This window comes from Streptomyces sp. NPDC050610, from assembly GCF_040654875.1.
In the GTDB taxonomy this organism is placed as follows: Bacteria; Actinomycetota; Actinomycetes; order Streptomycetales; family Streptomycetaceae; genus Streptomyces.
Genome location: NZ_JBFAIV010000028.1, coordinates 57,672 through 112,065, shown reverse-complemented (window position 1 = coordinate 112,065; position 54,394 = coordinate 57,672). Strand labels below are relative to the sequence as shown.

At 70.4% G+C, this 54,394-nt stretch carries 58 protein-coding genes and 1 pseudogene (2 of these 59 only partly in view); 27 read left to right on the top strand and 32 right to left on the bottom strand.

The features are described from left to right. From AB0I22_RS29270 to AB0I22_RS29255, 4 genes are all read left to right on the top strand, one after another. A protein-coding gene (locus tag AB0I22_RS29270) for a HAMP domain-containing sensor histidine kinase (protein ID WP_363133962.1) crosses the window boundary here: on the top strand, window positions 1-602 show its 3' end. 1,027 nt of this gene lie to the left of the window's left edge; only the last 602 of its 1,629 coding nucleotides appear in the window; its start codon lies beyond the left edge, outside the window; it ends in the stop codon at window positions 600-602. Window positions 603-641: 39 nt separating this feature from the next. Next, a complete protein-coding gene (locus AB0I22_RS29265) occupies window positions 642-2,252 on the top strand; it encodes a bifunctional glycosyltransferase family 2/GtrA family protein (RefSeq protein WP_363133948.1) in 1,611 nt (536 codons plus the stop codon). Next, complete coding sequence (locus AB0I22_RS29260; protein ID WP_363133947.1) at window positions 2,249-4,345, top strand: glycosyltransferase family 39 protein; 2,097 nt, start codon at window positions 2,249-2,251, stop codon at window positions 4,343-4,345. Before AB0I22_RS29265 ends, AB0I22_RS29260 begins: the two co-directional genes overlap by 4 nt. 333 nt (window positions 4,346-4,678) lie before the next feature. After that, window positions 4,679-6,217, top strand: a complete 1,539-nt coding sequence (locus AB0I22_RS29255; protein WP_363133946.1) for an MFS transporter — start codon at window positions 4,679-4,681, stop codon at window positions 6,215-6,217. An 832-nt stretch (window positions 6,218-7,049) separates the two neighbouring features. Here AB0I22_RS29255 and AB0I22_RS29250 read toward each other — a convergent pair. The 3 genes from AB0I22_RS29250 to AB0I22_RS29240 form a co-directional block, all read right to left on the bottom strand. Beyond that, window positions 7,050-7,175: a hypothetical protein gene (locus tag AB0I22_RS29250; protein WP_363133945.1), complete on the bottom strand. Its 126-nt coding sequence runs from the start codon at window positions 7,173-7,175 to the stop codon at window positions 7,050-7,052. Window positions 7,176-7,456: 281 nt separating this feature from the next. Continuing rightward, window positions 7,457-7,612, bottom strand: a complete 156-nt coding sequence (locus AB0I22_RS29245; RefSeq protein WP_363133944.1) for a hypothetical protein — start codon at window positions 7,610-7,612, stop codon at window positions 7,457-7,459. A 587-nt stretch (window positions 7,613-8,199) separates the two neighbouring features. Further along, the gene (locus AB0I22_RS29240) at window positions 8,200-8,340 is read right to left on the bottom strand and encodes a hypothetical protein (protein ID WP_363133943.1); all 141 of its coding nucleotides are present in this window, start codon (window positions 8,338-8,340) and stop codon (window positions 8,200-8,202) included. A 179-nt stretch (window positions 8,341-8,519) separates the two neighbouring features. Between AB0I22_RS29240 and AB0I22_RS29235 the strand changes: the two genes are divergently transcribed. Both AB0I22_RS29235 and AB0I22_RS29230 read left to right on the top strand, forming a co-directional pair. After that, a complete protein-coding gene (locus AB0I22_RS29235; RefSeq protein ID WP_363133942.1) occupies window positions 8,520-9,356 on the top strand; it encodes a helix-turn-helix transcriptional regulator in 837 nt (278 codons plus the stop codon). Further along, window positions 9,353-9,559 carry a DUF397 domain-containing protein gene (locus tag AB0I22_RS29230; RefSeq protein WP_363133941.1) on the top strand — a complete coding sequence of 69 codons (207 nt, stop codon included), beginning with the start codon at window positions 9,353-9,355 and terminating at the stop codon, window positions 9,557-9,559. The genes AB0I22_RS29235 and AB0I22_RS29230 overlap by 4 nt, the downstream gene beginning before the upstream one ends. 384 nt (window positions 9,560-9,943) lie before the next feature. Here AB0I22_RS29230 and AB0I22_RS29225 read toward each other — a convergent pair whose 3' ends face one another. After that, the gene (locus tag AB0I22_RS29225; protein WP_363133940.1) at window positions 9,944-10,243 is read right to left on the bottom strand and encodes a hypothetical protein; all 300 of its coding nucleotides are present in this window, start codon (window positions 10,241-10,243) and stop codon (window positions 9,944-9,946) included. Between the two features lie 289 nt (window positions 10,244-10,532). Beyond that, a complete protein-coding gene (locus AB0I22_RS29220) occupies window positions 10,533-10,781 on the bottom strand; it encodes a hypothetical protein (protein WP_363133939.1) in 249 nt (82 codons plus the stop codon). A gap of 300 nt (window positions 10,782-11,081) precedes the next feature. Between AB0I22_RS29220 and AB0I22_RS29215 the strand changes: the two genes are divergently transcribed. Together AB0I22_RS29215 and AB0I22_RS29210 are read left to right on the top strand one after the other, a co-directional pair. Beyond that, on the top strand, window positions 11,082-11,894 hold the full coding sequence (locus AB0I22_RS29215; protein ID WP_363133938.1) for a helix-turn-helix transcriptional regulator: 813 nt from the start codon (window positions 11,082-11,084) through the stop codon (window positions 11,892-11,894). Next, entirely contained in the window at window positions 11,891-12,094 is a 204-nt protein-coding gene (locus AB0I22_RS29210; protein WP_363133937.1) for a DUF397 domain-containing protein, read from the top strand. Before AB0I22_RS29215 ends, AB0I22_RS29210 begins: the two co-directional genes overlap by 4 nt. A gap of 413 nt (window positions 12,095-12,507) precedes the next feature. Here the strand turns inward: AB0I22_RS29210 and AB0I22_RS29205 are convergent, their stop codons facing one another. Beyond that, the gene (locus AB0I22_RS29205; RefSeq protein WP_363133936.1) at window positions 12,508-12,762 is read right to left on the bottom strand and encodes a hypothetical protein; all 255 of its coding nucleotides are present in this window, start codon (window positions 12,760-12,762) and stop codon (window positions 12,508-12,510) included. Further along, a complete protein-coding gene (locus AB0I22_RS29200) occupies window positions 12,759-13,349 on the bottom strand; it encodes a hypothetical protein (protein WP_363133965.1) in 591 nt (196 codons plus the stop codon). The genes AB0I22_RS29205 and AB0I22_RS29200 overlap by 4 nt, the downstream gene beginning before the upstream one ends. Window positions 13,350-13,548: 199 nt before the next feature. On the opposite strand from AB0I22_RS29200, the gene AB0I22_RS29195 reads away from it, so the two are divergent. Next, the gene (locus tag AB0I22_RS29195) at window positions 13,549-14,412 is read left to right on the top strand and encodes a methyltransferase domain-containing protein (protein ID WP_363133935.1); all 864 of its coding nucleotides are present in this window, start codon (window positions 13,549-13,551) and stop codon (window positions 14,410-14,412) included. Window positions 14,413-14,561: 149 nt separating this feature from the next. Here the strand turns inward: AB0I22_RS29195 and AB0I22_RS29190 are convergent, their stop codons facing one another. After that, the gene (locus tag AB0I22_RS29190) at window positions 14,562-15,503 is read right to left on the bottom strand and encodes an AraC family transcriptional regulator (RefSeq protein ID WP_363133934.1); all 942 of its coding nucleotides are present in this window, start codon (window positions 15,501-15,503) and stop codon (window positions 14,562-14,564) included. Between the two features lie 391 nt (window positions 15,504-15,894). Between AB0I22_RS29190 and AB0I22_RS29185 the strand changes: the two genes are divergently transcribed. The 3 genes and pseudogenes from AB0I22_RS29185 to AB0I22_RS29175 all read left to right on the top strand — a co-directional run bounded on the left by AB0I22_RS29185 (window position 15,895) and on the right by AB0I22_RS29175 (window position 17,532). Then, window positions 15,895-16,092: an SH3 domain-containing protein gene (locus AB0I22_RS29185; protein WP_363133933.1), complete on the top strand. Its 198-nt coding sequence runs from the start codon at window positions 15,895-15,897 to the stop codon at window positions 16,090-16,092. 208 nt (window positions 16,093-16,300) lie between these two features. Further along, a pseudogene (locus AB0I22_RS29180) lies at window positions 16,301-16,687 on the top strand (MFS transporter); the annotation flags it as partial. Window positions 16,688-16,731: 44 nt separating this feature from the next. After that, complete coding sequence (locus AB0I22_RS29175; protein WP_363133932.1) at window positions 16,732-17,532, top strand: TetR/AcrR family transcriptional regulator; 801 nt, start codon at window positions 16,732-16,734, stop codon at window positions 17,530-17,532. 101 nt (window positions 17,533-17,633) lie between these two features. Here AB0I22_RS29175 and AB0I22_RS29170 read toward each other — a convergent pair whose 3' ends face one another. The 3 genes from AB0I22_RS29170 to AB0I22_RS29160 all read right to left on the bottom strand — a co-directional run bounded on the left by AB0I22_RS29170 (window position 17,634) and on the right by AB0I22_RS29160 (window position 21,897). Beyond that, window positions 17,634-18,476 carry a YceI family protein gene (locus AB0I22_RS29170; RefSeq protein ID WP_363133931.1) on the bottom strand — a complete coding sequence of 281 codons (843 nt, stop codon included), beginning with the start codon at window positions 18,474-18,476 and terminating at the stop codon, window positions 17,634-17,636. Window positions 18,477-18,756: 280 nt separating this feature from the next. Further along, window positions 18,757-21,345, bottom strand: coding sequence for an MFS transporter (locus tag AB0I22_RS29165; protein ID WP_363133930.1), 2,589 nt, complete (start codon window positions 21,343-21,345; stop codon window positions 18,757-18,759). Between the two features lie 69 nt (window positions 21,346-21,414). Then, window positions 21,415-21,897, bottom strand: coding sequence for a MarR family transcriptional regulator (locus tag AB0I22_RS29160; RefSeq protein ID WP_363133929.1), 483 nt, complete (start codon window positions 21,895-21,897; stop codon window positions 21,415-21,417). A gap of 286 nt (window positions 21,898-22,183) precedes the next feature. On the opposite strand from AB0I22_RS29160, the gene AB0I22_RS29155 reads away from it, so the two are divergent. Next, window positions 22,184-22,405 (top strand): hypothetical protein, encoded by a 222-nt coding sequence (locus AB0I22_RS29155; RefSeq protein ID WP_363133928.1) that lies wholly within the window; start codon window positions 22,184-22,186, stop codon window positions 22,403-22,405. Between the two features lie 246 nt (window positions 22,406-22,651). Here the strand turns inward: AB0I22_RS29155 and AB0I22_RS29150 are convergent, their stop codons facing one another. Beyond that, window positions 22,652-23,380 carry an alpha/beta hydrolase family protein gene (locus AB0I22_RS29150; protein ID WP_363133927.1) on the bottom strand — a complete coding sequence of 243 codons (729 nt, stop codon included), beginning with the start codon at window positions 23,378-23,380 and terminating at the stop codon, window positions 22,652-22,654. Window positions 23,381-23,622: 242 nt separating this feature from the next. Between AB0I22_RS29150 and AB0I22_RS29145 the strand changes: the two genes are divergently transcribed. Then, window positions 23,623-24,015 carry a helix-turn-helix domain-containing protein gene (locus tag AB0I22_RS29145; RefSeq protein WP_363133926.1) on the top strand — a complete coding sequence of 131 codons (393 nt, stop codon included), beginning with the start codon at window positions 23,623-23,625 and terminating at the stop codon, window positions 24,013-24,015. Here the strand turns inward: AB0I22_RS29145 and AB0I22_RS29140 are convergent. After that, window positions 24,012-25,148 (bottom strand): methyltransferase domain-containing protein, encoded by a 1,137-nt coding sequence (locus tag AB0I22_RS29140; RefSeq protein ID WP_363133925.1) that lies wholly within the window; start codon window positions 25,146-25,148, stop codon window positions 24,012-24,014. The two genes, AB0I22_RS29145 and AB0I22_RS29140, sit on opposite strands and share 4 nt — an antisense overlap. Next, the gene (locus AB0I22_RS29135; protein WP_363133924.1) at window positions 25,145-25,555 is read right to left on the bottom strand and encodes an ATP-binding protein; all 411 of its coding nucleotides are present in this window, start codon (window positions 25,553-25,555) and stop codon (window positions 25,145-25,147) included. The genes AB0I22_RS29140 and AB0I22_RS29135 overlap by 4 nt, the downstream gene beginning before the upstream one ends. Window positions 25,556-25,770: 215 nt before the next feature. Between AB0I22_RS29135 and AB0I22_RS29130 the strand changes: the two genes are divergently transcribed. Genes AB0I22_RS29130 through AB0I22_RS29120 form a run of 3 tightly spaced genes read left to right on the top strand, consistent with a single transcriptional unit; the run spans window position 25,771 to window position 27,063 of the window. Continuing rightward, window positions 25,771-26,607, top strand: a complete 837-nt coding sequence (locus tag AB0I22_RS29130) for a helix-turn-helix transcriptional regulator (protein WP_363133923.1) — start codon at window positions 25,771-25,773, stop codon at window positions 26,605-26,607. Between the two features lie 11 nt (window positions 26,608-26,618). Further along, on the top strand, window positions 26,619-26,837 hold the full coding sequence (locus tag AB0I22_RS29125) for a DUF397 domain-containing protein (RefSeq protein ID WP_363133922.1): 219 nt from the start codon (window positions 26,619-26,621) through the stop codon (window positions 26,835-26,837). 46 nt (window positions 26,838-26,883) lie between these two features. Beyond that, window positions 26,884-27,063: a DUF397 domain-containing protein gene (locus AB0I22_RS29120; protein WP_363133921.1), complete on the top strand. Its 180-nt coding sequence runs from the start codon at window positions 26,884-26,886 to the stop codon at window positions 27,061-27,063. Between the two features lie 80 nt (window positions 27,064-27,143). Here the strand turns inward: AB0I22_RS29120 and AB0I22_RS29115 are convergent, their stop codons facing one another. Then, the gene (locus AB0I22_RS29115) at window positions 27,144-28,376 is read right to left on the bottom strand and encodes an MFS transporter (RefSeq protein ID WP_363133920.1); all 1,233 of its coding nucleotides are present in this window, start codon (window positions 28,374-28,376) and stop codon (window positions 27,144-27,146) included. A 190-nt stretch (window positions 28,377-28,566) separates the two neighbouring features. On the opposite strand from AB0I22_RS29115, the gene AB0I22_RS29110 reads away from it, so the two are divergent. Continuing rightward, entirely contained in the window at window positions 28,567-29,010 is a 444-nt protein-coding gene (locus AB0I22_RS29110; protein ID WP_363133919.1) for a MarR family transcriptional regulator, read from the top strand. Window positions 29,011-29,067: 57 nt separating this feature from the next. Here AB0I22_RS29110 and AB0I22_RS29105 read toward each other — a convergent pair whose 3' ends face one another. After that, the gene (locus tag AB0I22_RS29105; RefSeq protein WP_363133918.1) at window positions 29,068-29,445 is read right to left on the bottom strand and encodes a nuclear transport factor 2 family protein; all 378 of its coding nucleotides are present in this window, start codon (window positions 29,443-29,445) and stop codon (window positions 29,068-29,070) included. Window positions 29,446-29,729: 284 nt separating this feature from the next. Further along, on the bottom strand, window positions 29,730-30,326 hold the full coding sequence (locus AB0I22_RS29100) for a TetR/AcrR family transcriptional regulator (protein WP_363133917.1): 597 nt from the start codon (window positions 30,324-30,326) through the stop codon (window positions 29,730-29,732). Between the two features lie 92 nt (window positions 30,327-30,418). Between AB0I22_RS29100 and AB0I22_RS29095 the strand changes: the two genes are divergently transcribed. Next, window positions 30,419-31,654 (top strand): amidohydrolase family protein, encoded by a 1,236-nt coding sequence (locus AB0I22_RS29095; RefSeq protein WP_363133916.1) that lies wholly within the window; start codon window positions 30,419-30,421, stop codon window positions 31,652-31,654. After that, complete coding sequence (locus tag AB0I22_RS29090; protein ID WP_363133915.1) at window positions 31,651-32,520, top strand: alpha/beta hydrolase-fold protein; 870 nt, start codon at window positions 31,651-31,653, stop codon at window positions 32,518-32,520. Before AB0I22_RS29095 ends, AB0I22_RS29090 begins: the two co-directional genes overlap by 4 nt. A 79-nt stretch (window positions 32,521-32,599) precedes the next feature. On the opposite strand, the gene AB0I22_RS29085 is transcribed toward AB0I22_RS29090, so the two are convergent. Next, complete coding sequence (locus AB0I22_RS29085) at window positions 32,600-33,100, bottom strand: GNAT family N-acetyltransferase (protein ID WP_363133914.1); 501 nt, start codon at window positions 33,098-33,100, stop codon at window positions 32,600-32,602. 101 nt (window positions 33,101-33,201) lie between these two features. Further along, window positions 33,202-33,957, bottom strand: coding sequence for a phosphotransferase (locus AB0I22_RS29080; protein WP_363133913.1), 756 nt, complete (start codon window positions 33,955-33,957; stop codon window positions 33,202-33,204). 349 nt (window positions 33,958-34,306) lie between these two features. On the opposite strand from AB0I22_RS29080, the gene AB0I22_RS29075 reads away from it, so the two are divergent. Next, on the top strand, window positions 34,307-35,458 hold the full coding sequence (locus tag AB0I22_RS29075; RefSeq protein WP_363133912.1) for a serine hydrolase domain-containing protein: 1,152 nt from the start codon (window positions 34,307-34,309) through the stop codon (window positions 35,456-35,458). Window positions 35,459-35,947: 489 nt separating this feature from the next. After that, a complete protein-coding gene (locus tag AB0I22_RS29070) occupies window positions 35,948-36,901 on the top strand; it encodes an LD-carboxypeptidase (protein ID WP_363133911.1) in 954 nt (317 codons plus the stop codon). Window positions 36,902-37,030: 129 nt separating this feature from the next. On the opposite strand, the gene AB0I22_RS29065 is transcribed toward AB0I22_RS29070, so the two are convergent. From AB0I22_RS29065 to AB0I22_RS29030, 8 genes are all read right to left on the bottom strand, one after another. Continuing rightward, window positions 37,031-37,387 carry a hypothetical protein gene (locus AB0I22_RS29065; RefSeq protein WP_363133910.1) on the bottom strand — a complete coding sequence of 119 codons (357 nt, stop codon included), beginning with the start codon at window positions 37,385-37,387 and terminating at the stop codon, window positions 37,031-37,033. Between the two features lie 148 nt (window positions 37,388-37,535). Then, window positions 37,536-37,778, bottom strand: coding sequence for a hypothetical protein (locus AB0I22_RS29060; protein WP_363133909.1), 243 nt, complete (start codon window positions 37,776-37,778; stop codon window positions 37,536-37,538). A gap of 721 nt (window positions 37,779-38,499) precedes the next feature. Next, entirely contained in the window at window positions 38,500-39,336 is an 837-nt protein-coding gene (locus AB0I22_RS29055; protein ID WP_363133908.1) for an RNA polymerase sigma factor SigF, read from the bottom strand. Between the two features lie 200 nt (window positions 39,337-39,536). Next, window positions 39,537-40,664, bottom strand: a complete 1,128-nt coding sequence (locus tag AB0I22_RS29050) for an RNA polymerase sigma factor SigF (protein ID WP_363133907.1) — start codon at window positions 40,662-40,664, stop codon at window positions 39,537-39,539. A 248-nt stretch (window positions 40,665-40,912) separates the two neighbouring features. After that, the gene (locus AB0I22_RS29045) at window positions 40,913-41,206 is read right to left on the bottom strand and encodes a Dabb family protein (protein WP_363133906.1); all 294 of its coding nucleotides are present in this window, start codon (window positions 41,204-41,206) and stop codon (window positions 40,913-40,915) included. Window positions 41,207-41,273: 67 nt separating this feature from the next. After that, window positions 41,274-41,438 carry a hypothetical protein gene (locus AB0I22_RS29040; RefSeq protein ID WP_169767194.1) on the bottom strand — a complete coding sequence of 55 codons (165 nt, stop codon included), beginning with the start codon at window positions 41,436-41,438 and terminating at the stop codon, window positions 41,274-41,276. Between the two features lie 500 nt (window positions 41,439-41,938). After that, window positions 41,939-44,536, bottom strand: coding sequence for an FtsX-like permease family protein (locus AB0I22_RS29035; protein ID WP_363133961.1), 2,598 nt, complete (start codon window positions 44,534-44,536; stop codon window positions 41,939-41,941). Beyond that, window positions 44,536-45,294, bottom strand: a complete 759-nt coding sequence (locus AB0I22_RS29030; protein ID WP_363133905.1) for an ABC transporter ATP-binding protein — start codon at window positions 45,292-45,294, stop codon at window positions 44,536-44,538. The genes AB0I22_RS29035 and AB0I22_RS29030 overlap by 1 nt, the downstream gene beginning before the upstream one ends. 135 nt (window positions 45,295-45,429) lie before the next feature. Here AB0I22_RS29030 and AB0I22_RS29025 point away from each other — a divergent pair, with 135 nt between their 5' ends. Together AB0I22_RS29025 and AB0I22_RS29020 are read left to right on the top strand one after the other, a co-directional pair. Continuing rightward, a complete protein-coding gene (locus AB0I22_RS29025) occupies window positions 45,430-46,908 on the top strand; it encodes a sensor domain-containing protein (protein WP_363133904.1) in 1,479 nt (492 codons plus the stop codon). Between the two features lie 178 nt (window positions 46,909-47,086). Further along, complete coding sequence (locus AB0I22_RS29020) at window positions 47,087-47,224, top strand: hypothetical protein (RefSeq protein WP_363133964.1); 138 nt, start codon at window positions 47,087-47,089, stop codon at window positions 47,222-47,224. Window positions 47,225-48,471: 1,247 nt separating this feature from the next. On the opposite strand, the gene AB0I22_RS29015 is transcribed toward AB0I22_RS29020, so the two are convergent. Together AB0I22_RS29015 and AB0I22_RS29010 are read right to left on the bottom strand one after the other, a co-directional pair. Further along, window positions 48,472-49,137, bottom strand: a complete 666-nt coding sequence (locus AB0I22_RS29015) for a response regulator transcription factor (protein ID WP_363133903.1) — start codon at window positions 49,135-49,137, stop codon at window positions 48,472-48,474. 111 nt (window positions 49,138-49,248) lie between these two features. Beyond that, window positions 49,249-50,688 (bottom strand): selenium-binding protein SBP56-related protein, encoded by a 1,440-nt coding sequence (locus tag AB0I22_RS29010; protein ID WP_363133902.1) that lies wholly within the window; start codon window positions 50,686-50,688, stop codon window positions 49,249-49,251. A 528-nt stretch (window positions 50,689-51,216) separates the two neighbouring features. Here AB0I22_RS29010 and AB0I22_RS29005 point away from each other — a divergent pair. Both AB0I22_RS29005 and AB0I22_RS29000 read left to right on the top strand, forming a co-directional pair. Continuing rightward, complete coding sequence (locus AB0I22_RS29005) at window positions 51,217-51,558, top strand: hypothetical protein (protein WP_363133901.1); 342 nt, start codon at window positions 51,217-51,219, stop codon at window positions 51,556-51,558. 182 nt (window positions 51,559-51,740) lie between these two features. Then, window positions 51,741-52,004, top strand: a complete 264-nt coding sequence (locus tag AB0I22_RS29000) for a hypothetical protein (RefSeq protein ID WP_363133960.1) — start codon at window positions 51,741-51,743, stop codon at window positions 52,002-52,004. Window positions 52,005-52,289: 285 nt separating this feature from the next. Here AB0I22_RS29000 and AB0I22_RS28995 read toward each other — a convergent pair whose 3' ends face one another. Then, complete coding sequence (locus AB0I22_RS28995) at window positions 52,290-52,604, bottom strand: hypothetical protein (protein WP_363133900.1); 315 nt, start codon at window positions 52,602-52,604, stop codon at window positions 52,290-52,292. Window positions 52,605-52,799: 195 nt separating this feature from the next. Between AB0I22_RS28995 and AB0I22_RS28990 the strand changes: the two genes are divergently transcribed. Beyond that, window positions 52,800-53,285, top strand: a complete 486-nt coding sequence (locus tag AB0I22_RS28990) for a DUF1707 domain-containing protein (protein ID WP_363133899.1) — start codon at window positions 52,800-52,802, stop codon at window positions 53,283-53,285. A 144-nt stretch (window positions 53,286-53,429) separates the two neighbouring features. Here the strand turns inward: AB0I22_RS28990 and AB0I22_RS28985 are convergent, their stop codons facing one another. Beyond that, on the bottom strand, window positions 53,430-53,897 hold the full coding sequence (locus tag AB0I22_RS28985; protein ID WP_363133898.1) for a hypothetical protein: 468 nt from the start codon (window positions 53,895-53,897) through the stop codon (window positions 53,430-53,432). A gap of 169 nt (window positions 53,898-54,066) precedes the next feature. After that, window positions 54,067-54,394 carry the 3' portion of a TetR/AcrR family transcriptional regulator gene (locus tag AB0I22_RS28980; RefSeq protein WP_363133897.1) on the bottom strand. 269 nt of this gene lie beyond the right edge of the window, so only the last 328 of its 597 coding nucleotides appear in the window; its start codon lies beyond the right edge, outside the window — the gene reads right to left on this strand; the stop codon is at window positions 54,067-54,069.

Sequence of the window (54,394 nt, the reverse complement as noted above, 5' to 3'; positions counted from 1 at the left end):
TGGTCGACGCCGTGAGCGACGCGCGGGCGGCCGGGCCCGGCCACGGCTGGGTGCTCGAACTTCCCGACCGGCCCGCCCTGCTCCAGGGCGAGCCCGCCCGGCTGCACCAGGTGCTGGTCAACCTGCTCGCCAACGCCCGTACGCACACGCCCCCCGGTACGAAGGTGACCGCCCGCGTCGAGCGGCGCGGGCAGCGGCTGGTGCTGGCGGTCGAGGACGACGGGCCGGGGATTCCGGCGGAGCTGCGCCCGCATGTCTTCGAACGGTTCGCGCGCGGCGACGCCTCGCGCTCCCGGAACGCCGGGAGCACGGGCCTGGGCCTCGCCATCGTGCAGGCGGTGGTGGAGGCGCACGGCGGGCGGGTGACGGTGGACAGCGTTCCCGGGCGTACGGTCTTCGCCGTGCACCTGCCCGCTGCCCCCTCCGCCGTCTCCGCTGCCGCCGCCTCCCCGAGTTCCTGCGCGAAGGGCGGCCCGTCAGGGAAAGGCGACCGCCCGTCCGCGAAGGGCAGCCGGTCCGCTGAGGAGAGTGCCGAGGTCGCCGAGTGCCCTTCCGCCGATTTGGGTGAGAGCGCTTCCGCTCACAGTCGTTCCACAGGCTGAACACACCCTTGTGACAGGGGACTTGTCGAGAGTCGAAATATGACTCATCCCCCGATCGACGCGTTGCCGGCCCGTGAGCATCTGCTCCTCGGGCGCACGGCGACCGTGCTCGATGTCGTCATCCCCGTCTACAACGAGGAGACCGACCTCGAACCCTGTGTGCGCAGGCTCCACGACCACCTCTCGGCGACCTTCCCGTACGGCTTCCGGATCACCATCGCGGACAACGCGAGCACCGACCGCACCCCCGAGGTGTCGGCCCGGCTCGACGACGCGATCGAGGAGGTCACCGCCGTCCGGCTGGAGCGCAAGGGCCGGGGCCGGGCGCTGCGCACCGTCTGGGCGCTCTCCGACGCCCCGGTCCTCGCCTACATGGACGTCGACCTCTCCACCGACCTGAACGCGCTGCTGCCGCTGGTGGCGCCGCTGATCTCCGGCCACTCGGACCTCGCGATCGGCTCCCGGCTCACGCGCAGCTCGCGGGTGGTGCGGGGCCCCAAGCGGGAGTTCATCTCGCGCGCGTACAACCTGATCCTGCGCTCCAGCCTCGCGGCCCGGTTCTCGGACGCGCAGTGCGGCTTCAAGGCGATCCGCAAGGACGTCGCGGACCGGCTGCTGCCGATGGTCGAGGACAGCGGCTGGTTCTTCGACACGGAACTCCTGGTGCTGGCGGAACGCGCGGGGCTGCGGATTCACGAGGTGCCCGTGGACTGGGTGGACGACCCGAACAGCACGGTGCGCATCGCCCGTACGGCCGCGGAGGACCTCAAGGGCGTATGGCGGGTGGGGCGGGCGCTGGCCACCGGGGCGCTGCCGCTGGACCGGCTCAGCCGGCCGTTCGGCACGGACCCGCGCGACCGCGAGCTGACCGGCGTGCCGGGCGGGCTGGCCCGGCAGCTCGTCGGGTTCTGCGTGGTGGGCGCGTTGAGCACCCTGTTCTATCTGGGCCTGTACTCGATCTTCCGGCTCGGCGTCGGCGCGCAGGTCGCCAACGGGCTGGCCCTGCTGGTCTCCGCCCTCGCCAATACGGCCGCCAACCGGCGGCTCACCTTCGGGGTGCGCGGCCGGGAGCGGGCCGTACGCCATCAGGCGCAGGGCCTCGTCGTCTTCGGCATCGGGCTCGCCCTGACGAGCGGTTCGCTGGCGGCCCTGGACGCGGCGGCGGGCGGGGCCGGCACGGGCGCCTCGCACGGCGCGGAGCTGTCGGTCCTGGTGGCCGCCAACCTCGCGGCGACGGTGCTGCGCTTCCTGCTGTTCCGCGCCTGGGTCTTCCCGGCGGGACGGGACCGGGACGTCGCCGGCGCTGACGAAGCGTCACAACGGCGCTTGAGTGTGACGAGCCGTACCTGTCACGAAGCCGGTGGCGCCGGCGGCCGTGGCCACGACAGTCGCATGGGCCGTACGAGCGTCACCGACCATGAGACCGGCGGCGACAGCCGGGACGGCAGGGACAGTCGGGGCGGCCAGGACGGTCGAACAGGCCGTACGGGCCGTACGGGCGGCACAAGCCATGAAGGCCGCCGCATCGACGCCCGTGACGCCCACGAAGCCCGTGACGCGCGTGACCCCCGCGAAGCCCGTGACGCCCGCGGCAGCCGCCCCAGCCACCTCGACCGGGGACGCGACTACGCCCCGAGGAGCACCCGATGACCACCCACCACCCCGACGCCCCGATGCCGCCCACGCGCCTGCGGGGCGAGCCGCGCCACGGACGTACCGGCTCCGTACCGGCGTACGGGCCGGACGCCCGGCCGCCCGGACTGCGCGGGCTGCCGCGCCGCTTCTGGCGCGGCCACCTGGAAGACCCCGGCTGGGCGCGGCCCGGACTGCTGGGGCTGCTGGCCGTGACCGCCGTGCTCTACGTGTGGGACCTGGGCGCGTCCCGCTACGCCAACGAGTTCTACTCGGCCGCCGTGCAGGCGGGGAGCGAGAGCTGGAAGGCGATGTTCTTCGGCTCGTCCGACGCGGCGAACTCCATCACCGTGGACAAGCCGCCGGGCGCGCTGTGGCCGATGGCCCTGTCCGTACGGCTCTTCGGGCTCAGCTCCTGGTCGGTCCTGGTGCCCGAGGCGCTGATGGGCGTCGCGACGGTGGGCGTGCTGTACGCCGCCGTGAAGCGGCACTTCGGGCCGGCTGCCGGGCTGCTGGCCGGCGCGGTCTGCGCGCTCACTCCCGTGGCCGTGCTGATGTTCCGCTTCAACAACCCCGACGCGCTGCTGTGCCTGCTGATGGTCTGCGCGGTGTACTGCGTGCTGCGGGGCCTGGACGACGCCCGTACGAAGTGGCTGGTGCTGGCCGGGGTCTGCTTCGGGCTGGGCTTCCTGACGAAGACGCTCCAGGCGTGGCTGATCGTGCCGCCGCTGGCCCTGCTGTACGTGCTGTGCGCGCCGACCCGGGTGCGCAGGCGGCTGGCCCAACTCCTGTGGGCGGGGCTGGCGATGCTGGTCTCGGCGGGCTGGTGGGTGGCGATCGTCGAGCTGTGGCCGAAGTCCTCGCGCCCGTACATCGGCGGTTCGCAGGACAACAGCTTCCTCGGGCTGACCTTCGGCTACAACGGCTTCGGCCGGATCACCGGGGACGAGGGCGGCAGGGGCGGCGGCTGGGGCGGGACGGGCTTCACCCGGCTGTTCGGGGCCGACATGGGCGGTCAGATCGCGTGGCTGCTGCCCGCGGCCTTCCTCCTGCTGCTCGCCGGGGTGTGGCTGGCCTGGCGCGGCCGGGGTACGGACGCGGCGCTGCTCGCCGGTGAGCGGGGGGCGTTCCTCGCCTGGGGCGGGGCGCTGCTGATGACGTTCCTGACGTTCAGCTTCATGTCGGGGATCTTCCACCAGTACTACAACGTCGCCCTGGCCCCGTACATCGCCGCGCTCGTCGGCATGGGCACGGTGGTGCTGTGGCGGCGGCGGGCCCGCCCGGCGGCGGCCGTCGTGCTGGGCGCGACGGTGGCGCTGACGGCCGTCTGGTCGTACGTGCTCCTCGGGCGCACCGCCCACTGGCTGCCGTGGCTGCGCTGGTCCGTGCTGATCGGCGGCGTGGCGGCGGCGCTCGCGCTGCTGGTCGTGGCGCGGCTAGGGCGGCGGCTGGCGTGGTGGGCGGCGGGCGTGGGCCTCGCCGCTTCGGTGGGCGGGCCCGTCGCGTACGTGGCCAACACCGTCGGCACCCCGCACAGCGGCTCGATCGTGACGGCGGGGCCGGCCTCCGGGCAGTCGGGGATGGGGATGGTGATGCGCGGCAAGAAGGGCGCCGGCGGCGCCTTCTTCGCCGCGGGCAAGCAGCCCAAGAAGGCTCCGGGCGGCCCGCAGGGCGGCGCGGGCGGCGGGCCCGGGGGCGACCGGCGCGGCAAGGGGCCGGTGCTCGTGGGCGTCGGCGGCCTGCTCGACGGCCAGGACATCTCCGCCCAGGCCAAGGCCGCGGTGAAGGCCGACGCCGAGGACTACACCTGGGCGCTGGCCACGGTCGGTTCGCACAACGCGGCGAGTTATCAACTCGCCACCGGAAAGCCGGTGATGGCGATCGGCGGATTCAACGGCAGCGATCCGTCGCCGACGCTCGACGCGTTCAAGGAAGCCGTGCGGCAGGGGAAGATCCATTACTTCGCCGAGCCGGAACGGCTGGGCGGACAGCGGCAGGCGGGCTACGGCTCGGCGATCACTTCCTGGGTGAAGGCGAATTTCCAGAAGGTCAAGGAGGGCAAGAGCACGCTCTACGACCTGACGAAGCCGAAGGCGCAGAAGGAGTCGTAGCAGGGGCTGCGGCGGGAGCCGCTGGTGGACGCGGGCGGACGCGGGCGGACGCGGGCGGATGCGGGCGGACGCGGTCGGATGCGGGCGGACGCGGAGAAGGCGCGGGCGGACGCGGAGAAGGCGCGGCGCCGCAGCGAAGTCCGGAATCCCGAATCGCGACGGAAGGAACGGCGGAAAGCGGATCGACCGGCGGAAAGCCGCTGGCGGCGGCCGTGTCCACGGTAAGTGGAATGTCGGCCGCCGCACGCCCGTAAAAAATCACTTGTACGACGTATGAGTCGCTGTTGTACGGTGTAAATCGCACCCTAGCCATACGCCGTACAAGGAGCCCAGTTGTCCGCGCCTGCCGCCATCCGGCCATCCGCCGGGTCGGGCCACCCCCAGAGGTGGCTGATTCTCGGCGTCATCTGCCTAGCCCAGCTCACAGTCCTCCTGGACAACACCGTCCTCAACGTCGCCATCCCCTCCCTCACTACCGAGATGGGCGCGGCGACCTCCGACATCCAGTGGATGATCAACGCGTACTCGCTCGTGCAGTCCGGGCTGCTGCTCACCGCGGGCAGCGCCGCCGACCGCTACGGCCGCAAGAAGCTGCTGGCCGCCGGGCTCGCCCTGTTCGGCATCGGCTCGCTCGCCGCCGCCCTCTCCCAGACCACGGGCGAACTGATCGCCGCCCGCGCGGGCATGGGCGTCGGCGGCGCGCTGCTGATGACCACCACCCTCGCCGTCATCGTCCAGGTCTTCGACGACGCCGAACGCACCAAGGCCATCGGCCTGTGGGGCGCGGTCAGCTCCCTCGGCTTCGCCGCCGGGCCGCTGATCGGCGGCGCGCTGCTCGACCACTTCTGGTGGGGCTCGATCTTCCTGGTCAACATCCCCGTCGCGCTGCTCGGGCTGATCGCGGTCCTCAAGCTCGTACCCGAGTCGAAGAACCCGGCGGGCGACCGCCCCGACCTGCTCGGCGCGCTGCTGTCCACCATTGGCATGACCGGCGTCGTCTACGCGATCATCTCCGGTCCCGTGGACGGCTGGACCTCGGCCTCCGTGCTGCTGTCCGCCCTCATCGGCTTCGCCGGCCTCGGCGTCTTCGTGCTCTGGGAGCGCAGGGCCCCGCACCCCATGCTGGACATGCACTTCTTCCGCAACCGCCGGTTCGTCGGCGCCGTGGCCGGCGGCATCCTGGTCGCGTTCGGCATGGGCGGTTCGTTCTTCCTGCTCACCCAGCACCTGCAATTCGTGCTCGGCTACAACCCGTTGGAGACCGGGCTGCGCATGACGCCGCTCGCGCTCGTCATCGTCGCCCTCAACCTCACCGGAGTCGGCGCCCGGCTGCTGCCGAAGCTCGGCACCCCGCTGACCATCGTCAGTGGCATGGGCCTGCTGGCCGTCGGCCTCGCCGCCGTCGCCGTCCTCGGCGCGCACGGCTACGCCGGGCTGCTGCTCGGGCTGGTCCTGATGGGTGCGGGTATCGCGCTCGCGATGCCGGCGATGGCCAACGCGATCATGTCCGCGATTCCGCCGGAGAAGGCGGGTGTCGGCGCGGGGGTCAATGGGACGTTGACCGAGTTCGGCAATGGATTGGGCGTAGCCGTGCTCGGCGCGGTCCTCAACTCGCGGTTCGCCGCGCTCGTACCCGCCATCGCCGCCGGTGCGGGCTCGCTGCCCGCCGCGCTCGCCGCCGCCCGTACGGACGCGGATCGCGCTGCCGTCGCCGACGCCTTCTCAACCGGTGTTCAGACAAGCCAGTTGGCCGGTGCGGCGGCTGTGTTCGTCGGTGGTGTGCTGGCCGCGCTGCTGCTGCGCCGGGCCGAGCGCGCCGACGCGGGACCGGCGGAGCCGGAAGTGGAGCGGGGCGTAACGGTCGGCGGCTGAGTGCCGCCGGGTCCGTATGGGGTCGGCGTCTTCCACGGCCTGTAGCTGGTTGCCCGCGGCATGGTGAAGGCTCGCCCTCCCCGACCTGGGCGAATTCGAGGGAGCAGGCCTTCACGGCCTCGGACCGTGGGCCCAGGGCCTGGACGCCAGGGACGGGGCTCGGCTGGTTCGGCTGGATGACTCCGACGAAGGCCACGCGGGCACCCCGCCCGCGTGCCTCGGGGGAGAGCACACGGGCGGGGAAGGTGCCTGCACGGAGTTACACCGCGATTTCAGTTACCGCCATGCGCACAGATATCGCGCGGCTGACTACCGGTATTCGTCGTGACCCCGTTTGCATCGACGTCGTAGACGTCTGCTCGTGAGCCATTACAACCGGGGGTCGGGCATGGGACGTTCTCGATGTGCTCGGGCATGGCTCGGCTTCCTCGTCCGGCCCGCCTTGGCCGAGCCGCACCCGCGGCACGCATGGCGGGTGATGGCCACGGGGGCAGTGCGTCCGGGCCTGAAATCGTAGCGGTCCTCCACGCGCCCGGTGCAGTGCCGCGTATCGCAAGGTGCGCCGACTGTTTGCGGATACTCGCCAGCCCCCCCTCTGGGAATGCGGTCGCAGAATAGACAGGGGAACAGGTGAATTCCCTCCGCGTTTTCCAGGACTGCGATGGCTTCGGGGTTAGCGCAGAGAAGGCAGATGCTGGCCATGGAGAGATGTTGCGTCGCCTGCTCCTCTACGGTCTGGGACTGCCAGACGAGTTCACTCCATTGGGGCGTGGGACCCGCCCCGGCCGACTCCGCTTCACGGGCAGGCGTGCGACCAGGGCGGGAAGCTCTTCTATGACGTCGAGTCGCCGGCGTCGCTGTCGTCGATGGTCTCGGTGGCACCGGTCTTGGTGCCTTCGGCGGTGTCGTCGTCGCGCGGGTCCGGGGTCTCGGCGGGGGGCGTCCGCTCGTCTTCCATTGCGTCCTCACTTTGTCTTCGGGTTGGTCCGTACCGGCCGGCTCCGCTCATGGGAAGCGTGCGACCGGGAGGGGGGTGAAGAGCCCCAGGGCCGGGCGGAGTGGGGGCTCACCAATTGGTTGCCTCCCCTCCGTCCCTCCGTACTGGCTCGGGGTGGTCCTCTGCCTGATGGCCACGCAGCCGGATACAGATGTCCACGCAGGCCGGACCGCTGCGGATTTCCCGCGCGTCCCGCAATTCGGTGATCAGCTCCGTGTACCTCGCGCACGCGAGGGGGACTGTCACGGCTTCGGCCGATCGAAGGTCAGGGCGGGAGTCTCTATGACGACGTGTCGTCGGTGTCGGCGTTCGCTGGTGTTGGTGTCGGTGTCGGTCTGCTCCTGGTCACCGTCCTGGGTGCCGGTAGCCAGGTCGGTGACGAGGTCGTGCACTTCCATGCGTCCTCGGGTCGGGGATGTTCGGTGACCCGCCGTGTGCGTCACCACAGGGCGGGTCGTGGTGGCATCTACGGGCGTGTCATAGGCGGCTCCCTTCGTCCGGGTGTCGGGTGGTTCCGCCTCGCCGCCGGGTCTCGTGGGGTCGCCGACGGGGAGGGGTGTTCAGGGGTGGTTGCGTGTGGCGAGTGTGTAGAGGAGGGCGATGGCTGCGGAGCCGGCGAGTACGAGGAAGGTTGCGAGCCCTCTCATGTGGCGTGGCCTCCAGCGGGCAGTGCGCGGGGCTGGGCGACTTCGCCGGGGATGACCAGGCCGGTGTCGCCCGGGGGTTCCAGCGTTACGTAGTCGGCGCTGGTTCGGCGGTAGCGGGTGTGGCCGGTGTCCTGCGCGCAGCTGTACGGAGGTGTCCGGTGTGCCGTGCCCTGCGCGGCACTTGGCGCATCGGCACGGCGGGAAGGTGAAGGGGTCGGGCGGAGGGCCGTCCGGGCCGAGCCGAATGCTCGTGCCGTTCGTGCCGTTCGGCACCAGGAGCGCACCGTTGACGCCCTGCTCGGCCATCAGCCGGGACAGCGCTTCCCGCGCTCGGCTCCTCACGAGAACAGCCACTTCATGCGGCCCAACTCGGTCCGCACGCGCGCCAGTGCGGCCCGGTCGGTGCGGTACTCCCCAGCAGGGGGCCACCACGTCGGAGCTATGGCCCACGCCCCACCGGTGCGCAGGATGGCTTCCACCGGTCCACTGGATGGGGGGAAGGGCGCGGGGGCCCGCGGAGGTTTGGTAGGGCGGTCTCGATTTCGGGACACTGGTCCACTCCTCTCCGTAGTGAGAGCACTACTGGGAGGTTCAGCGTGGCCCCCTACGGGGAAGCATTCAACCTCCCGATAGGGAATGAAAGGATGGTGGACGCGCCTTGAACCGCAAGGAGTTGAATCCGGATGCTTCCCCTCAGGCAGCCTACGGAGCGCGGCTGCGCAGACTGCGGGAGGCGCGCGGCTGGACTCAGGATGACCTATCCGCGCATATGGACTATTCCAGCGTGCATATCTCTGGCGTTGAAACTGGTCGGAAGTCTCCAACTCTCCGTTTCTCGCGCAGTGTAGACAGCGCCCTCGGCCTCGCGGGTACAGGGGAGTCGTTCGAGCGTGAGTACCGCGAGATCAAGCACGGAGGTCTGCTGGAAGGGTTCCCGGAGTACGTCGGGTACGAGGGGCGTGCAGTGGAGATCCGGATTTACAACATCGGCATCATCCCTGGATTGCTGCAAACCCCGGAGTACGCGCGGGTGCTGGCAGACAGTGCCGCACGACGGGGGGCGATCACGCCTGAGCAAGCGGACGAACGAGTCTCATTCTTGATGGAACGGCAGTCGGCCCTGGAGCGGCAACGTCCCCCGATGTTGTTCGTGGTGCTGGACGAGAGTTGCATCCGGCGGCCTGTCGGTGGACAGGCGGTGATGAACGCTCAACTTGAACGGCTGATCGAGTGTGCAGCCTGCCCCACTACGATCTTGCAGGTAGCGCCGTTCGACATCGGCGAGCGAAGGACGGTCGACTTGCCGGTCAACCTGCTGACGATGCCCGACCGCTCCGTTGTCGCCTACGCCGAATCCCAGGCTCAAGGCCATGTGGACCGTGAGCCCGCAACCGTACTCCCCATGCTGACGGCCTACCATCAGTTGCAGGGCGAAGCGCTTTCTCAGACAGCGTCTGCACTCATGATGAAAGAGATACGAGAGGTCAGCTCGTGAATGGTGACTACCCGGTTCCCCACTGGTTCAAATCCTCCTACAGCAACAACGGTGGCGACTGCATAGAGGTCGCCAGCAACCTCGTCCCTCTGCATGGCGTCGTCCCCATCCGTGACAGCAAGGACCCGAACGGGCCCGTCCTCGCGGTTTCGCCTGCCGCGTGGTCTGCGTTCGTCGCGTTCGTGGTCCGTAGCGACGCCTGACTCGCACTCAACGCAAAACGGCCCCGCCCCGGCACGTAGCCGGGACGGGGCGCGGTCGTCAGTGGGCGGCAGTGGTCTGCCACACGGTGGAGCGGCAGACCGGTGACTAGGGCGGTGATGCTGGGGTGCCCCCCGCCTGCGCGGGGACCACGGGACGAGGAGGGGCGGCACGGCGAGGCCGTGGGGACCACCCCCGCGTGCGCGGGGACCACAGGCAGTGACCTGCGATGTTACGCAGGCCGACCGCGGTTTTCGTCCAACTCCGCAGAATCCGGGTGGGGTCACCGACGGGGAGGGGTGTTCAGGGGTGGTTGGGCGTGGCGAGTGTGTAGAGGAGGGCGATGGCTGTGGAGCCGGCGAGTACGAGGAAGGTTGTGAGCCCTCTCATGTGGCGTCCTCTCCAGCGGGCAGTGCGCGGGGCTGGGCGACTTCGCCGGGGATGATCAGGCCGGTGTCGCCTGGGGGTTCCAGCGTTACGTAGTCGGCGCTGGTTCGGCGGTAGCGGGTGTGGCCGGTGTCCTGTGTGTGGCGGCGCATCCATTCCTCGGCCCAGTCGGGGCCGCAGGCGCGGATCGTCTCCCTGCAGTCGCGCTCTTCCCCTGTGACGCAGGTGGCGCTGTACTCCGGGTACGTGCTTGGGTCCTGTTCGAACGTCCAGGTCATGTACCGGAATGTGCGGCTCATCGGTGGCGTCTCCTCATGATCTGTTCGGCTTCGGGGCCGAGGAGTCGCCGGAGGAGCCGGCTTTCGTCCGGCTTTCCCGAGGCGGTTTCGATGTCTTTGATCCGCAGTGCGATCCGCATCAACGCCGCGTCGTAGTAACGGGGTTCGGTGCACCGCAGTGTTACGGCGTGGTGCACGCGTCGCCGACTGGGCCACACGGCACGTACCGGGCGGGAGAACTGGCCGTACAGCGACCACCACCGCTCGACGTCGCGGCAGGCCCGGTGGAGACGAGCCAGTGGGGGCCGCCTCATTGCTCGTTCCCGTTCGGGAGGTCGTTGGTGTTGTCGGCGCGCAGCTGTACGGAGGTGTCCGGCGTGCCGTGCCCTGCGCGGCACTTGGCGCACTGGCACGGCGGGAAGGTGAAGGGGTCGGACGGAGGGCCGTCCGGGCCGAGCCGCATGTTCGTGCCGTTCGTGCCGTTCGGCACCAGGAGCGCACCGTTGACGCCCTGCTCGGCCATCAGCCGGGACAGCGCTTCCCGCGCTCGGCTCCTCACGAGAACAGCCACTTCATGCGGCCCAACTCGGTCCGCACGCGCGCCAGAACGGGGCGGTCGCGTCGGTACTCGCTCTCGGCCGGCCACCACACCGGAGCCATGCGCCACGCACCGCCTGCGCGGAGCCATGCCTCAACCACGATGTGGTCCGGAGCTGTTGGGGTATCGAAGACTTGCGCGGACATGCGTCACCCTCCGTGAGTGATTGCTCTCGCTTCGTCTTCAAGAATCGGAGTCTGCGCGTACGCTCAACAGGGAGTGCGCTATGCCGAACGGCCTGGCATAAGGAAGTGATCTTGTATGACTGCCGAGACGGAAGATCTCGACCCCTCAGCATCGGTGCTGGCCTTCTTCGGCTCGGAGGTGACGCGACTTCGAGGCTCGACGTCGCAGACGGAGTTGGCCTCGGATGCGAACACAACGCAGCCAGTCATCAGCAGGGTTGAGCGCGGCCGTCGGGTCCCGTCCCTGCCCTTGGCGAGAGACCTGGATCTTGCACTCAAGGCAGACGGACACTTCACGAGGCTTCACCCGCTGGTACTCAGGTATGCGTACCCGTCGTGGTTCCTGCCGTACGTCGAGTTGGAGCGTGAGGCTACGTCGCTGCGCAGCTTTCAGAGTCAGGTAATTCCGGGGCAACTACAGACGGAGGACTATGCGCGAGCGATGCTCAGCGCTGTACGGCCGGACAACCTGGACGATCTCGTTGCGGCACGCATGACTCGTCAGGAGATGTTCGAGCGCTCTGAGCCGCCGCGTACGTGGTTCGTAGTCGATGAGTACGCGCTACTCCGGCACATTGGAGGCGCGGATGTGATGCGTGCCCAACTCGAACGGCTGCTCAAGGCGGGCGAATCGCCGCGGGTCGTGATTCAGGTGGTTCCGGTAGAGAAGCCCGAACACCCTGGTCTCGCCGGCCCGTTCACGATCATGGGCTTTCCTGACCATGCGGACGTCTTGTACGTCGATGGCTTCTCGCAGGGGCGCATGACCACAGAACCGGCCGAGGTGGCTGAAGCTGTGCTCTCCTATGATCTGCTCAGGGCTGTAGCACTGTCGCCCGACGCGTCAGCCGACAGGATCGGCAAGCATCTGAGAGGACTGAGCGCATGATCAGCGCTAGCACGCTGCCCGTGACGTGGCGGGCATCCACTTACAGCAGCACCAACGGCGGAGACTGCATCGAGGTTGGGGACGGTGTGCCGGGCGTTGTCCCCGTCCGGGACAGCAAGGCCCCGAACGGGCCCGCGCTCATAATCTCCCCCGCCGCGTGGTCCGCGTTCGTCGCGTTCGCGGCCCGTAGCGAAGTCTGAGCCGCCGCACACGCAAAAGGCCCCCGCACCGGCATGCAGCCGGTGCGGGGGCGAGGTTGTCAGTGGGCGCGGCGGTCTGCCACAGGGTGAGCAGCGGGTTGGCGACCAGGGTGCCGAGGCTGGGAAGTCGCCCCCACGTACGCGGGGACCACTCGATGTCGCGCGCTTCTGCGTCATGGACGCAGGGACCACCCCCGCCTGCGCGGGGACCACCGGACCGCCCACGCCTTCACCATGAACACGTTAGGACCACCCCCGCCTGCGCGGGGACCACAGGCAGTGACCTGCGATGTTACGCAGGCCGACAGCGGTTTTCGTCCAACTTCGCGGGACCCGGCATATGGGGTGAACGCATGGATTGATGCGACCTCCCTGTGAGCGAAAGCAGGGGCCAGTATGCACCTGGCCCACGTCTACCGTTGGAATAGCGCGATCATGGCAATCGCCGCCCCGGCTACCCCTGTCAGGACTGCGACCGTGGGCAGTGGCCACCGGCCGCGTTCGAGGGCGTCGAGGCGCTGCTCGTGGTCAGAGAGCCGCTCGTCGGTCTGGTCGGACCGCTGCACGAGCAGCGCGAGCGCGCCGTCAGTCTTGGCGAACCCGACCTCGACCGAGCGCCGCAGTCGCTCCAGTTCGAGGGCGACGTCGGTACCGGCGGACTCGTTCACCAGTCATCGCCCTTGGCCCGAGGCTTGTCGTCGACCAGACCGAGGCCGACGCGGACGGGCAGGGCCATGACGCGGGTGAGGCCACCGGCGACGGCGAGCGCCCCCGCCACCCACGGCAGGGATGCGGGGATGCCGGACGCGTCGACGATGGCGGAGGCGGAGTCGACGCCACCGTGGGCGCCGCGGGTCGCCGTGGCGAGGGCGCCGACGTCACCGGCCGTCAGTACGACCGCGCCGGTCTTCTCGTTGACCGACTCGACCGCGCCCCCGCCGGAAAACGGGGGGAGCTGGGCGGTGGGCACGTGTCCGGGGGTGCCGGCGGCGGTGGCGGGGATGGCGCGGACGTCGTCGGCGTCGAGGGCGACCTCGGCCGCGGAGCGGCCGTTGACGGACCGGACGAGACCCGGTTCCCCGCTCGGGCCCTGCGAACCTCGTGGACCGGCAAGGTTGGCTTGCAGGTGCCACGTGTCGGTATAGACGTACAGGTCGCCAGCCACGATGTCCGGCGCATCCTCGGCCGTGCCGACGCCCGTACCGGCAATAGTCCCCGCGCCGGGCGACAAGAGGCGCACCCTGGAAGAAGTCATGGAAGAAGCCATGGAAGAAGTCATGGAATGAGCCGGCCATGGACCGTACGAACGGCGGGGGAGCCGGTCCCCCACAGACAGAAGAAGGCGACCTCCCCGACACCGGTCGGCCCGATAGCGGCAACGGTCACGAGGACGAGGAACCGGGCCTCCCGTCCGACGAGTAGAGAAGACGAGCAGAAGCCGGAGGGGACGGGCCGTGAATGCTGCTGAACTTCGCCAACAGTGCGAGAAGACCATCGACACCTACAAGGGCGGCTACTTCACCGACCGGCCCTGGCTGCGGCAGGCGTTCCACGCCGTTCCCCGCCACCATTTCGTTCCGGACCGGGTCTGGGCGCCGGAACGCGATGCCGACGGCCGGTACCCGGTCCTGGACCGTACCCGGAACCCCACCGAGTGGCTGGCGGCGGTCTACCGGCCCAACTGGGCGCTCATCACGCAGATCGCCGACGGGACCGTATCCATCGACGCCGGCCCCACCGCCAGCAACGACTTCACCGCGTCGATCTCCTCCACCGCCGTCGTGATCAACATGCTGCACCACCTCGACCCGCAGCCCGGCGAGACCACCCTCGAAATCGGCACCGGCACCGGCTACAGCTCGGCCCTGACCGCCCACCGCACCGGCGACCACCACCTCGTCACTCTCGAACTGCAACCAGCCCTCGCCGAACGCGCCCGGACGCGTCTCGCCGAACTCGGCTGCCACCCGCACGTGGTGTGCGCGGACGGCGAACAGGGATACGAGCACGAGGCGCCCTACGACCGGCTGATCTCGACCGTGGGCGTCCGCGAGATCCCCGCGCCGTGGCTGCGCCAGGTCAAGGCGGGCGGGCTCATCATCACGCCGCTCGACACCCCGATGCGCTGCGATGCCTTGGCGTGGCTCCGGTGCGATGGCGAGGGCGGCGCCGAGGGCGGGCTGATCACGACGCTGTACTTCATGAAAACCCGCGGCCAGCGGGGGTTCCGACCGTGGCGCGAGACCGGGTGGCCCACCTGGCCACAGTGGACGCTGACAGTCACCCCCACCGAAGGACAGCGACTGCGCACCCACTGACCACCGACACGGTCGATGACGAGCCGCACCCGCCGTGTTCCGCCGGACACCGCCGCCGCTCTTGATGTTGCGGCAGCCTCTACGCCCCTGACAGCGCCGGCCGATGGGTCTGGCGGTACGTCGTCCCCTGGGGCGTCTCCTGAGGGGCGTCAGTGCCCTAACTGGATGTTGCGGTAGTCGCTGGGCGGCATGCCCGCTGTGGCACGGAACGTGCGGCTGAACTCGGCCGCCTGGGGAAACCCCCAGCGGGCGGCGATGGCCCGGATGGTGACATGGCTCAAGCCGGGATCGGCCAGGTCCCGTCGGCATCGGTCCAACCGCCGGAGTCTGAGGTAGGCACCGGGGGTCGTGCCGTGCATCTGGAAGATCCGCTGGAGGTAGCGCGACGAGATCTGGTGGGCCGATGCCATCGTGGCGGGCTTCAGGTCCGCGTCGTCCAGGTGCTGGTCGATGAACGAGGTGATGCGCAAGAACAGGACGCGCTGCGCCGACTGCGACGGGATGGGCATCTCACCGTCGAGCCGGTGGGCCAGCACAGAAGTGATCAAGTCGATCGCGGTGGTTCCCAGCCGGGCCGCGTCCCGCGCGCCGAACTTCGCATGCTCGTCGACCAGCGAGATCATGAACTGGGCGAGCAGCCGGCCGACGCCCTCCACGCCCGGCAGGTTCACCGCCAGGAGCCGGTTGACCTGGGATTCGCGCAATGGCAGCAGGCGCTTGGGGAACTGGAGCAGCACCGACTCAGCCGGGGGCGGACCGGCCTTGACGGAGGCGTCGAAGGGGCGCGAGCTGTCGTAGAGCACCATCTCGCCGGGACAGAGGCGAGCTCTGGTCCTGGCCTGGTCGATGCCTTGGCGTCCAGTGCGGATCAGAGCGAACTGGTAGTGCTCCGGGTCGGACTGGCGGATGAGGGCGGGCGTTCGCCGCGAGAGATGCGGCCCGTAGGACATCTCTGTCATCTGGACAGCTCCCAGCGGCATGGTCCGCAGACGCGCGCTGAAGGAGGCCGGGTCCGGAAGCTCGATCTTCGTGGGCACCAGCGCTTTCGTCGTGATCTCCCGCCACGCCTCGGCGCGATCGGAAACAGGCACGCCGGCGCAGTCGAACACGGACTCCACTGCATCCCCCCATAGCGCGGTGCTGAGCGTTCATTCAGCGTTCCCCGGGAACTTCGTCGGGCGGTAGTGCGCAATAGGCCAACGACAGTGCGCCGCGGGCTAAGGACGCGAAGCGAACGCGGCGACAGCATCTGATGCAGCTCATCACCGGACACGAAGCCAGGCCGACCGGTCGTTCTCGCAGCAACGCGTCCGGGCAGCGGCTCTGGTCGATTCGAAAGGACGGAGTCTCGTGCTGAGGAAGAGGATCGTGATGACCGCGGCGACCATCGCTCTGGGGGCTGGGGCGCTGATCGCGCCCCCGGCTTCAGCGGTATCGAATGCCGCAGGGGATATACAGGCGTGCACGGCAGGTAAGCACGCTGTGTCCATCAAAGCCCACGCCACCACCACGGTGAAGTACCGCTCCGGCCCCTCGACCTCCTGCCAGGCCCTGGGGCAGGTGGACAAGGGAACCACCCTGTGGATCTGGGACTACAACTCAGGTGGGACATGGGTCTACGCGCGCATCGCGGGAACCAACACCCACGGCTGGTTCTCCGCTCAGTACGTCCAGTCCTAGGGAAGGCAGATGGCCCAGAGGGCGGAGCGGTAGCTACCAACTCGCCCTTCCCCTCGTAGTGACGCCCGCCCCGGCCGGGGCGGGCGTCACTACGTTCAGCACGTTCAGCACCTGATTTCTGGCCTGCGCACCAGCGAAACCGTGATCACGCGTTCGCCCGCGGCGGCTGAAGGTTCCGATGTCCGCTCGGGCTGGTCCTGATGGGTGCGGTGCGGGTATCGCGCTCGCGATGCCGGCCATGGCCAACGCGATCATGTTCGCGATTCCGCCGGAGAAGGCGGGTGTCGGTGCGGGTGTCAATGGGACGTTGACCGAGTTCGGCAATGGATTGGGCGTAGCCGTGCCCGCCGCCGCCCGTACGGACGCGGACCGTGCCGTCGTCGCCGACGCCTTCTCAACCGACGTCCAGACAAGCCAGTTGGCCGGTGCGGCGGCTGTGTTCGTCGGCGGTGTGCTGGCCGCGCTGCTGCTGCGCCGTGCCGAGCGTGCCGACGCCGCACCGCCGGGGCCGGAAGCGGAGCGGGGCGTACCGGTCGGCGGCCGAGTGCCGCCGGGCCCGGACCGTGCGGGCGGCTTCGCCCGGTCCGGGCCTTAGCATCGGATACGTACCACCAGCGCATCGCAGAAGGAGAGCGCGCCATGGCGAGCGGCCGCACCCGAACCATCCGGGCCAGTGTGTGGCTGAACGACCGGCCCGCTCCCAAACGCAGGGCGGAACACTCCGGACCGGGCGGCGGCGCCGAGCAGTCGGCCGGGCTCGACCACGACCGGATCGTCGCGGCCACCGTCCGGCTGCTCGACGCCGAGGGCCTGACGAAGTTCTCGATGCGGCGGCTGGCGGCGGAGCTGGGCGTCACCGCGATGTCCGTCTACTGGTACGTCGACACCAAGGACGACCTGCTGGAGTTCGCCGTCGACGCGGCCGCCGCCGAGCTGGAAGTGCCCGAAGAGGGCACGGACGCCGACTGGCGCGACCAGTTGCGGCTGCTCGCCGTCACCAACCGCGACATGCTGGTCCGTCACCCATGGGTCTCCAGGCTGATCGGGGAGTACCTCAACATCGGTCCGCACGCGATGGCGTTCGCCACCGCCGCCCAGCGCGTCGCGATCAGCAGCGGGCTGCCGATGGAGCAGATCCCCGGCGTCCTGGCCCTCGTCTACCAGTTCGTCTACGGCTACGGCACGATCGAGGGCCGCTTCGCCGCCCGCTGCCGTGAGGCGGGGCTGACGCAGGACGAGTACTTCTCCGAGGTGATGGCCACCGTCAACGAGCGGCCGGAGTTCGAGGAGTCCAAGCGGCTCATGGATTCCCGCCCCAGCACCGACATCGAGGCCATGCGCGCCCGCGACTTCGAGGTGGCGCTGGACTGCGCCATCGCGGGCATCGAGGTGCTGAGGGACCGCGCGCGGCGGGAGAGCGGGCAGGACGCGGGGCGGTAGGAACCCGCCCGCGAGACGCTCGTAGGACGTGGGAACGGGCGTGGGAACGGGAAGGGGCGTACGGAAGTCCGTACGCCCCTTCCCACGTTCTGCCACCGCCTCTACAGCCCCGGCAGCTGCGTCCCCTGCACCGCCTGGATGTCGAGCTCGACCCGCAGCGTGGTGCCGATCGCCGCGATGCCCGCCGCGACGACCTGGTTGTAGTTCATCGCGAAGTCCTCGCGCCGCAGCTCGGCGGTGGCGCGGAACGCGGCGCGGGTGCCGCCCCACGGGTCCGGGCCGGTGCCGAGGTAGGTGAGGGCGAGGTCCACGGGCCGCACCACGCCGTGCAGGGCCAGTTCGCCGTGGACCGTCCAGCGGTCGGCGCCGGCCGGCTCCAGGCCCGTGGAGCGGTAGGTGATCTCCGGGAAGGCCTCTACGTTCAGGAAGTCGGCGGACTTCAGGTGGCCGTCCCGCATGGCGTTGCCGGTGTCGATGGAGTCGGCCCGGATGACCGCTTCGACGGCCGACTTCGACGGGTCGTCGATGTTCTCGGCGATCTCGATGCGCCCGGCGAACTCGGTGAACCGCCCGCGCACGCTGGATATCCCCAGGTGCTGCGCGACCGCGCCCACCGAGGAGTGCATCGGGTCGATGGTCCACGCCCCGGGCGGCGGCAGCTCCACGCCGCCCTGCCGGGCGAGGACTACGGTGCCGACGTCGGCGCGCCCGGAGGCGGTGACGATGGCGGTCGAGGCGGCCGGGGCGTAGCCGACGGCGGTCGCGATGACCGTGTACGGGCCGGGCGCCAGCGGCTGGTCCGAGTGGACCGCGCCGTCGTCGTCGGCCTGGGCGCGCAGTACCTGCGCGCCCTGCATGTCGGTCATGGTGAGCACCGCGTGCTGCACCGCCCAGCCGTCGCGGGTGCGTACCCGCGCCCGCAGTCCTGCCCCAGTGGTGGTCATTGCCGTTCCCGCTCCCGATTTCTCGCTCGTCGTACGTGTGGGGACGTGTGGGGGGATGTCGTGGGGTGTGACGTGGGATGTGCCGTGGGGTCATGGGGCCCGCGGCACCGGACGCCGTCGGTCTGCTGTGGAGCCCCGGCGGCGGCCGCAGGCCGTCCCCTGCCTGTCGGCCGGCCGCCGCCGGGGTTCGTGGGACCGTCCGTGCCGGTCCCGGGCCGGGGGCCGGGGCGCGTCTCCGCTCGAACCGCGCCCCGGCCCCCGGGGTCTTGCGTGCCGCCGGTCAGTCGCCGGGGTGGGTGAGTTCGACGTCGTAGCCGTCGACGCCGTGCCCGGCGACGTTCAGCGCCCCCGCGACCGGCGGGTAGCCGCTCGCGATGACGGTGTAGTCGCCCGCGTCCAGGTCGGTGAAGGCGTACGCGCCGTCCTCACCGGTGGTGGCGGTGGCGACCACGTTCCCGGCCGCGTCGATCAGCGTGACCCGGGCGTCCGGCATCGGACGCCGGTCGGCCCCGGCCCGTACGGTGCCCTGCACCCGGGCGCCGGCCTGGAGCTCGATCTCCATGCGGGTGACGCCCTGGTGGCCGACCTCGACGGGGAGGGCGGCGGGCCGGTGGCCGGGCGCGTTCACGGCGATGGTGAACGTGCCGGGGGCCAGCTCGTCGAAGGTGAAGTCACCCTGCGGCCCGGTCTTGCCGGTGGCCAGCACCTCGCCCCGTACGTCCGTGACGACGACCATCGCCGCGTCGACCGGCGCACCGGTCACGGCGGCGCGGACGAGGCCCGCGAGGCCGCTGGTGCCGGAGAGCAGGATGTCGTAGCCGAGCGGCTCGTCGCCGACGACGACGGTGGACGCCTGCGGCTGGTGGCCGTCGGCCGCCGCGATCAGTACGTACGAGCCGGAGCCCGGCGCGTACAGCGCGTACGAACCGTCGCCCTGGGCCACGGCGCGGCCGAGCTGGCTGCCGCTCAGCGAGATCAGCGTGACCGCGGAACGGGCGACGGGCTGGCCGTCGGCGTTCTTCACGAACCCCCGGATCGCGGTGGAGCCGGGCGGCGGGCCGTCGCCGGTGGAGGCGAACGCCGCGAGGTGCTGCGGCTCGGGGGCGACTGCCGGGGCAGCGGCCGGGGCCAGCGCCTGGTCGCCGTCGGCCGTGCTCGGCGCGCCGACGAGGGCGGGCTCCAGCTCGGCCGTGCTCTCGAAGGACTGAGCGGCGGACTGAGCGGCCGCGGGGGCCGTCGCCGGGGCCGCGTCGTCACTGGCCAGCGCCCGCTCGGTGCCGGACTTGCTGCGCAGCGCGACCTCCTTGATGAACAGGGTGAGGATGAAGGCGAGCAGTGCGCACGGCGCCGCGTACAGGAAGACGTCGCCGACGCCGTGCCCGTACGCGCTCTCCATGATGGTGCGGAAGGGCGCGGGCAGCTGCGACAGGTCGGGTATGCCCCCGCCGCCGGTGCCGCCGTGGCCCAGGGCCGCGCCCTTGGGGCCGAGGTCCGCTACGCCCTCCTGGACGTAGTGGGTGACCCGGGTGCCGAGCACCGCGCCGAGCGCCGAGACGCCGACCGCACCGCCGAGGGAGCGGAAGAATGTGACGACGGAGCTGGCGGAGCCGAGGTCCTGCGGGGCGACCTGGTTCTGCGTGGCGAGGACCAGGTTCTGCATCATCATGCCGATGCCGAGGCCCATCAGCGCCATGTAGATGGCCAGGTGCCAGTACGGGGTGTCGTACCGCATGGTGCCGAGCAGGCCGAGGCCCGCGGTGAGCAGCGCGCCGCCGGAGACCAGCCAGTACTTCCACCGGCCGGTCTTGGTGATCACCTGGCCGGAGACGGTGGAGGCGATGAAGAGGCCCGCGATCATCGGGATCGTCATGACGCCGGACATCGTGGGGGTCTTGCCGCGCGCCAGCTGGAAGTACTGGGAGAAGAAGACCGTGCCGGTGAACATCGAGATGCCGACGAACAGCGACGCGAGGGAGGCGAGGGTGATCGTCTTGTTGCGGAACAGCCGCAACGGGATGATCGGCTCCTTCGCCTTCGACTCGACGTAGACGAAGATCAGGGCGAGCACGATCGCGCCGCCGACCATGACGAAGGTCTGCCAGGAGATCCAGTCGTAGTTCTTGCCGGCCAGGGTCACCCAGACCAGCAGCAGCGTGACGGAGGCGGCGACGAAGAACGCGCCGAACCAGTCGACCTTGACGTCCCGCTTCAGGACCGGGAGCTTCAGGGTCTTCTGGAGGACGATCAGGGCGATGATCGCGAACGGCACGCCGACGTAGAAGCACCAGCGCCAGCCGAGCCAGCTCGTGTCGGTGATGACGCCGCCGAGCAGCGGGCCGCCGACGGTGGCGACGGCGAAGGTCGCGCCGAGGTAGCCGCTGTAGCGGCCGCGCTCGCGCGGGGAGATCATCGCGGCCATCACGATCTGGGCGAGGGCGGAGAGGCCGCCGACGCCGACGCCCTGGACCACGCGACAGGCGATCAGCATGCCGGCGTTCTGCGAGAGCCCGGCCACGACCGAGCCGCCGACGTAGATCACGAGGGCTATCTGGACCAGCAGCTTCTTGCTGAAGAGGTCCGAGAGCTTGCCCCAGAGCGGGGTGGTCGCGGTCATCGCGAGCAGCGAGGCCGTGACGACCCAGGTGTACGAGGACTGGCTGCCGTTCAGGTCGTGGATGATCCGGGGCAGCGCGTTGGAGACGATCGTCGACGACAGGATCGCGACGAACATGCCGAGCAGCAGCCCGGACAGCGCCTCCATGATCTGCCGGTGGGTCATGGGCTCTGCGTCGGAGCCGGGGGCCGGCTGGTGGCCGCCTCCGTGCTTGGCGTGGCCGCCCCGCACACCGGCCGGTGTGGTCGAAGCCATGTGGTTCCTTCGGTTCTCTACGCGTGTGAACGCGTTTCGTTACGCGGTCGAACGCGTTCTTGTGCGTCTTTACGCGGGTGTACGGGCAGTGGAATCCGCGCCGTTGGGGTGCGGTGCGCGCGCCCGGCAGTCGCCGAACGCCTCGCGCAGCCGCGTCAGCAAGTCGATGAGGCTGCCGACGTCGTCATCGGACCAGTCCTTGAGGCACGCGGCGAGTGTCTCGGTGTAGAGGGTGGACACCTGGTTCAGCAGCTTGGCGCCGCTGGGGCTGAGGCGCAGCAGCCGCGACCGCTTGTCCTGCGGGTCGGGGTGCCGTTCGATCCAGCCGCGCTCGGCGACGTAGGCCACGTGCCGGCTGGTCACCGACATGTCGATCGCGAGCAGCTCGGCCAGTCTGCTCATCCGCATCTCGCCGTACCGGTTGAGCAGGGAGAGCAGGATGGCCGAGGCGGGCGAGCAGTTCAGCGGGAGCATCCGGCCCAGGTCTCGCTTGATCGCGTCGACGGTGCCGAGTTGCCGGGCCAGCTCCTCGTACTGCTCTTGAGCGGCCACTGGCACCACCTCCGGACGATCAGTTGCTTAGGGCAACCATAGAATCATTTGGTTGCTGAAGGCAAACGAAATGGGGGTCGCCGGAGTAAAGGAGTGGGAAAGGATGCGTCGGCGGTACGTCAAGGTGCGGTGCGAACCTCGTAAAACCGCAGGTGGGGGTGGGTCGCATGGTGGGGTGCACACGTGGACATAGAGGCAGAAGGCGGGGCGAACACCCGCTGGGACAAGGGGTTATGGACGGCCCCGGGGTGCCGAGGCCCACGCTTCTTCGCTAGGGTCCTGCCCTATGGCTAACCCCCAGCAGCAGGGCCCCGAGGGCAACTACGACCCGGCCGGCAACACCCAGATGTTCCGCGCCTTCGTCGACGAAGAGCCCCAGCGCCGAGCGGCCGCTCCCGCGGCCGCTGTGACCCGCCCTTCCTCGTCCGGCCCGCGGGTCGGGGTGATCGTGGGAGTGATCGTCGCGGTGGTGGTCGTGGCGGCGGTGGCCTGGCTGGCGCTGAAGTAGGCGCGGGCGCCGGCGCTCAAGCGCTGGCACTGGTGCTCAAGTGGGCGCTGGTGCTCAAGTCGAAGTGTTCAAGCCGACGCTCTGCTGTTGGCTGGGCTGCTTTTGGCGGGTTGAGGCCGCTTTTGGGTGCTGGGTCCGCTTCTGCGGGTCGGATCGGCCTTTGCGTGCCGAGCCCGCTTTCGTGGGCCGGGCGCGCAGGTGTCGGGCGGCAGTGCCGCAGGTGGGTCGCCGGTGCCGCGGGTGGGGCTAGAGGTCGGTCTTGAGCAGCAGCTCGGTCAGTTCCGCAGGCATGGTGATCATGCAGTCGTGTCCGGTCGGCAGCTCCCGCACCTGTGACGGCGAGCCATTGGGCTGCATCGCGGGGACGGGCCGTCGCGTGATGCCTTCCGGCGCCGCGCCGACGCAGTGGATGTGCGTACGCGGAATCGACTTCACGGCCGGGTTGTCCAGCCGGACCGGTTCCCGCAGGCAGTCCACCGGCTGGTCGGAGAGTGTCGCCCGCAACCACGCGACGTCCGCCGGATCGGTGACCCCGAACAGGCCGAGGGGCGGCGGCATCTCGGGCAGCGGCGGAATGCGCCAGCCGCCGCCGGACTCCGCGGCCTGGTCGATCAGGTTCTGGGTGAAGGGGTGGATGTCGATGCCGGCCTCGCCGTGCTCCGGGACCATCGCGTCCAGATACACCAGATGCGCGACCCTCTCCGGGACGTCGTTGGTCACGGACGAGATGACCAGCCCCGCGTAGCTGTGCCCCACGAGTGCGACGTCGGTCAGGTCCTCTTCACGGATCAGCTCGACGACGTCCTTGACGTGCGTTTCGAGCCCTATCTCGGGGCTGAGCAGGTGCGCCTTGTCGCCGTAACCGGTCAGCGTCGGCGCGAACACGCGGTGCCCGGCCGACTTCAGCAGCGGGACCACCCGCTCCCAGGCCCGGCCGCTGTGCCAGGCGCCGTGTACCAGCAGAAATGTAGACATGGTGGGAATAGTCTTTCTCTTCGGTGTGCGGTGAGGGGGCGCGAAGGTGCGGGAGCGTGGGGGCCGGCGGAGCAGCGGAGTGGCGGAGCAGCGGAGTAGCGGAATAGTGGTGCGGAGGGCCGGCCGTCTAGCAGTTCCTGTTCGTGCCTCGGTACCCTTTGAGAACCACCGTCATCCTGGAGCATGTGCCGCGCCCCGGGCAATAAGGCACATTCCTGTGACCCGGTTCCCTGGAGGTGACCATGAGTACAGCCCGTAGCGACTCCGAGCCGGTCGAGTGCGAGGACCCGTGCCGGACCCGCGAAGTGCTCGACATCGTCGGCGACAAGTGGTCGCTGCTGGTCGTACGCAACCTCAGCCAGGGGCCGCGCCGCTTCACCGAACTCAAGCGGGCCATCGACGGAATCAGCCAGCGCATGCTCACCGTCACCCTGCGCAGCCTGGAGCGCGACGGAATCCTCACGCGGACCGTCCGCAACGTCATGCCGCCGCACGTCAGTTACGAACTCACCCCGATGGGCACGACCCTCCGCCAGGCCACCGCACCCCTGTTGGAGTGGAGCACCGCGCACCTGGTTCACATCGACGCCGCCCGCGCCGCGTACGACGCCCGTCCCGACACGCCGTCCACCTAGCCGTGCCGGGGCCCCGGCCGGCGGCCGGTAGCGGGGTGGCGGACCCATACGTACTGGTCATGCGGCGTGACCGTCATGCCGAAGTCGTACAGCTCGGGCGAGCCCTCGGCCGTCCACTCGTCCCAGGCGGCCAGCACCTCGTCGGCCAGGCGGCGCGGCCCGGACTGATGGGCGACGGTTGTCGCGTCGCCGCCGGGGGAGGGGCCGAGGGTGGCCCAGGAGGTGTGGGCGGTGTCGTGGAGCCGTACGGCCGGGTCGTTCTCCCCGCCGTACGGATCGAGAGTCAGGTGTACGTCCGGCAGCGCCACCCGTAGCGCGAACAGCAGGTGAGGGTCCGTACGTAGCGGGCCGAGCTCCCGTACGGTGCGCCACTCCGCCTCCGCCTCCGGCGGCGGACCGGTGCCGCGTACCTGCTGCCAGGTGGGCGGCGGGCTGGTGCCGCGGCTGGGCATGAAGGCCGCCAGCCCCTGAACCCAGCCGGCCGCCGACGCGCCGTCCTCCACGACGGTCAGCGCCACGTGCCCCAACCTCCCCCAGGGCGTGACGATCCGCCCGCCCGGCCGCGTCTGCTCCACCCACGCCCACAGGATCGCCTCGACCGCGTACGTGCAGATCAGCCGGTCGTACGGCCCGCCGTCCGGCCACCCGGCGGCCCCGTCGCCGACCTCGACCGTGACGTCGACTCCCATGGCGGCGAGCCGAGTTCGGGCCTGCGCGGCGAGTCCGGGGTCGGTCTCCACGCTGGATACGAGCCCCGGCCCGGAACGCCGCGCCAGCAGCGCGGCGTTCCAGCCCGAGCCCGTACCCAGTTCGAGAACGCGCTGCCCCGGCTCCAGCTTCAGCGAATCCAACATGTCGACCACGACCGCGACACACGACAGGCTGGACGACGCCCGCCCGTCGATGACCTGCGTAACAGCCGGTTCCTCCGGCCCCGCGTACACCTGCGCCGCCCACCGCCCGGCTTCGGCCTCCCGGTCCACCGGTACGTACACGTGGCCGTCCCACCGCCACAACCGCTCGGGCGCGAACGCGTGCCGGGGCACGTCGCCCACGGCCCGCCGAATCCACGGCGCACGGTCGGGCCACAGCCGTCGCCGCTCCATGGCGGCGTCGAGAGCGGTGCCGTTCACGCCGCCGCCAGTTCGCACCAGACGTACTTGCCGCTGTCCCCGGCGGAAGTGAGCGCGTGCCAGCCCCAGCCGTCCGCGCAGGAACGTACGAGCGCCAGGCCGCGGCCGTCCTCGGCGTCGGCGGGGGTGCGCAGCGGGGGAGCGGGCGGCGTGGGGTCCGCGTCCCACGCGCCGATACGGAGAACCCCGCCCGCCCAGCGCACTCCGAGGGCCGCGGGCCCCTTGGTGTGGCGTACGGCGTTGCCGACCAGTTCCGTGGCCAGCAACTCCGCCACCTCGGAGAGGTGCGGCAGCTCGTGAGCGGAGAGGATCAGGCGTAGCGCACGGCGGCAGATGGTGACCGCGCGTGCGTCATGCGGGATGTAAAGCGTGTACTCCCACGGCTCTTCGTCGTTGATTTCAGGCATACGGGCACTCCGAGTGTGAGGGGGGTGTCGGGGTGCACTGCGGTCGATGGGCGCGGTGGCATGGCCGCGGCCGTCGTGGCGTGACGGGGCGGTGCACTTCCGGCTTCCCGGACTCGCAGCGTGTGCGTTGCGTCACTCAAAGTAGGGGTTCAGTTGAACCCGGTCAAGCTGGACTGGGATACTCGTACTTTCAACTCCCGCGAGAGCAGAGGAACATGCCAGCGAGAAGCGTTGTCACCGCCCGCCAGGAACGACTCGGCGCTGAACTGCGCAAACTTCGAGAACGAGCAGGTCTGACCGGACGGGAGGCCGCTCAGGCGGCGGGCATCGCCGAGACCAAGGTTTCCGCGACGGAGGCGGGCCGGGTCGGTGTCAGTGCGGAGCGCGTACGTCACCTGGCCAGCCAGTACGCGTGCGACGATGCCGCGCTCGTGGACGCACTGGTGGGTATGGCGACGGAGAAGGGGCGGGGGTGGTGGGAGGAGTGCCGGGGGTGGGTGCCTTCCGGCTACCTGAACCTGGCTGAACTTGAGTGTCACGCTGTGTGCTTGACGAACTTTGAGTGCGTCTACATCCCCGGTCTGTTGCAGACGGAGGCGCATATCCGGGCAATCTTTGCTTCCACGGTGCCCAAGCTGTCGGAGGAAGAGCTTGAAATGCGCGTCCGGTTCCGGCTGCGTCGTCAGGGGCTGTCTGTTCCCTACCTGGCAGTGATCCACGAAGCGGCACTGCGGATCAGGGCGGCCGATAGGAAAGTCGCCCGGAATCAGCTGCTCCATATCTTGGATCAGTCTGAACTATCCCATGTAGCCGTCCGTGTTGTTCCGTTCGATGTGGATGACTTCGCCGGCATCGGTGATCCGCTGGTGTATGCGGGCGGGCCCGTTCCGCAGCTGGATACGGTCCTGGTGGACACGCCGCATGGTCCTGCTTTTGTGGATGCGGAAGCACAACTCCGCCGCTATCGAGCGATTATGCGCAAGTTGGAGGTGGCGGCGTTGGGGGTCGTAGAGTCAAGGGAGCTCATCCACCGCCTCGTACAGAGCATGTGAAAGGGCCTGACATGACACTGGTTGCCGAGTGGGAGAAGTCTTCGTTCTCCGGCGCTCATGATTCGGCCAACTGCATTGAACTCGCCGCTGTGGGTGGCGTCGTCCTTCTTCGTGAGAGCGATGCCCCCGCTAACGTGCTCGCCCTTACGCGTGGGACGTTGGCCGGGTTGGTACGCCAGGTGAAGGCCGGTAGCCCCGGTGGGGGCTTCGAGCCGCCCGTGCATCGATAGGCCGATGCATCCGCTGTCCCGCGAGCAGTGTGTGAAAGGGGTCGGCATGGCCCAGGACATCAAGTGGCAGAAGTCTTCCTTCTCTGCCGGGCAGGACGCGGCCAACTGCGTTGAACTCGCTGCCGTGGGCAATGTCGTCCTGCTCCGCGAGAGCGACGCCCCCGCCAACGTGCTCGCCCTCACCCGCCCGGCGCTGGTCGGCTTGCTTGGAGCCTTAAGGCAATGAGGTGGACGGCCCGGTACCCGGGGTGCAAGCCAATCCTCACCGCGTGAACCGCGCAGCCCCGGTCGCTCCCCCGGCAGGCTTCAGGCGCTGCCCGCTGCCCGGCGCTTCCTGTTGGTGCGGTCGGTGGTCCAGGCGAGGGCGGCGATGACGGGGAAGGCCGCCGCGGTGAGGGTGACCGTGTGCCAGTCCCTCAAGTGGTAGGCAAGGGTGCCGAGTTGGGAGCCTATGGCGCCGCCGATGAAGAAGGTGGCGATGTAGACGCTGGTGATCCGTGCGCGGGCGTCTGCGTCGAGTTGGTAGATGGTGTGCTGTCCGAAGATCAGGGAGCACTGCACGGCGCAGTCCAGGAGGACCGCGGCGGCGGCGAGGACGATGATCTGGTGGGCGGCCAGGCCGGCCCAGATGAGGGTGGCGGAGGCGAGCAGGCAGGCCGCGGGGGTGAGCCGGTGGGCGAGCCCCCGGTCGGCGAGGCGGCCCGCGAGGGGGGCGACGAGTGCGCCGGCGGCGCCGACGAGGGCGAACAGGCCGACCTGGAGCTGGGAGTAGTTGTACGGCGCGGAGGTCAGGACGTAGGAGATGGTCGTCCAGAACGCACTGAAGGCGGCGAACATGCAGGCGTGGTAGATGGACCGGCGGCGCAGCTGCGGGTGGACGCGGACCAGGCGGGCCGTGGAACGTAGCAGCGCGGTGTAGGAATCGGTGCTGGTGGGGGCCCGGCGGGGCAGCGCGCGGCGCAGGACGAGGGCCAGGATCGCCATCAGGGCGGCGGAGACCAGGTAGACGCTGCGCCAGCCCGCGACGTCCGCGAGCAGGCTGCCGACGGTGCGGGAGAGCAGTATTCCGGCGAGCAGTCCGCTCATGACCTTGCCCACCACGGCGCCGCGCAGGTGGTCGGGGGCGAGGTCGGCGGCGTAGGGGACGAGGACCTGCGCGACGACGGAGGTGGCGCCCGCGACGAGCGCGGCGATGAGCAGGACGGCGAAGGTGGGGGCGAGGCCGCCGACGGCCATGGCCAGGGCCGTGACGGTGAGCAGGACGGAGACCAGGCGGGAGTTCTCGATGCGGTCGCCGAGGGGGACCAGGAACACCATGCCGGCGGCGTAGCCGAGCTGGGTCAGGGTGATCAGCAGGCCGGCGGTCGAGTCCTGGAGCTGGAAGGTCCGGCGCAGCATCTCCAGGAGCGGCTGGGCGTAGTAGAGGTTGGCCACGGTCAGCCCGCAGGAAGTGGCCAGGAGTACGACCAGCCAGCCGGGCAGGGCTTGTTGTCGCGCGGATGACTCCGGTGTGGCACGGGCGGCTGTGGGCACGGGCATGGTCTGTCTCCGGATACGGACGTGGGGAGGGGCGGAAGCCGAGTCGGCTCCACGGGGCGGCCGGCCCGGGACCTGTGCCCTGGCCTGAAGCGGGCGCCTCGATCGCTTGAGCGAGCGGCCGACTGTTTAGAATCAGGATTCCATATTGAACTTCGGTTCAACATAGAACGCGACGAGTACCCTGTCAAACATGAAGAACTCGGGTGACCCGCTGCCGCTGGGGATCGAAATCGGTGCGCTGTCCAGGATCATTCGGCGCCTCTTCGCCGACCGGATCGAGCAGGTCATCCACCCTCTGGGGCTCACCCTCGGGCAGTGGACGGTGCTGCGGGAGCTGAAGCGGGCACCCGGCGCCTCCGCTTCAGAGCTCGCGCGCGCCGCGGTCCACACGCCGCAGGCCGTCAGCCGTCTCGTCCGGACCCTGCAAGAGGCGGGACTGGTGGAGCGCTCCCCGTCCCGGGGCCGGGTGGTGGACAACCATCTGACGGCCAAGGGGCACAAGGTGATGGATGAGGCCTTCCAGCAGATCGAGGCCCGACTGGCTCCGGCGCTGGAGGAGTTCGACAGGGCCAACGCCGAGGAGTACCGCCGGCTGTCTCATCTCCTCATCAAGGCCCTGGAAGAACCGGCCTGAGCCGGATACCTACCCGGGGCCCAGCGCAGGAGAAGGACGGCGCCAGAGGAGAAAGCCTCAGGAGGCGGACGGCTCGATCTCCCCCGCGAAGACGATGACCTGGTCGATGAGGCTCCGCCGCAGATGGACGACGTCCGTTCCCGCCAGGCGGGGGCCTCCGTCCGGCGTCGCGAAGACCCACTGGTACCGGGCCCACTCGTCCGGCATGTCCACCGCCGAACAGCGCACCATCGTGCCGGTCCCCGCGGGGTGGCGTCGGATGTCCAGCACGAACCGCTCGACCGCCTCGATCCCCTCACGGCGGCCCAATGGCCCCCAGAAGACCACGTCCGAGGTCAGGGCCTGGGAGAGCAATGCAGTCACATAGCTGTCGTCCGAGGCGTTGAACGCGGAGATGAATGTGTCGATCGCGGACTGCGCGGTCTCTTCCTGCATACACCAGTAATACCAGTCGCCTTGCGGAACGCGCTCGTCCCGTGAGCCGTCTCCCTACCACGGCGAACCATCCCGGTCACCGCACCAGCCGTCCGCGAGTGGGGCCCCGGTGCGGGCGGCGAGCTTGCGGAGGCCGGTACGCAGGGCGGAGGCCGGTACGCAGGGCGGAGGCCGGTCGCGTTCGTGGGGCAGGGGGCCGCCGGCGCTGCTCGGGTGGGCCGGGATGTTGCCCAGTGCCGCCGGGCTTGTGGCCGTCGTGCTGCGCGCTGGAGGGTGCGGCGCGCTCAACGCTCCGGATGCGACCGTGGAGCGGACCGGCCCTCCCGCATGCGCAGGATCAAGGTGACCGCGTCCTCCGGGCGGGTTCCGGGAGTCAGGACTTCCTGCAAGAGGAGGCCGCGAATCGCGGCGACGGTGACGGTGGCCACGTCCCGCGCTTCCTTCGCGTCGAGCCCTTCGCGTTCCGCGAGCGAGGACAGCATCACGGTCAGGTCGCCGATCGACTCCACGAACTCAGGGAAGTCCTCGGGGCCGTACGCGGTCAGTCCGACGACGTAGAAGAAGCCGCGGACGCGCGACAGCTGCTCCGGCCGGGTGTACGTACGCCAGATCGCCTCGACGAAATCGTCGAAGGTGCCCTGCTGGGCGGCCTCCAGAAGCGCCTCGTTGTCACGGGACCGCTGCGCCTTGAGCATGGCGGCCAAGACGCCCGAGAGCGACCCGAAGTGGTACCGCAGCAGGGCGTGGCTGGTGTCGATCCGGGCGGCGATCTCGCGGAGCGACATCTCCGGCGGGGGAAGGGCCTCGCCGAAGGCGTCGAGAAGCCGTGCCAGAAGCCGCTCGCGCGCGCTGCCCTTGCGTTCCGAGGTTGACAGGGTCACTCCCGTAGTTTATCCATTGGAAAAGAAAAAACGGCGGTGCCGTGTTGCCTCACACATGGTCGCAGTCAGCTCGCAACGGCGGAGGATCGGCTATGGGACCTGCTCATATAGTCGGCGCGACGGTCATCGACGGGTCGGGGCGCGACCCCGGCAACGTCGACATCGCTATCGAGAACGGCCGCATCACCCGACTCGGCGCCGCCGGCGCGCACGGCGAGCACGGCGAGCGTCTCGACGCCGAGGGATTGACGATGACGCCCGGCCTGATCGACGCACACGTCCACCTGGGCCTGTCGAGCCCGATCCAGCCGCACTTCTCGTTTCGGATAAGCGCCGCCGAGATCGCGGCGGACATCTTCACCACGGCCGGCGCGACGCTCGACGCCGGCTTCACCACCGTTCGCGACACCGGCGGGATCGACGGCGGTGTCGTCACCGCGATCGAGAAAGGCAAGGTCAGAGGTCCGCGCGTCCTGTCGTGCGGACCCGTTCAGTGCCAGATCGGCGGGCACGGCTACTACGGAGCCGAATGGGAACCCACCGAGCTGTGGAGCAGCCACCACATCCCGGGCCTGTGCGCCCTCTCCATGATGGCGGGCAACGCGGACGAGCTGCGGCACAACGTCCGCGAAGCCTTCCGCCGCGGAGCCTCCTTCCTGAAACTCTGCGTGACCGGCGGAGTGGTGGGCGCGCATGACCGGCTGACCGACACCCAGTTCACCGTCGAAGAGATCGCCGTCGCGGTTCAAGAAGCCGCGGCACGGAACACCTACGTGACAGTCCACGCCCACAACGACGAGGGCATACGAAACGCGGTCGAGGCCGGGGCGCGCTGTGTCGAGCACGGCACCGGCCTCGACGAATCCACAGCGACCCTGATGGCCGCTCGCGGGGTCGCCCTCGTGCCCACCTTCGCTGTCGTCGAGCAAGTGCTGCACGACACCGCCGGAGCCGGTCTCGCCGAGTCGACCCGCGACCGGGCCAAGGGCGTACGCGAACGGATGGCGGACGCGCTCGCTGTCGCCAAGCACGCGGGAGTACGGATCGGGCTGGGTTCCGACCTCATCGGCCCGGCCCAGGACCGACGCGGCAGAGAACTCACCCTGCGCGCGGCCCTTGAGACGCCGATGGAAGCGCTCGTGGCGGCGACCCGGACCAACGCCGAGATCCTCGGCCTGTCCGGCCAGGCGGGCGTCATCGCTCCCGGCGCGCAGGCCGACCTCGTGCTCTGGAACGGCAACCCGCTCGAAGACCCCGAACTGTTCTCCGACCCCGCCAACGCCGTCCTCGTAATCCAGGCCGGCCACATCGTGAAGGACCTCAGATGAGCACCATGTGGCAGGGCTGCCTCCCCCACACCGAATATTTCGAGACGCGCTCCAGCGGTGGCCACGACTACGGCGTCTGGGTCACCACGCCGCCGCGCTACGACCCTGCCACGGCGCAAGCGCCCGTCGTGTACGTGCTCGACGGCAACTGGGCCGTGGGCATGACCGCCCCGCTCATCGTCACGCAACTGGACCCCATGCAGGCGATTCAGCCCTACGTGCAAGTCAGCGTGGGTTACGCGGGCGAGGAAGCGGAGCACTGGGAGCGGTTGCGCAACCGAGACCTCGTGCCCCCCGGCGAACCCGTCGCGAAGGAGTTCATCGATGCGGTGGAAATGGGGGTCGAAGCGGGCGCTATGACGCGCGAGCAAGCCGACGGCTACCTCGCGGAATTGCGCGATAGCCGCGCGGATATGTTCCTGAACTTCCTCACCGACGACCTGCACCCGCGGATCGAACGCGACTACGGCACAGCCCCGAGCGGTCACGGCCTCTTCGGCTATTCCTACGGCGGACTCTTCAGCCTCTACGCCTGGCTCACCAATAGCACTTTCTTCGAGAGCATCGGCGCGGGCAGCCCCGGCATCGTCAACGCGGAAAGTCAGGTCTTCGCCCGACTTCAAGCAATGGGTGACACTCTGCCCACCACCAAGCTTCACGTGACCTTCAACGACCGAGAGATGCTCGGAGACCTGGCGGTCTACCAGAATCTCGCGAAGAACACGGCCACGTTCCTTCACCGCCTCACCTCACGCGGCGGAGCCGTCACCAGCGCACTCATGCACGAAACGCACGTGACGGGGCTTCAGGCATCGTTCCTCAGCTACCTCAGGACCTGCCGTGGCGTGCCGTTCCGTGCCCAGTGAGCCTGGACGCCGCGGTTCTGCCTGACGATTGCGCTGGGAGGCGGCGCTCCTGGTCGTATTCAGGCGAGCGAAATGTGCCCTACGGCAGTGAGCGTGTGAGCCATACCAGTTCGCCGTCGGCCTCGGTCGAGACGTGGTCGCGCTCGAACGCAAGCTTTTCGAGGACGCGGAACGACGGCGCGTTCCAGGGACGCACCGACGACCAGAGCCGCTTCCGCCCCGTCCCGATTGCCGCGTCGAGCACCGCGGACGCCGCCTCGGTGGCATAGCCCTGTCCGTGCACGCGCCGGAACAGCTCATAGGCGATTTCCGGCTCGTCAACGGAAGCCCGGCCGACAGTGAGCCCGCAATAACCGATGAAATCGCCCGCGTCGCGGCGGACGACGGGCAACAGAGTGATTCCTGTCAGTTCCGCCGCAGCGCGCTGATCCTCGATCATCCGCCGGTTGTCCTCAATCGATGGCATACCGCCACCCCGTTCGGCGACGAGCGCGCGGTGGGCGTCTATGTCGGACTCGGTCCACTGACGCAATGACAGGCGTGCGGTGTCGAGTTGGAGCGGCATTGGCGAATACGGCATGACGACACTCTACGGACGCACCCGGAACCTCACGTCGCGGAGGTGTCGCATATCCCGTACTGCTCCGCTGGTTCGGGCCCGTACAGCCTCACATCAGGACATCAGGACATCAGGGATCTCAGTACGTCGACTTCACAGCCTGGCGCGAACGGGTCGAAGCCGTGCTCGGACAGCCAGCGAACCACCACCAGGCTTCGCAACGCCCACCACCCGCGGATCACGTCGAGATCGACGTCGACGTCGACGCCGTAGCCGGCGACGACGTCGCCGAGGTGCTCCGCGTATCCGAGCGTCAAGGTGGCGAGGTCGAACAAGGCGTCGCCCTGGCCCGCCTCGGACCAGTCGATGATGCCTGTGACCTCGTCGCCCTCGACGAAAACGTGAGCGATCTGGAGGTCGCCGTGCGCGAACACCGGGGCCCGCGGCCGGAGCGCGGCCTCGGCGATCCGGCGGTTGCGGGTGACCAGGTCGGCGGGCAGGAAGTCGTTCGTGACGAGCCACTCGCACTCTCCGTCGAGCTCCGCCACCAACTCGTCGGGGCCCTTGCCGCCCCGGCCGGGCCAGGGCGGCAACGGCGCGTCGTGCAACTTCCGGATGGCGGCCCCCGCCGCGGCCCACGCCGCCGGGGACGCGGCAGGCGGCTCGCCGAGGGAGCCGAGCGCCGTCCCCGAGGCCGCGGCGATCGCCAGCACGGGCGGCTTGTGCCACAAGATCTTCGGAGTCGGGACCGGCGCCAAGGCCATTGCCTCGACCTCGATGCCGAGGCGCGCCTGATCGGCGTCCACCTTCAGGAACACGTCGCCGACGCGCAGGGTCGCACGCTCGGAATGGGCGACGACGACTTCGATCTCATCCATGGGCGATCAGTATGGCGGCGGCGATCGGCGATGTCGCGGCGTTTCTCGCGTGCGCTGGCACGGCAGGCGGCGCCCCCGCCCCCGCCACGGAGCGGACGCCCAGCGCCCTCGTACAAGACGCCAACCGCCGGGCCGTCCGACTTTGGGGTGTGGCGGGATTGAGGGTGGTCGGGCGCGCCACCGCGCCTTGGGCGTGGTGTATCGCAAGGGTCCGCAATGCGGCTCGTGGGTCAACTTGCTTGGGGGCAGCACCAGTCGGGCCGCTGCGGCTGTCCGGATGGTGTGCCAAGTCGCGCGCCAGCAGGCTGGATCTCACTGTCACAGTCGCGTACAGGAGGAAGGGCTCATCATGTCGAAACGCTCTCACCGCCGCCGGATCACGGCGGCGGTCGTGCTGGCCGCCACCACCCTGGCCTTGGCGGGCGCGCTGCCCGCGTCCGCAGCGCAGCACCGGGGCGGCGACCCGGTGCAGCGCGGGCTGGACCGGCTGGTGCAGAAGGACGGTTACCCCGCCGCGATGGCCTCCGTCACCGCCCGCGACGGGCGCGTCCGTAATGCCACAGCGGGGGTCGGGGACCTGCGGACCGGGGAGAAGGTGCCGGTCGACGGGCAGTTGCGGGCCGCGAGCATCACCAAGTCCTTTACGGCCACGGTCGTCCTGCAACTCGTCGGCGAGGGCAAGGTGGAACTGGACGCCCCGGTCGACACATACCTGCCGGGGCTGCTGCGCGGCGACCACATCGACGGCCGTGTCATCACAGTGCGCCAACTGTTGCAGCACACCAGCGGGTTGCCCGACTACACCGAGTACATGGACGACCTGGTCGCCAACCGCCACCGCTACTACCAGCCCCGGACGCTGCTCGACTACGCGCTCCAGCACAAGGGCGTTTTCCGGCCCGGCAAGGGCTGGCGGTACTGCAACACCGACTACGTGGTGGCCGGGCTGCTCGTCGAGAAGGTCACCGGCCGTCCGGTGGGCGAGGAGATCACCCGCCGGGTGATCGACCGCGTCGGGCTGCGGCACACCTACTTCCCGACCGTGGGCGACCAGAGCATTCGGGAGCCCCACCCGCACGGCTACGTCTCGTTGAAGGCCGGCGAACCGCTGCTGGACGTCACCGAGACCGACCCGTCAGCGGCCTGGGCCGCCGGCGCTCTGATCGCCACTCCGAGCGACCTGAACCGCTTCTTCGCCGCCCTGGTCGGCGGCAAACTGCTGAAGCCCGCGCAACTCCGCGAGATGCAGAGGACCGTGGAGATCCCGGCCGATTCCGGGTACCCGGACGGCACCAAGTTCGGGCTCGGCCTGTCCAGCCAGCCGCTGAGCTGCGGCGTCCTCATGTGGGGGCACGACGGCGACTACCGCGGCTACGCGGACTACTCGGGCGCGACCGAAGACGGCCGCGCCGCCACCATCGCCGTCACCGCCAACCCGGGCCCCTCCAAGGACGGCCGCCAGCACGCCGAACAACTGCTGGAGACCGCCCTCTGCCAGTGACGACCTGCCAGGCCGTCTGCGCTCGGCGGGGGTGGTGAGAGGCGGCTGGAGGAGGAATCGGCGGGCCTGATCAGGCGGTACTCCTCGGGGAGTGGCTGTTGAACGGGCTGTCGGGTGGGATGTGACCGGCGGCGCTGCTACGGCCACTCTGCGGTGGGCTGCGCTGGTTCGGGGGCTGGTGCTGCCGCGTGGGGCGGTATTGCCGGTGGGTGGGTCCGAGACGAGAGCCGCAGTCGGCCGGGCGCAATGCCGCCCCACCCAACAACAGCCCCAGCGAAGCGCAGCGCAGCGGAGCCTTCTGCCGCAATCGAACCGAGGTATCGAGCCTGCTGGGTCACCGCGTCGGCCGGCCCGTTCGGTAAATGCGTGGCGTGCTGTTGGGAGCGCCGAGAGACTGTCTCAATGACTCCTGCCGCACCGCCCGTACCGCCCGCACAGCCTGGCTCCCCCGTACCGCTTCGGCCTCGTGCTCTGGTGCCAGGAGATCTGGTGGTCATCGCGGCGCTGTCCGGGCCGCTCGATGCCGCGCATGTGCGGGGACTTGAGCAAGCGGAGGCCACGCTCAAGCACATGGGGTTCCGGGTCCGCCGTGCGCCGCTGCTCGAAGCCGGGCGGAGGCATTGGTGGAGTTCGGCTCCGGCGGCGGAGATCGCGGGGGAGCTGAATGGGTTGCTGCGGGACCCTGAGGTGCGCGCGGTCATCGCGCATGACGGCGGGCAGACGGTGCTCGGCTACCTCGATCTCATCGACACCGAGGCGATCAAGGCCGACCCCAAGCCGATTCTCGGGTACAGCGATATCTCGCTGCTGCATCTGGTGCTCTACTCGCGTACGGGCCTGGTCGGGTTCCACGCCGACTTGGCCACGCCCGGCCTCGGCGAGGCGTGGCAGGCGGCGCCCGCAGCGCGTAGGCAGGTGCTGGAGGACCTTTACACAACCCTCCTGACCGGCGGATCGGAAGCGATCGGCATGTTGCCGGCCGGGCCGTCGTGGGAGTGCTGGCGTGCCGGGCGCGCCGAAGGGCCGTTGATCGGCGGGGTGCTCAATCGCATCATGCGGACACAGGCGACGCGTTTCGCGCTGCCGCTGGAGTGGTTCGACGGCGCGGTGCTGTTCTGGGAGGAGATGGGCGGCGAGGCGTCGTGGGTCTGGAGCGACCTGCAAGTGCTGCGGCACTGCGGCATTCTCGACCGCATCGCGGGCATGGTCGTCGGGGTGCCGCGTGCGATCGGCGGGCTGGGTTCCCCCGACGCGTCACCGTCGCTCCCCGAGATCGTTCTCGACGTCCTCGGCGACCGTGACATCCCGGTGCTGGGCAACGTCGAGTTCGGCCACGCCGGTCCGAACCTCCCGATGCCGGTCGGCATCCGTGCTGGTCTCGACGCGGGGCAGCGGACGTTGGCGCTGCTCGAACCGGCGGTCCGGCCGCGTGTGATGTCGTGAACAACGGTCGGGTGAGCGGTCAGTTGAGTGGTTAGTTGAACGGTCAGTTGTACAGTCGGCCGATCATGGCCGTCGGCTTTCCGGCGCTCGGGAAACCGTCGCCTACGCCATCGGGCGCCTTGATTCAGTTCAGCAGGACATCCAGGGGACACGGCAGGTGTGCGGCCCCATGCCCTCCGGGCACAGGCCCTTGATCACTGCCTTGCGGATGGTCCGCCGCGTCCGCAGGGAGCACACCAAGCGGACGCGCAACTCGACCGCTTCCCGTGTGCCGCTGTCCTGACCAGGGTGTTCCACGGCCCACTGCTCCGCCAGGAAGTCGTACATGTAGGCGGTCGTCATCTCGCCCCCGCGCGTGGTCCGCGCGACGGTCTCCTCGACGATCCGGGCGCTCCGGGAGTCCACGAGTTCTTTGACGAGCCCCCTGACCCATGCCAAGTCCTGCTCGTTCGCGTACAGACCGAAGTCCAAAGAGCGCGTTCTCATCGCATCGGGCTCCGTGACCGTCGTTCTCGTAGCTGGCCCTCTACGGTAGCCCGGCCTTGTCCGTTGCTGGAGGGACAGCGGTCGACCGACCTGGGCGGCAGCCGAGAATCGCGCCCATCCGCGCGGCGGCCGTTCCCGGTCGGCGCCTTCACTTCCACTTCGCCGTGACGTCCTGCGTCTCGATGTGCATGCCCAGCGGTACCCGCCACGCGTCCACGCAGATCGGCCAGGTCTGTTCCTTCCGCTTTCCCGCCGCGATCGGCGCGGGCAGCGGGCGGGTCTGCTTGATCGTCGCCCAGTCGACGCCCAGGGCTCCGATGATGTGGGTCTCGAACGTGACGATGCCCTTGGTCGCGGGCCTGCCCCCGGTGTTGGTGAACGTGACCGTCACCTTTTCGCACCAGCGATGGTCTGCCGGAGCGCGCTTCGGCGTGCTCACGGTCAGGGCCGCAGGTGCCGGGGGCGGTGAGCTGGGAGGGGTGGTGCTGGGGGCACCCGGAGTGCCGGGTGAGGTTGGGGAGCCTGGCGGGCGGCTCGGGGGTTTCTGCGGAGTCCCCGTTCCCTTGCCCGCCCCTGTACCCGAGCCCCTGCCCGTACCCGTGCCACTGCTCGTACCCGTCCCCGTACCCGTACTCGCGCCGGGACTTGGGGACGTGCCCGTGCTCGTATCCCCGCCTGGCGTGCCTGGGGCGGAAGACGCCCCCGAGCCACCGGGCGTACGGGCCTTGTCGCCGGAGCTCGCGTCCGGTCGCGGCGTCGGCCGGCCGCTCGCCGTCCCGTCCAGCGGTACGAGATCCACGCCGCCCTTCGGCGGTACGGCCGTGGCCGGGGCGTGGTCGCCGGCGGGGCCCGCCGCTTCGGCCGCGACGTAGCCATCGCGGCCGCCGCTGCCGCAGCCGGTGAGCAGTACGCCGAGGCAGAGCGCCGTCGCCGAGGCGGAGCCGATCGTCGTCCGTCGCATCGGGCCAGTGTGGCTGACGGGGCGTCAGCTGTATAGATGCCGAGCGCTGGGCACCGAGCGCGCTGGGCGCCGAGTGCCGAGCACGCGGGGCGCCGAGTGCAGTATGCGTCGCGTGCGGCGGTGCCGAGCCGTGTGGCCCGGCCCGGCCCGTTCAGTCGGAGATGAGCCCTTCGCGCAGCGTCGCCAGGGTGCGGGTGAGCAGCCGGGAGACGTGCATCTGCGAGATGCCGACCTCCTCGCCGATCTGCGACTGCGTCATATTGGCGAAGAAGCGCAACATGATGATCTGCCGCTCCCGCGGTGGGAGTTTGGCCAGCAGCGGCTTGAGCGACTCCCGGTACTCGACGCCCTCCAGCGCGGTGTCCTCGTAGCCGAGCCGGTCGGCCAGCGAGCCCTCGCCGCCGTCCTCCTCGGCCGAGGGGGAGTCGAGCGAACTGGCGGTATAGGCGTTGCCCACCGCCAGGCCGTCGACCACGTCCTCCTCGGACACGCCCAGGCACAAGGCCAGTTCGGGCACGGTCGGGGAGCGGTCGAGCTTCTGCGACAGCTCGTCACTGGCCTTGGTGAGGGCCAGCCGCAGCTCCTGGAGCCGCCTGGGGACCCGCACCGACCAACTGGTGTCGCGGAAGAAGCGCTTGATCTCGCCGACGACGGTCGGCATCGCGAAGGTGGGGAACTCCACCCCGCGTTCGCAGTCGAAACGATCGATCGCCTTGATGAGGCCGATCGTGCCGACCTGGACGATGTCCTCCATCGGCTCGTTGCGACTGCGGAATCGGGCCGCCGCGTAGCGCACGAGCGGCAGGTTCAGTTCGATAAGGGTGTCGCGTACGTACGTACGCTCCGCGCTGTCCTTGGCTAGCGTGGCAAGCCGCAGGAAGAGGGCGCGGGAGAGGGTGCGAGTGTCGATGGCGTCGCAGTCGTCAAGCACATCGTGTGGTGCGTCTTTGGTGAGGAGCACCTTCGAGCTGCCCAGTTCTACGGACATGCCACCCCCTTGAGGTCGCGGACGGGTTGCAGCAGCTCCCCCGTACCCAGTTCGTACGAGGAGTGCAGCCTCCACCTGAATACCGGAGGCGGCGCTGCGGCAAACGCGGTTCCAGCAGAATGTCACATGTCGGCAACACGCTGTAGCGCCAAGTCGACTTATCCGCCCCGAAGGAGTGGGGGAGGGGTCCCCCGCGTTGATTACGCCTCGATCCGATTTGCGGAACGCAGGCGTGCGAAGCTGCGGGAGAGCAGCCGGGACACGTGCATCTGCGAAACCCCGAGCTCCACACTGATCTGGGACTGCGTCAGGTTGTTGTAGTACCGCAGCAGCAGGATTCGCTGCTCGCGCTCCGGCAGCTGTACGAGCAGATGCCGGACGAGGTCGCGATGCTCGACTCCGGCGAGCGCCGGATCCTCGTACCCCAGCCGGTCGAGGAGGCCCGGCAGGCCGTCGCCCTCCTGCGCCGCCTCCAGCGAGGTGGCGTGGTACGAGCGGCCCGCCTCGATGCACGCGAGCACGTCCTCCTCGGTCAGCTTGAGCCGCTCGGCGATCTCGCCGGTGGTGGGGGAGCGGCCGTGCAGCACGGTCAGGTCCTCGGTCGCGCCGTTGACCTGCACCCACAGCTCGTGGAGGCGGCGCGGGACGTGGACCGTACGGACGTTGTCGCGGAAGTAGCGCTTGATCTCGCCGACGACGGTCGGCATCGCGAAGGTCGGGAACTGCACCCCGCGGTCGGGGTCGAACCGGTCGATGGCGTTGATCAGGCCGATCGTGCCGACCTGGACCACGTCCTCCATCGGCTCGTTGCGGCTGCGGAACCGGGCCGCCGCGTACCGCACCAGCGGCAGATTGGCCTCGATCAGGGCGGCCCGTACGCGGGCGTGCTCGCTGCTGCCCGGCGCCAGGGCGGCGATCTCTTTGAAGAGGATCTGGGTCAGCGCGCGGGCGTCGGCGCCGCGCCGCTCGCGGCCACGAGCGGCGCTCTCCCGGCTCCCGGCCGCCGCTTCCCGGCCTTCGGACTCGGGCGTCGTTTCCTGGCCTTCGGATGCCGCCCCCTCGCCTGCTGCCGGCTCGCCTGGCTCGACCGTCGCCCTCTCGCCTGTCTCGCTTGCCTCGGATGCCTCGGATGCCTCGGATGCCTCGACCGCCTCGGACGCCGGTTCTCGGGTCTCGGCGGCCGTCTCCCGGGCTCCGGTCGCGGCCCCCGGCCCGTCGGCCGCTGTCTCCCGGCCCGGGAGCGCCGCGTCACGGCTCCCGGTGGCGGGTTCGCCGTCGTCTCCGCTCCGGCTCTGGAGCGGCGTTCCGGGCGCGGTACGGGCCGACATCCTCACGCCACCCCTTCCCCTCATGGTCCATGTATCCGTCAAAAGCGGTCATAGCATCACAAGACATGTGCACTGTGTGCAAGCACCCCATAACGACGTGTTGGTTCGTTAGTTGGTTTGTTTGTCGGCCTGTCGGGTGGTCTGCGGGATGGTCTGCCGGATGGGCCCGGGGCGGTCGAAGGGTGTACGAAAAAACCCCGCGTTCTCGGACAGGAGTCCGAGAACGCGGGGTCCGGTGGGCCGGCCCGTCAGAACGGGTAGTCGGCCATCACCCAGGTCGAGAATTCCTTCCACAGCGCGACGCCCGCCTGGTGCGCCGGGTGTTCCAGGTAGCGCTGGAGCGCCTCGGCGTCGTCGACGGAGGAGTTGATGGCGAAGTCGTACGCGATGGGGCGGTCGGCGATGTTCCAGCCGCACTCCCAGGAGCGCAGGTCGGGGATGAGCCCGCCCAGCTCCTCGAAGGCGCGTGCTCCCGCGATGACGCGCGGGTCGTCGCGCGTGACGCCCTCGTTGAGCTTGAACAGGACCAGGTGGCGTAGCACGCGGATGTCTCCCTGTGGGCGGCGCGGAGCCGGTCGTGTGACGAGCCCGGTCAGCGGCTCGACCGGGTCACTTGATCAGCTGGGTCATGAACTCGCCGACGCTGTGCGCGGCGTCCGAGATGGCCTGGAAGCCCATCTGGACCAGTTCGGCTGCGCGGGGCGGGGAGGTGATGATCGTGTACAGCACAAAGATGACAACGATGATGAGGATTATCTTCCTCGCTTGCGCCATGCTGCACTGCCTCCCCGGCTGTCCCCTCTGTCTCGCGTGAGTCTATCCACACGTATGGACGAGTCGTCGGTCCGTATCCGTGCGTTGATGTCATCTTTAAGGACCAAAGGCCCGGTGAACGAGGCCCTTTGCCCGCTGGCCCCGCCGTCGAAAGAGCGCAGGATGGAGGGGAGCCCAGCGGATCTGGCAGGAATCCGCGGGCAAGGGACATGGGCCTCACTGCGGGGTCCGGCCGCGCGCTTCCCCCCTGAGCGCGGTTCGGACTTGGAGGCCGTGTCCTCATCGGGGGAAGCGGCTTGTCCCCCCGATGCCGCTTCCCCCGTCCTTCTTTCCTCCTCCACAGCGGGCCGCGCTTCTTGCGCGGCCCGTTTGTTTTCGTGGCCCGCGCTGGCTGTGCGAGACGCCTTTACGGGCTGTACGGGCCTGGGCCCGGCCTCGGCCCCGTACGAGCCCGGCCCGCGCCCGTACGTCCACTCGCGCCCGTACGTCCGTACTCCTCCTCAACCCTCGGTCGACGTGAACCGCACCGCCGGCGTCCGCAGCGCGTACCAGGCCGGGACCACCGTGGCCAGCAGGGCGATGACCGCGCAGGCCGCCGCGATCCCCACGACTGGCCCGGCCGGGATCACCACCGGGGCGCCGCTGACGATCTGCCGCAGCGCGAACCACAGCCCGCCCAAGCTGAGCGCCGCCACCCCCGCCGCCAGCACCACGCCCACCGCGACCACCAGCAGCGCCTCGGCCGCCACCACCCGCAGCACCTGGGCGGGGGTGAGTCCGGACAGCCGCAGGAGGGCGAGTTCGCGGGCGCGGTGGCGGGTCGACATGGCGAGGGTGTTGGCGATGGCGACGCCGGTGTAGAGGACCGCGATGCCGCCGATGACGAGCAGGGCCAGCCGGGTCTCCTCGGCTTTACGGGCGTCCACGCGCGCCGACCACCGCCCGAGCGGCACCGCCTCGGCGAATCCGTCGCGGGCGGCAGCGGCCACCGCGCCGCGGGCCGTCGCGGGGTCGGCGCCGGGCCGCAGCCTGACGTACACCGCGTCGGACAGCCGTGTTCCGGCGTACCGCGGGCTGACGAATACGCCGTTGTCGCCCAGCCCGGTTTTGAGTACGGCCGCCACGCGCAGCGAGACCTCGCGGCCGTCGGCGAGCCAGACCCTGACCTTGTCGCCGACGGAGCGGTTCCAGGACTCGTCGACCACGATCGTGTCGTCGCCGAGGTCCGCGAGCTTGCCGGAGACCACTGAGGGCTTCATCACAGCGGTCAGCGCGGACGGCGTGACGGCCCGCGCGGGGTAGGGCAGCAGCGGGGCGCCGGCCGGGTAGAGGAGGGCGTCGGGGCCGGGGACGGTGAAGACCGTCGTCGGCGTGGTGGCCGCCGCGTCCACGCCGCGCGCCGCGCGGACCCGGTCCACGACGGCGCGGCTGAGGCCCGGCGCGTGGACCGGGACGACGACCATGTCGGCGGCGCGCACCTGGTGCTCGGCCTCTCTGGAGCGGGCCGTCTGGATGGAGCCCGAGGTGCTCCACAGCGAGCAGGCCAGCCCCACCGTGATCAGGACCGGGGCGGCGGTGGCGGCGGTGCGGCGGATCGAGGTCAGGGCGGCGGCCCGTACGAGCATGGTGCCCGCGCCGCGGCTGAGGGCCGACGACGGGGCGGTGACGAGCCGGGCGATGAGGGGGATGACCATCGGCGAGAGCAGCGCGAAGGCGAGGATCAGCGCCGGGGCGACCAGCGCGGTGAGCCCGGCCCAGTACAGCGGCGGCAGCAGGGGCGCGCCGGCCAGCAGGCCGATGCCGCAGGCCAGGGCGGTCAGCCCGAGCAGCCGGCGGCCCGTGGTCATGGCCTTGCGGTCGGCCTCGGCCTCGCTGTCGTGCAGCGCCTCCAGCGGCCGGGTCCGCCCCGCGCGGAGGGCCGCGACGCCGGCGCCGAGCCAGGCGAGGAGCACGCCGAGCGCGAAAGCGGCGAGGACGAGCAGGACCGACAGCCAGGTCAGCGGGACGGAGAACCATTCCGGCGCGATCCCGTGGCCGGCCAGCCAGTCGGCGAGCAGCGGCCCGCCGAGGACGCTCAGGGCGCAGCCGGCGGCGGAGGCGGCGATACCGACGATCTTCGCCTCGCCGAGCACCAGCCGCCGCACCTGGCGGGGCGTGGCGCCCGCCAGCCGCATCAGGGCCAGTTCGCGGCGGCGCTGGACGACGGAGTAGGCGAAGGTCGAGGCGATGACGGAGACGGAGACGAAGGCGGCGACGCCGGCGGCCATGCCGAGCAGGGAGCTGACGCCGACCAGCGCCTCGGAGTCCTCCTTCGCGCGGGGGTCGGCGTCGCGACGGTCGTCGCCGGTGAGGACCTGGGCCTTGTCGCCGACTGCTGCGCGCACCGCGTCGGCGGGGCCGTACGAGACGAGCGCGTCGACGCGCGGGGAGAGGCGGGCGGCCTCCCGTTCGCTGAAGAAGAGGGCGTTCTCGAAGGGGACCGGGGCCGTGACGCCGGAGACGGTGTAGGAGCGCGGGCGCTCGGGGGTCAGTACGGTCACCTTGTCGCCGGGCTTGGCGTCGGGCTTGGCGTCGCCGATGCCGCTGGTGCCTCTGAATCCGCTGGTGCCGCTGGTGGCTCCGGTCCCTCCGGTGCCTTTGAATCCGCCGATGCCGCCGAATCCTCCGACGACGATCTCGTCGTCGGAGGCGGGCGGGCGGCCGGCGGTCAGCCGGTAGGGGGCGAGGGCCGCCGACGGCCAGGCGTGGCCGACCTGCCGGTCGGGGCCGCCGGCGAGCTGGACCGGGAAGCTGCGGTCCAGCACGGTGCGTCCGGCCGTACGGGCCTTCGCCACGAGCGCGTCGGACAGGCCGCGCGGTTCCGCCAAGGGCTCCTTGTCCCGGCCGCCCCAGGAGTCGGTGACGGTGAGGGCGGGGGCACCGCGTACGACCACGGGCGCGGCGGCGAACCGGCCGGGCCCGCGCTCGGGAGCGGTGACCGTCGCGGCGAGCACGAGCCCCATGGTGGACAGCAGCGCCACCCCGAGCATGAGCGCGACGAACGACCCGACGAAGGCGCCCCACCTGGTGCGCAGGGTGTGCCGGGCGATGCTCAGCATCACGCCGTTTCCATCCGGGTCATTCGGGGCATCTGGGCCATTCGCGTCATCCGGGCCGCCACCTGCGCGGAGGTCGGGGCTTCGAGGCGGCCCGCGATTCGGCCGTCCTCCAGGAAGATCACCTGGTGCGCGTACGAGGCCGCCACCGGGTCGTGCGTGACCATCACGATGGTCAGCCCGTCGTCGACCATGTCCCGCAGCATCGCGAGGAGTTCACGGGAGTTGGCGGTATCCAGCGCGCCGGTGGGCTCGTCGGCGAAGAGCACCTGAGGGCGGGTGATCAGGGCGCGGGCGATGGCCACGCGCTGCTGCTGGCCGCCGGAGAGCTCGCCGGGCCGGTGCCGGGCGCGGTCGCCGAGCCCGACCGCCGACAGTACGTCCAGGATCTCGGTGCCGGTGGGCCTGCGGCCGGCCAGCCGCAGGGGGAGGGAGACGTTCTGTTCGGCCGTCAGGGAGGGGAGGAGGTTGAAGGACTGGAACACGAAACCGATGCGGTCGCGGCGCAGCAGCGTCAGCGCGGTCTCGTTCAGCCCGGTCAGGTCCGTACCGGCGAGGACGACCCGGCCGGCGGTGGGCCGGTCGAGCCCTGCGGCGCACTGGAGCAGCGTGGACTTGCCCGAGCCGGAGGGGCCCATGACGGCGGTGAACGAACCCTTGGGGATGGAGAGGGTCACGTCGTCGAGGGCGGTGACCGAGTTCGGCCCGGTGCCGTAGCTCCTCGACACGGATAAGAGCTGTACCGGTTCGTTGGCGTCCATGGGTATCAGGGAACCGGTGGGGGGCCGGTCGCCGCACTACCGCAGGGACGAGTCTTGGGGGTATGGCAGGCACTACGTCCGTTACGGGAGCAGGACCGCAGGACGCCGTACGCGACCGTCCGTATCGTTTCGGCGATGGAGCGGGAGCGGGAGCGGGGGCGGCGGAGCGGGCCAGACCGGTGGGCGGCGGGTGATGCCGTACGGGCCGGGGCCGGGGTCGGGGCCGGGACTGAGGCCGGGCGGCCGGGGGTGTGGCTGGCGCTGCGCCGCCGGGGCTATCTGTGCTCGCGGTGGCCGTGGCGGTCGGCCGCGTACCTGGCGACGGGGGCGGTGTGCGGCGCGGGCGCGTTCGGGCTGCTCACAGCCCTGATCCTGGTCGGAACGGTGCTGTCCGTGCTGCTGATCGGCATTCCGCTGCTCGCCGCGATCTGCCTCGCCGGGGTGCCGATGGGGGCGGTGGAACGGCACCGGGTCCGGCTGCTGGGCGGCGCGGCGGTGCGCGACCCGCACCCGGCGGCGGAGCGCCCCGGCTTCGTGGCGTGGGCCCGTACCCGGCTCGGCGAACCCGTCACCTGGCGGGAGTTGGGGTACCTCTTCGTCTACTGCCTGCTGCTGTGGCCGGTCGACCTGGCGGCCTTGAGCATCGGCCTGCTGCTGCCCGTCGGGGTGCTGTACGAGGCGGGGACCGTGGCGGCGGGCGTCAACGCCCATGTGCAGCTGCTGCCGGGCTGGAACATCGCCTCCCTGCCGCAGGCGGCGGCGACCGGGCTGCTCGCCGTGGTCTGGCTGCCGGCCGGGGGCTACCTGATGGGTGTGGTGGCAGGCTGCCGCGCCGCGCTGACGCGGATGGTGCTGGGCCGGCGCGAAGCGGAGTTCTCGCAGCGGCTCCTGGAGGTCAGCAGGTCGCGGGCGCGGCTGGTGGACGCCTTCGAGGCGGAGCGCCGCCGCATCGAACGCGACCTCCACGACGGGGCGCAGCAGCGGCTGGTGGCGCTCACGATGCTGCTGGGGCTGGCCGGAATGTCCGAGGGCGAAGAGGCCGCGAGCCTGATCGCGAAGGCCCAGGACCAGGCGGGGCTGGCCCTGGAGGAACTGCGCGAACTCATCCAGGGCATCCACCCCCAGGTGCTCACCGACCGGGGCCTGCCGAGCGCGGTGCACGACGTGGCGGACCGGTCGCCGGTCCCGGTGGACGTGGCCTTCGAACTGCCGGGCCGGCTGCCGGAGGCGGTGGAGTCCACCGCGTACTTCGCGATCTGCGAGGTACTGGCGAACGTCGCCAAGCACAGCGGGGCCGCGCGCGCGGAGGTGCGGGGGGAACTGCTGGGGGGTGGCGGCGGCGAACGACCGGGCGGCCGCTCGGGTGACCGCTTGGGCTGCGGCTCGGGCAGCCGCCTGGTGGTGCGGATTCGCGATGACGGCAAGGGCGGCGCGGACACGGCCAAGGGCACGGGCCTGCTGGGGCTCGCGGATCGGCTGGCGGTGGTCGACGGCCGGCTGCTGATCTCCAGCCCGGCGGGCGGGCCGACGCTCGTACGCCTGGAGATACCGGCGGCGGTGGTCGGCGAGGCCGGCGAAGTCGGTGGGGTCGGTGAGGCTGGTGAGAGGGCTTGAGCCGGTGGGCATCGGGAGCGCTACAGGTGTTTGAGCAGCACCGATGCCAGCCGGGGCGCAGCCGGCCCGTCTCCTTGGCGCGGCGGGCCAGCCGGGCGATCGCGTTGAGCGTGTACGTACGGCTCGCGGCGAACTCCTGCGAGTCCGGGTAGGCCGACATGAAGGCCTCCGCGAACCCGTGGCTGAGCGCGTTCACCTCGCAGACCTTCTCGATCACGAGGCAGAGGCCGAAGAACTGCCCCTCGACCAGGCGGTACTGGCGCACCGGAAGATGGACGCGGGAGAGGTGTTCGGGGGGATCGTGCTGCGGCCTTGACGCTGGGGCTGCGTTGGTGGCTGGCGTTGGGCTGCGTTCCGCTGCGTTCCGCTGCGTTCCGCTGCGCTTCGCTGTGGTTGTTGTTGGGTGGGGCGGTATTGCGTCCGGCCGGGTGCGGCTTTCGTCTCGGACCCTCCGGGTCCAAGGCGCTGGCGGCGGGAGGGGAGGGGGCGGGGCTGCTGTCGGTTGGCGGCTTGCGGGTGGGTTCTCGGCTGGGGGCAGGGATGGCTCGCTGCGCTTCACCGCTGGTTGCTGCCGCGAGGTGGCTGGTGCGGGGGTGTCGGGTGCGGGTTTGGCGTGGGTTGCGGCCCGGTGATCCGGCGGGGGTGGGGGTGGGTGGTCTGGGCTGGGGTCAGGGAGTGCTCCGCTTCGCTTCGCTGCGGCTGTTGTCGGGTGGGGCGGTATTGCGTCCGGCCGGGTGCGGGTTTCGTCTCGGACCCTCCGGGTCCAAGGCGCTGGCGGCGGGAGGGGAGGGGGCCGGGCTGCTGTCGGTTCGCTGCCCGTCGCCGTGTGCGTGGCTGAGGTCAGAGAAGGCTCGCTGCGCTTCACCGCTGGTTGCTGCCGCGATGAGGCTGGTACGGGGGTGCCGGGTGCGGGTGGATGTGGGCCTGGGACGTGTGATCCACGACAGTGGGCAGGGGGCGGTTCGCTGCGCTGCGCCTTGGTCGTGGTTGCTGTCCGAGGAGGGTTTCCGCACCCAGGGGAGGGGTGTGCGGGTGTGGAAACTGCCCTCCAACGGCCCGTGTGCCCGGTATGTCCGGCCTGGTAGGTTGAATGGGCAACCGGTTGGGGTTTCCATCCGATTCCACGCCCGATATGGCGCTTTTGCCTGATGGAAACTCCTACCTACCTGCCGGTAGCCAACGAGGCCCCTCGACAAGGCAGCGGCCGGCCGCGCAGCGCAGCGGAGCCCTCCCTGACCTCAACCCCAGGACCGGGCGACAGCCAGCGAACCAGCCCAGGCCAACCGCTCCCCACCCCTGCCGGATCATTGGGCCGCAGCCCACTCCCAACCCCGCGCTCAAACGCCCCACCGCGACCACCTCGCGGCAGCAACCAGCAGGCAAAGCGCAGCGAGCCTTCTCTGACCTCAGCCACGCACACGGCGACGGGCCGCGAACCGAGAGCAGCCCGGCCCCCTCCCCTCCCGCTGGTGGCGCTTTGGACCCGGAGGGTCCGAGACGAGAGCCGCAGTCGGCAGGGCGCAATACCGCCCCACCCAGCAGCACCGCCACCCCCCCCTGCGCTCAACTGCGCAGATAGGCCAATACAGCCAGTACGCGGCGGTGGCCGTCGGCTGTCGGGGGCAGGTCCAGCTTCATGAAGATGCTGCTGATGTGCTTGCTGACGGCTGCCTCGCTCACCACCAGGGTGCGGGCGATGGTCGTGTTGGACCGGCCCTCGGCGATCAGGCCGAGTACCTCGCGCTCGCGTGCCGTGAGGCGCTCCAGTGGGTCGCGGCGGTGGCTGAGCAACTGCCTTACGACCGCCGGGTCCACCACCGTTCCGCCGTCCGCGACCCGGTGCAGCGCGTCGATGAACTCCTCCAGCTTGCCTATCCGCTCCTTGAGCAGATAGCCGACGGCCACCCCGTCCGAGGAGTCCAGCAGCTCGGACGCGTAGGTGCGCTGGATGTACTGGCTGAGCACCAGCACCGGCAGCACGGGCCGCCCCGGGGCGGCGGCGCGGCGCAGGTCGAGTGCGGCGCGGAGCCCCTCGTCGGTCTGGGTCGGCGGCATCCGTACGTCCGTGACGACGATGTCCGGGCGGGTCTCGGCGACGGCCGACAGCAGTGAGTCCGCGTCGCCGACCGCCGCGGCCACCTCGTGGCCGAAGCGCGTGAGCACGCCGGCGAGCCCCTCGCGGAGCAGCGGGTTGTCCTCGGCGATCACTGCCCGGAGAGATCGCGTCACGTGTCGCTGCCTTCGCTGAGTGCCGGATTCGATGCGACCTCAGGGTAGTTCACCGTACGCCCCCGGCCCCGGCCCGTTCTGTCGGCCCCGGGTAGCCCTACGGGCCCGGGCTCAGGGATAGCAGTACGAGTCCGACGACGCGTCGCCGCCCTCCAGGTGCGTCTGGTGGACGCGCAGCCCGCGGAACTCCTCGCCGTGCGGGAAGAACCGATCGTCGACGCGGAGGCCGCCGCGCTCGGTGTCCGCGTCGAGTTTGACGAGCCAGGGGTCGATGCCGTCCGGGTAGAACTGGTCGTCCCAGGAGCCGTAGAGGGAGTTCGTCAGGTACACCCGGCGGCCGTCGCGGCTGAGTTCGACCATCTGGGGGCCGCCGGTCAGCGGGGTCTCCGGCGCGGAGGGGTGCGGCCGGCGGCCCGTGATGCCGCCGAGGCGTACGGACGCGGTGCGGCGGGGGTGGAAGGGGTCGCTGACGTCGTACTGGAGGAGTTCGCCGGTGCCCCACGCCGATACGTACAGCCAGTGGTCGTCGACCGACAGGTTGATGTCGGTGACGAGCGGCGGCACCGCGCCGAACGGCTGGAGGGCCGGGGGCAGGTCCTCGGTCTTGGCGGGTTCGGCGGGCAGGGTGATGACCTTGCGGGCGGTGAACTCCTCGCCGTCGCGGTGCCACAGCCACACCGACGCCGACAGGTCCGCGACGCTCACGACGACGCCCGCGAACCCCCAGGTGGCCCGCGGGTCGTGGGCGGGGCGCAGCTCCAGCACCATCTGGTGCTCGTCGCCCAGGTCCACCCGGCGGCGGTGGCGGCCGGTGTCCAGGTCCCAGAAGTGCAGGGCGTGGCCGTAGCCGCGGCCGAGCAGCAGGTCCGGGTCGACGCCGTTCTCGATCATCGAGGGGGTGCCCCACTCGCTGGTCACGGCGGTGTTGTGGGCCAGGTGCCACCAGACGTCGTACGCGAGGCGCTGCGGCCCGCGGTCGCTCTCCCAGGCCCGCAGCACCTCGAAGGTCTCGTGGTCGAGGAGCGCCACGCCGCCCGGACCGTCCTCGCCGTCGGCGCCGCCGAGGCAGGAGAGGAAGACGCCGTCGGGGCCGCAGTGCAGGGTGTGCGGGCGCGAATAGCCGGCCTTCGCCGCGAGTGCGGCGGCTTCGACGACCTTCACCAGGCGCGGCCGGGCCGGGTCCGGGTGGGTGTCGAAGACGTGCAGCCGCGAGGAGCGCAGGCCCGGCGCGAGCAAGTAGCGGCGCTCGGGGGTGTGGTGGCCCTCGTGGGCGAGCGCGCTGGAGCAGGCGTTCCAGCCGAAGTGGTGCAGCTCGTCGCCGAGGCCGGGCACCTCGGTCATGTGCGTGACCCGGCCGTACGAAGCGGAGTCGGGGTCGGTGTCCAGGACGAACAGCGCGTCCGGGCGGCGTGCGGAGCGGTCGAACCCGACGACGTACGCGAGCTTTTCGGGCGGTCCGGCTACGGCGTCCGCCGGGGTCCGGTAGAGGGTGGGGTCGCCGCCTTGGCGGTGCTCGTGAGCGAGGTCGTGGCGGGGGCTTTCGGCGGTCATGCCGGGTCTCCTCGGTCTGTAGGAGAGCGGTCTGTAGGAGAGCGGTCCGTGCGAGAGCGGTTCGTGCGCGAGCGGTCCGTGGGCTACCAGTCGTGCGAGGCCGGTCCCTGGGCGACCGTTCCGTACGAGGTCGTTCCGTGGCGACCGTTCCGTACGAGGTCGGTTCGTGCGGGAACGGGCGTGCCTCGTTTCAGGACGGAGCGTGACACACGGGATATCGGCTGCCAAGTGGGCCATGGGCCGGTGCCGGTAGGGGGTGACGGCATGGGGGACGGTTCGTGAACAGCGTTCGCAGAGCGGCTGATTCGTCCGGGTCGCGAGATGCGCTACGGGCGGGAAGGAAGCGTTCCGCGCTCATAATGGACGCGCTCCGAGCACCGGCAGTGCGGTGCGGACATCGGGGCCGGACAACACGAATGAGATGTGAGGACGCCAGTGAACACGGTACGACGGTGCGATGAGGGTCGGCACGAGGCCCGCATACCGGCTGCGGCGCCCGCCGGGCGGCGGGGCCGGGCGGTCGCGGTGTTGGCGTTGCTGATCGGCGCTCTGGTGGCGGGGGCCCCGGCGGCCGCGTCCGCCGCGCCGGTCGATCAGGTTGCGGCCGTATCCGCGCGGCAGGCGGTGACGGCCGACGACGCGCGTACCGCGACGACTTCGGCCGCCTCGGCGATTACGGGGCAGGTGGCGTCGCAGGGGCAGCAGACCCTGGCCTCCGCGGAGAAGCCCAAGAAGAAGAAAGCCGGGTTCTTCAAGAAGCTCGGCATCTTCCTGCTGGTGCTGGTGATCGTCATCATCCTCGTGGTGGTGCTGGTGATCTGGCTGATCGTGCGCGCGGTCCGGCGGATGTTCAGCCGCCGGCGCGACTGAGCCCGCAGGCACGCGGGTGCGCGGGTGCGCGGGTGCGCGGGCCGGTTCGTGTGAAGGAATCGGCCCAATTTCTCACTTGCGCAACTATTGAAGCGTAGGCTTGGCGGCACGCGGACGGACGCCGAGCCGTACGCGCGGCCGTGGCGACCGTAGCGGTCGTAACCGACGGGTGGGAGATCGCGATGGTGTGGGAGACGGCGGTGCTGGACGGGCCGGCGGACGCGTCGGCCTGGGAGACGGCCGTACTGCGGGGCGGCCCGGCGGACGGCACCCGCATCCAGGTCGCCGGGCGGCCGAGCGTCCTCCAGGTGGTCCGGCAGTGCCCGGCCGAGCAGGACCCCGACGCGTCCGAGGCGTGGCGCGTGCAGGCCCTGTACGTCTACCGCCGCGATCACCGCGGCGGCGACGGCTTCCCGCACTACGGTTTCGACCCGGCGAGCCCCTGATCCGCGGCGAGTCCTTCAACCAGGGCGAACCCCTGAACCCGGCGAACCCCTGAACCGGGGCGGTCCCCCGTGCCGCCCCTTCCGCCGGGCCGCGGGCCGATCGACGCCGGCCCGCGGCCCGGAGCCCACGCTCGTACGGGCCCCACATTCGTACGGCCCCACGCTCGTACGGGCCCCACGCTCGTACGGGCCCCACGCTCGTACGGGTCCCGCGCGTGTACCTCACGGGCGTACGTACCGCCCCGTCCCCGTTCCTTCTCCCGTCCCCCCTCCCGCTCGTCGCCGTCAGAACAGCGGGGGCTCCTCGTGCGGCGGGATGCCGGAGTCCATGGGGATGCCCTCGGCGGCGGCCATGGCCTCGACGGCCTGGGCCGCCATCACCATGCCGATCTCCTCCAGGGCCTGGATGGACTCGATGACGAGCGTCTCGGCGACCTTGGCCATCTGGTCGCCCGCCCGGTTCCGTTCGGCCAGTTCCGCCTCGTCGGCCGGTACCCGGAGCTCGGTCACGCGCGCCGCCAGCCGGTCGTGGCGCTCTTCGAGCTCGTGGATTCTGCGGACGGCCCGCAGGATCTCCTCATCGGTCGGGCGCTCGGCCATGTCTTCTCTCCTCCGTAGGGATGTCGTACCTGGTAGACGCGGGGACGGCCGCGTTCGCTTGCCGCCTCCGCCCTATTGTGATCGGCGTCTCAGGACGGGCGCGGCGGACCCCTGGCGCCTCGCCGCAGCCCGCGTACGCTGGACGGCCGAGGAGATCGCCGGGAGGCGGTATCCGCAGGTGGGACGAGACGAGGGGTGAGTGTTCCAGTGGGGAGTCTGCCGGGCGTACGGGCCAGTACGCGGGAGCGGGACCAGGCGGTCGAGGCGTTGACCGAGCACGTGGTGGAAGGACGGCTGACGGACGCCGAGTTCGCCACGCGGTCGGACAAGGCGCAGTCGGCCGCCTCGCGCGACGAACTGCTGCGGCTCTTCGACGATCTTCCGCAGCCGCACCCGGTCTTCGACGCGGCTGACTCCGCCCTTCCGGCCCCGACGGCCGACCGGGCGTCGGCTCCGGCGGCACGGTCCGGCGACAGCGTTCCGGCGGCTCGGCCGGACGGATCGGCGCCCGCGAAACTCAGCGGCGCGGCGGCCGCGGCCGTCTACGGGATGTTCCCGGCGGCCGGTGTCATCGCCGTCGTCCTGATGGTCCTCACCGGGGCCTGGTACTGGCTGCTCATCGTGCCGCCGGTGGCGTACGGGGCGCGCCAGGTGGTCAAGAAGCGGCGACGGCGGGACTGAAGCCGACGGCCACAGCTGGGAGTCGGTAGCCGGCGGTCGGTCGCAAAAACGGAGACCGGGGTCCAGCGACGCCGCCGCGCCGCTGGACCCCGGTCCGTATTCCGATTCCGTGGCCCGTACGAGCCCGGCCCTGCCGGCGCGGGCTTACGGGTGGTAGTGCTCCGCGATCGTGGTGGCCACGCCGTCCTTGACGGTGGCGCGGACCTCGAAGGCTTCCTTCTTCGCAGCCTTCATCAGCTGCTTGAGGGTGCACGGCGTGGTGCCGTAGCCGTTTTTGTCCATGGTGACGTTGCCGTCGGGGTCGCCGCAGATGGCGGCCGCGCCGAGGACCTTGGTGTGCGGGCCGACGTAGAAGGCCTGCTCCATCCCGGACTTGGGCGCCACGGTCACCTTGCCCGGTGCGAGGTACTTCAGGGTGCCCTTCCACGTTCCGCTGACGCCCTTGGCGCTGACGCTTTCCGAGACGTGGTGGGCGCCGGCCGTTGCCGCGGTGCCGTGTGCGGGCGCCGCGTCGCTGACGGTCGCCGTCAGGCCGATGGCCGCGGCGGCGATGACGGAGGCGACGACGGCCCGGCGGACCTGGTGGCGTCCATAGGCGCTGGTGAAGGACATGAGGTTAGCCCCCTTGAGCTGGCTCGGGGTGACGATCGGTCGATCTGTGACCAGCCTGCTCCGCGCCGTTGGCGATCCACTAACGGACGGCTAACGGGGGCACCGGGACCCCTCAACGGCACCGGGTTCCCTCAACGGCCCCGGGAACTCTGAACGGCCCCGAAATCCCTCAACGGCCCCCCGCCGCCGCGGCGTCCAGGAGGATTTCGGCGGTGGCCCGGGCGTCCTCGCCCGCGGACGGTTCGCCGTCGATGGCGGTGATGGTGGTGGCGCCCTCGATGAGGATCAGCAGTTTCCGGGCGAGCGCGGCGGGCTGTTCGATGCCGGCCTCGGTGAGCAGCCGTTCCAGCAGTTCGCGGTAGCGGGCGAGGTGGAGCCGGGGCAGTTGCCGCACCGGCCCGTCCTGGTGCCGGGTCTCCACGGCGGTGTTGACGACCGCGCAGCCGCGGTACCCGTCCCGCGCGTACCAGACGGTGAGCAGGTCGAAGAGGGCCAGT

Excerpts from the sequence above, each read along its gene's own strand:
- AB0I22_RS29115 (WP_363133920.1), bottom strand. The coding sequence starts at position 28,376 with ATGCCCGTGCCCACAGCCGCCCGTGCCACACCGGAGTCATCCGCGCGA.
- AB0I22_RS29040 (WP_169767194.1), bottom strand. The coding sequence starts at position 41,438 with ATGGCGCAAGCGAGGAAGATAATCCTCATCATCGTTGTCATCTTTGTG.
- AB0I22_RS29130 (WP_363133923.1), top strand. The coding sequence starts at position 25,771 with ATGCCAGCGAGAAGCGTTGTCACCGCCCGCCAGGAACGACTCGGCGCT.
- AB0I22_RS29030 (WP_363133905.1), bottom strand. The coding sequence starts at position 45,294 with ATGGACGCCAACGAACCGGTACAGCTCTTATCCGTGTCGAGGAGCTAC.
- AB0I22_RS29265 (WP_363133948.1), top strand. The coding sequence starts at position 642 with ATGACTCATCCCCCGATCGACGCGTTGCCGGCCCGTGAGCATCTGCTC.
- AB0I22_RS29245 (WP_363133944.1), bottom strand. The coding sequence starts at position 7,612 with ATGGAAGTGCACGACCTCGTCACCGACCTGGCTACCGGCACCCAGGAC.
- AB0I22_RS29065 (WP_363133910.1), bottom strand. The coding sequence starts at position 37,387 with ATGAGAACGCGCTCTTTGGACTTCGGTCTGTACGCGAACGAGCAGGAC.
- AB0I22_RS29165 (WP_363133930.1), bottom strand. The coding sequence starts at position 21,345 with ATGGCTTCGACCACACCGGCCGGTGTGCGGGGCGGCCACGCCAAGCAC.
- AB0I22_RS29090 (WP_363133915.1), top strand. The coding sequence starts at position 31,651 with ATGAGCACCATGTGGCAGGGCTGCCTCCCCCACACCGAATATTTCGAG.
- AB0I22_RS29225 (WP_363133940.1), bottom strand. The coding sequence starts at position 10,243 with ATGAGCCGCACATTCCGGTACATGACCTGGACGTTCGAACAGGACCCA.
- AB0I22_RS29105 (WP_363133918.1), bottom strand. The coding sequence starts at position 29,445 with ATGCAGGAAGAGACCGCGCAGTCCGCGATCGACACATTCATCTCCGCG.
- AB0I22_RS29210 (WP_363133937.1), top strand. The coding sequence starts at position 11,891 with ATGATCAGCGCTAGCACGCTGCCCGTGACGTGGCGGGCATCCACTTAC.
- AB0I22_RS29075 (WP_363133912.1), top strand. The coding sequence starts at position 34,307 with ATGTCGAAACGCTCTCACCGCCGCCGGATCACGGCGGCGGTCGTGCTG.
- AB0I22_RS29000 (WP_363133960.1), top strand. The coding sequence starts at position 51,741 with ATGGTGTGGGAGACGGCGGTGCTGGACGGGCCGGCGGACGCGTCGGCC.
- AB0I22_RS29095 (WP_363133916.1), top strand. The coding sequence starts at position 30,419 with ATGGGACCTGCTCATATAGTCGGCGCGACGGTCATCGACGGGTCGGGG.
- AB0I22_RS29135 (WP_363133924.1), bottom strand. The coding sequence starts at position 25,555 with ATGCCTGAAATCAACGACGAAGAGCCGTGGGAGTACACGCTTTACATC.
- AB0I22_RS29080 (WP_363133913.1), bottom strand. The coding sequence starts at position 33,957 with ATGGATGAGATCGAAGTCGTCGTCGCCCATTCCGAGCGTGCGACCCTG.
- AB0I22_RS28995 (WP_363133900.1), bottom strand. The coding sequence starts at position 52,604 with ATGGCCGAGCGCCCGACCGATGAGGAGATCCTGCGGGCCGTCCGCAGA.
- AB0I22_RS29250 (WP_363133945.1), bottom strand. The coding sequence starts at position 7,175 with ATGGAAGACGAGCGGACGCCCCCCGCCGAGACCCCGGACCCGCGCGAC.
- AB0I22_RS29055 (WP_363133908.1), bottom strand. The coding sequence starts at position 39,336 with ATGTCCGTAGAACTGGGCAGCTCGAAGGTGCTCCTCACCAAAGACGCA.
- AB0I22_RS29145 (WP_363133926.1), top strand. The coding sequence starts at position 23,623 with ATGAGTACAGCCCGTAGCGACTCCGAGCCGGTCGAGTGCGAGGACCCG.
- AB0I22_RS29035 (WP_363133961.1), bottom strand. The coding sequence starts at position 44,536 with ATGCTGAGCATCGCCCGGCACACCCTGCGCACCAGGTGGGGCGCCTTC.
- AB0I22_RS29110 (WP_363133919.1), top strand. The coding sequence starts at position 28,567 with ATGAAGAACTCGGGTGACCCGCTGCCGCTGGGGATCGAAATCGGTGCG.
- AB0I22_RS29200 (WP_363133965.1), bottom strand. The coding sequence starts at position 13,349 with ATGACTTCTTCCAGGGTGCGCCTCTTGTCGCCCGGCGCGGGGACTATT.
- AB0I22_RS29050 (WP_363133907.1), bottom strand. The coding sequence starts at position 40,664 with ATGTCGGCCCGTACCGCGCCCGGAACGCCGCTCCAGAGCCGGAGCGGA.
- AB0I22_RS29155 (WP_363133928.1), top strand. The coding sequence starts at position 22,184 with ATGGCTAACCCCCAGCAGCAGGGCCCCGAGGGCAACTACGACCCGGCC.
- AB0I22_RS29085 (WP_363133914.1), bottom strand. The coding sequence starts at position 33,100 with ATGCCGTATTCGCCAATGCCGCTCCAACTCGACACCGCACGCCTGTCA.
- AB0I22_RS29025 (WP_363133904.1), top strand. The coding sequence starts at position 45,430 with ATGGAGCGGGAGCGGGAGCGGGGGCGGCGGAGCGGGCCAGACCGGTGG.
- AB0I22_RS29215 (WP_363133938.1), top strand. The coding sequence starts at position 11,082 with ATGACTGCCGAGACGGAAGATCTCGACCCCTCAGCATCGGTGCTGGCC.
- AB0I22_RS29120 (WP_363133921.1), top strand. The coding sequence starts at position 26,884 with ATGGCCCAGGACATCAAGTGGCAGAAGTCTTCCTTCTCTGCCGGGCAG.
- AB0I22_RS29175 (WP_363133932.1), top strand. The coding sequence starts at position 16,732 with ATGGCGAGCGGCCGCACCCGAACCATCCGGGCCAGTGTGTGGCTGAAC.
- AB0I22_RS29260 (WP_363133947.1), top strand. The coding sequence starts at position 2,249 with ATGACCACCCACCACCCCGACGCCCCGATGCCGCCCACGCGCCTGCGG.
- AB0I22_RS29125 (WP_363133922.1), top strand. The coding sequence starts at position 26,619 with ATGACACTGGTTGCCGAGTGGGAGAAGTCTTCGTTCTCCGGCGCTCAT.
- AB0I22_RS29010 (WP_363133902.1), bottom strand. The coding sequence starts at position 50,688 with ATGACCGCCGAAAGCCCCCGCCACGACCTCGCTCACGAGCACCGCCAA.
- AB0I22_RS28985 (WP_363133898.1), bottom strand. The coding sequence starts at position 53,897 with ATGTCCTTCACCAGCGCCTATGGACGCCACCAGGTCCGCCGGGCCGTC.
- AB0I22_RS29170 (WP_363133931.1), bottom strand. The coding sequence starts at position 18,476 with ATGACCACCACTGGGGCAGGACTGCGGGCGCGGGTACGCACCCGCGAC.
- AB0I22_RS29150 (WP_363133927.1), bottom strand. The coding sequence starts at position 23,380 with ATGTCTACATTTCTGCTGGTACACGGCGCCTGGCACAGCGGCCGGGCC.